The sequence below is a fragment of the Nonomuraea sp. NPDC049480 genome (assembly GCF_044465905.1).
Classification (GTDB): domain Bacteria; phylum Actinomycetota; class Actinomycetes; order Streptosporangiales; family Streptosporangiaceae; genus Nonomuraea.
The window spans coordinates 623,310-679,047 of sequence record NZ_JBITMD010000002.1; the positions used below are offsets into that span (position 1 = coordinate 623,310).

Annotated in this window: 57 protein-coding genes and 1 tRNA gene (2 of these 58 only partly in view); 25 read left to right on the plus strand and 33 right to left on the minus strand. The window is 70.5% G+C overall.

The window, feature by feature from the left end:
• On the plus strand, nt 1–909 hold the end of the coding sequence (locus ACIBX3_RS08270) for an SCO7613 C-terminal domain-containing membrane protein (RefSeq protein ID WP_397114455.1). The gene continues 3,744 nt to the left of window position 1, outside the view; the window shows 909 of its 4,653 coding nt (coding positions 3,745–4,653); its start codon lies beyond the left edge, outside the window; the stop codon is at nt 907–909.
• Nucleotides 910–1,018: 109 nt separating this feature from the next.
• Here the strand turns inward: ACIBX3_RS08270 and ACIBX3_RS08275 are convergent, their stop codons facing one another.
• The 3 genes from ACIBX3_RS08275 to ACIBX3_RS08285 all read right to left on the minus strand — a co-directional run bounded on the left by ACIBX3_RS08275 (nt 1,019) and on the right by ACIBX3_RS08285 (nt 2,807).
• Nucleotides 1,019–1,804: a hypothetical protein gene (locus ACIBX3_RS08275; protein ID WP_397114457.1), complete on the minus strand. Its 786-nt coding sequence runs from the start codon at nt 1,802–1,804 to the stop codon at nt 1,019–1,021.
• 61 nt (nt 1,805–1,865) lie between these two features.
• Nucleotides 1,866–2,147 carry a metal-sensitive transcriptional regulator gene (locus ACIBX3_RS08280; protein WP_397114459.1) on the minus strand — a complete coding sequence of 94 codons (282 nt, stop codon included), beginning with the start codon at nt 2,145–2,147 and terminating at the stop codon, nt 1,866–1,868.
• Nucleotides 2,148–2,216: 69 nt separating this feature from the next.
• Nucleotides 2,217–2,807: a YybH family protein gene (locus ACIBX3_RS08285; protein WP_397114461.1), complete on the minus strand. Its 591-nt coding sequence runs from the start codon at nt 2,805–2,807 to the stop codon at nt 2,217–2,219.
• Nucleotides 2,808–2,985: 178 nt separating this feature from the next.
• Between ACIBX3_RS08285 and ACIBX3_RS08290 the strand changes: the two genes are divergently transcribed.
• A complete protein-coding gene (locus tag ACIBX3_RS08290) occupies nt 2,986–3,135 on the plus strand; it encodes a hypothetical protein (RefSeq protein ID WP_397114463.1) in 150 nt (49 codons plus the stop codon).
• A 72-nt stretch (nt 3,136–3,207) separates the two neighbouring features.
• On the opposite strand, the gene nirD is transcribed toward ACIBX3_RS08290, so the two are convergent.
• Genes nirD through ACIBX3_RS08315 form a run of 5 tightly spaced genes read right to left on the minus strand, consistent with a single transcriptional unit; the run spans nt 3,208 to nt 10,681 of the window.
• Nucleotides 3,208–3,531, minus strand: a complete 324-nt coding sequence (gene nirD, locus ACIBX3_RS08295) for a nitrite reductase small subunit NirD (RefSeq protein ID WP_397114465.1) — start codon at nt 3,529–3,531, stop codon at nt 3,208–3,210.
• Nucleotides 3,528–5,957, minus strand: a complete 2,430-nt coding sequence (gene nirB, locus ACIBX3_RS08300; protein ID WP_397114467.1) for a nitrite reductase large subunit NirB — start codon at nt 5,955–5,957, stop codon at nt 3,528–3,530. The genes nirD and nirB overlap by 4 nt, the downstream gene beginning before the upstream one ends.
• On the minus strand, nt 5,954–7,348 hold the full coding sequence (locus ACIBX3_RS08305) for an FAD-dependent oxidoreductase (RefSeq protein WP_397114469.1): 1,395 nt from the start codon (nt 7,346–7,348) through the stop codon (nt 5,954–5,956). The genes nirB and ACIBX3_RS08305 overlap by 4 nt, the downstream gene beginning before the upstream one ends.
• Complete coding sequence (locus tag ACIBX3_RS08310) at nt 7,345–9,384, minus strand: molybdopterin oxidoreductase family protein (protein ID WP_397114470.1); 2,040 nt, start codon at nt 9,382–9,384, stop codon at nt 7,345–7,347. Before ACIBX3_RS08310 ends, ACIBX3_RS08305 begins: the two co-directional genes overlap by 4 nt.
• On the minus strand, nt 9,371–10,681 hold the full coding sequence (locus ACIBX3_RS08315; RefSeq protein WP_397114472.1) for an MFS transporter: 1,311 nt from the start codon (nt 10,679–10,681) through the stop codon (nt 9,371–9,373). Before ACIBX3_RS08315 ends, ACIBX3_RS08310 begins: the two co-directional genes overlap by 14 nt.
• Before the next feature lie 204 nt (nt 10,682–10,885).
• Here ACIBX3_RS08315 and ACIBX3_RS08320 point away from each other — a divergent pair, with 204 nt between their 5' ends.
• Nucleotides 10,886–11,176 carry a hypothetical protein gene (locus tag ACIBX3_RS08320; protein ID WP_397114474.1) on the plus strand — a complete coding sequence of 97 codons (291 nt, stop codon included), beginning with the start codon at nt 10,886–10,888 and terminating at the stop codon, nt 11,174–11,176.
• Nucleotides 11,177–11,232: 56 nt separating this feature from the next.
• Here ACIBX3_RS08320 and ACIBX3_RS08325 read toward each other — a convergent pair whose 3' ends face one another.
• From ACIBX3_RS08325 to ACIBX3_RS08350, 6 genes are all read right to left on the minus strand, one after another.
• On the minus strand, nt 11,233–11,709 hold the full coding sequence (locus tag ACIBX3_RS08325; RefSeq protein WP_397114476.1) for a GNAT family N-acetyltransferase: 477 nt from the start codon (nt 11,707–11,709) through the stop codon (nt 11,233–11,235).
• Between the two features lie 26 nt (nt 11,710–11,735).
• A complete protein-coding gene (locus ACIBX3_RS08330) occupies nt 11,736–12,686 on the minus strand; it encodes a hypothetical protein (protein ID WP_397114478.1) in 951 nt (316 codons plus the stop codon).
• Between the two features lie 438 nt (nt 12,687–13,124).
• Entirely contained in the window at nt 13,125–14,102 is a 978-nt protein-coding gene (locus tag ACIBX3_RS08335; protein ID WP_397114480.1) for an aldo/keto reductase, read from the minus strand.
• A gap of 236 nt (nt 14,103–14,338) precedes the next feature.
• A complete protein-coding gene (locus tag ACIBX3_RS08340; RefSeq protein ID WP_397114482.1) occupies nt 14,339–15,634 on the minus strand; it encodes a vanadium-dependent haloperoxidase in 1,296 nt (431 codons plus the stop codon).
• Nucleotides 15,635–15,714: 80 nt separating this feature from the next.
• Nucleotides 15,715–17,079, minus strand: a complete 1,365-nt coding sequence (locus ACIBX3_RS08345; protein ID WP_397114484.1) for a PLP-dependent aminotransferase family protein — start codon at nt 17,077–17,079, stop codon at nt 15,715–15,717.
• A gap of 120 nt (nt 17,080–17,199) precedes the next feature.
• Nucleotides 17,200–19,122, minus strand: a complete 1,923-nt coding sequence (locus ACIBX3_RS08350) for a hypothetical protein (protein WP_397114486.1) — start codon at nt 19,120–19,122, stop codon at nt 17,200–17,202.
• Nucleotides 19,123–19,353: 231 nt separating this feature from the next.
• Here ACIBX3_RS08350 and ACIBX3_RS08355 point away from each other — a divergent pair, with 231 nt between their 5' ends.
• Nucleotides 19,354–19,713, plus strand: a complete 360-nt coding sequence (locus ACIBX3_RS08355) for a hypothetical protein (RefSeq protein ID WP_397114488.1) — start codon at nt 19,354–19,356, stop codon at nt 19,711–19,713.
• Between the two features lie 114 nt (nt 19,714–19,827).
• Nucleotides 19,828–20,622, plus strand: coding sequence for a class I SAM-dependent methyltransferase (locus ACIBX3_RS08360; RefSeq protein WP_397114490.1), 795 nt, complete (start codon nt 19,828–19,830; stop codon nt 20,620–20,622).
• Between the two features lie 481 nt (nt 20,623–21,103).
• On the opposite strand, the gene ACIBX3_RS08365 is transcribed toward ACIBX3_RS08360, so the two are convergent.
• Nucleotides 21,104–21,475 (minus strand): DUF5997 family protein, encoded by a 372-nt coding sequence (locus ACIBX3_RS08365; protein ID WP_397114492.1) that lies wholly within the window; start codon nt 21,473–21,475, stop codon nt 21,104–21,106.
• A gap of 54 nt (nt 21,476–21,529) precedes the next feature.
• Between ACIBX3_RS08365 and ACIBX3_RS08370 the strand changes: the two genes are divergently transcribed.
• Entirely contained in the window at nt 21,530–22,258 is a 729-nt protein-coding gene (locus ACIBX3_RS08370) for a LysR family substrate-binding domain-containing protein (RefSeq protein WP_397114494.1), read from the plus strand.
• 350 nt (nt 22,259–22,608) lie between these two features.
• Here the strand turns inward: ACIBX3_RS08370 and ACIBX3_RS08375 are convergent, their stop codons facing one another.
• Nucleotides 22,609–23,712: a hypothetical protein gene (locus ACIBX3_RS08375; protein WP_397114496.1), complete on the minus strand. Its 1,104-nt coding sequence runs from the start codon at nt 23,710–23,712 to the stop codon at nt 22,609–22,611.
• Between the two features lie 238 nt (nt 23,713–23,950).
• Between ACIBX3_RS08375 and ACIBX3_RS08380 the strand changes: the two genes are divergently transcribed.
• A complete protein-coding gene (locus ACIBX3_RS08380; protein WP_397114498.1) occupies nt 23,951–25,393 on the plus strand; it encodes an ATP-binding protein in 1,443 nt (480 codons plus the stop codon).
• A gap of 246 nt (nt 25,394–25,639) precedes the next feature.
• On the opposite strand, the gene ACIBX3_RS08385 is transcribed toward ACIBX3_RS08380, so the two are convergent.
• Both ACIBX3_RS08385 and ACIBX3_RS08390 read right to left on the minus strand, forming a co-directional pair.
• The gene (locus ACIBX3_RS08385; RefSeq protein ID WP_397114500.1) at nt 25,640–25,879 is read right to left on the minus strand and encodes a hypothetical protein; all 240 of its coding nucleotides are present in this window, start codon (nt 25,877–25,879) and stop codon (nt 25,640–25,642) included.
• Nucleotides 25,880–26,013: 134 nt separating this feature from the next.
• Nucleotides 26,014–26,409, minus strand: a complete 396-nt coding sequence (locus ACIBX3_RS08390; protein ID WP_397114502.1) for a hypothetical protein — start codon at nt 26,407–26,409, stop codon at nt 26,014–26,016.
• Nucleotides 26,410–26,497: 88 nt separating this feature from the next.
• Between ACIBX3_RS08390 and ACIBX3_RS08395 the strand changes: the two genes are divergently transcribed.
• Nucleotides 26,498–26,659, plus strand: coding sequence for a hypothetical protein (locus tag ACIBX3_RS08395; protein WP_397114504.1), 162 nt, complete (start codon nt 26,498–26,500; stop codon nt 26,657–26,659).
• 59 nt (nt 26,660–26,718) lie between these two features.
• Here the strand turns inward: ACIBX3_RS08395 and ACIBX3_RS08400 are convergent.
• The 7 genes from ACIBX3_RS08400 to ACIBX3_RS08430 all read right to left on the minus strand — a co-directional run bounded on the left by ACIBX3_RS08400 (nt 26,719) and on the right by ACIBX3_RS08430 (nt 30,209).
• Nucleotides 26,719–26,790, minus strand: a tRNA-Val gene (locus ACIBX3_RS08400).
• Nucleotides 26,791–26,807: 17 nt separating this feature from the next.
• The gene (locus ACIBX3_RS08405; protein ID WP_397114506.1) at nt 26,808–27,752 is read right to left on the minus strand and encodes an ROK family protein; all 945 of its coding nucleotides are present in this window, start codon (nt 27,750–27,752) and stop codon (nt 26,808–26,810) included.
• 246 nt (nt 27,753–27,998) lie between these two features.
• Complete coding sequence (locus ACIBX3_RS08410) at nt 27,999–28,313, minus strand: hypothetical protein (protein WP_397114508.1); 315 nt, start codon at nt 28,311–28,313, stop codon at nt 27,999–28,001.
• Nucleotides 28,314–28,327: 14 nt separating this feature from the next.
• The gene (locus ACIBX3_RS08415) at nt 28,328–28,789 is read right to left on the minus strand and encodes a peroxiredoxin (RefSeq protein WP_397115015.1); all 462 of its coding nucleotides are present in this window, start codon (nt 28,787–28,789) and stop codon (nt 28,328–28,330) included.
• A gap of 31 nt (nt 28,790–28,820) precedes the next feature.
• Nucleotides 28,821–29,249 (minus strand): DUF3052 domain-containing protein, encoded by a 429-nt coding sequence (locus ACIBX3_RS08420; RefSeq protein ID WP_397114510.1) that lies wholly within the window; start codon nt 29,247–29,249, stop codon nt 28,821–28,823.
• Between the two features lie 117 nt (nt 29,250–29,366).
• The gene (locus ACIBX3_RS08425; protein ID WP_397114512.1) at nt 29,367–29,774 is read right to left on the minus strand and encodes a secondary thiamine-phosphate synthase enzyme YjbQ; all 408 of its coding nucleotides are present in this window, start codon (nt 29,772–29,774) and stop codon (nt 29,367–29,369) included.
• A gap of 9 nt (nt 29,775–29,783) precedes the next feature.
• Nucleotides 29,784–30,209, minus strand: coding sequence for a DUF1918 domain-containing protein (locus ACIBX3_RS08430; RefSeq protein ID WP_397114514.1), 426 nt, complete (start codon nt 30,207–30,209; stop codon nt 29,784–29,786).
• A 438-nt stretch (nt 30,210–30,647) separates the two neighbouring features.
• On the opposite strand from ACIBX3_RS08430, the gene aceE reads away from it, so the two are divergent.
• The 3 genes from aceE (at nt 30,648) to ACIBX3_RS08445 (ending at nt 35,835) form a co-directional block, all read left to right on the plus strand.
• Entirely contained in the window at nt 30,648–33,395 is a 2,748-nt protein-coding gene (aceE, locus tag ACIBX3_RS08435; protein WP_397114516.1) for a pyruvate dehydrogenase (acetyl-transferring), homodimeric type, read from the plus strand.
• A gap of 183 nt (nt 33,396–33,578) precedes the next feature.
• Entirely contained in the window at nt 33,579–35,078 is a 1,500-nt protein-coding gene (locus ACIBX3_RS08440; RefSeq protein ID WP_397114518.1) for an alpha/beta hydrolase, read from the plus strand.
• Between the two features lie 10 nt (nt 35,079–35,088).
• Nucleotides 35,089–35,835, plus strand: a complete 747-nt coding sequence (locus tag ACIBX3_RS08445) for a maleylpyruvate isomerase family mycothiol-dependent enzyme (RefSeq protein ID WP_397114520.1) — start codon at nt 35,089–35,091, stop codon at nt 35,833–35,835.
• 185 nt (nt 35,836–36,020) lie between these two features.
• On the opposite strand, the gene ACIBX3_RS08450 is transcribed toward ACIBX3_RS08445, so the two are convergent.
• Nucleotides 36,021–36,380, minus strand: coding sequence for a VOC family protein (locus tag ACIBX3_RS08450; RefSeq protein WP_397114521.1), 360 nt, complete (start codon nt 36,378–36,380; stop codon nt 36,021–36,023).
• 86 nt (nt 36,381–36,466) lie between these two features.
• Nucleotides 36,467–37,195 (minus strand): helix-turn-helix transcriptional regulator, encoded by a 729-nt coding sequence (locus tag ACIBX3_RS08455; protein ID WP_397114523.1) that lies wholly within the window; start codon nt 37,193–37,195, stop codon nt 36,467–36,469.
• Nucleotides 37,196–37,412: 217 nt separating this feature from the next.
• On the opposite strand from ACIBX3_RS08455, the gene ACIBX3_RS08460 reads away from it, so the two are divergent.
• A complete protein-coding gene (locus ACIBX3_RS08460; protein ID WP_397114525.1) occupies nt 37,413–37,538 on the plus strand; it encodes a hypothetical protein in 126 nt (41 codons plus the stop codon).
• Here the strand turns inward: ACIBX3_RS08460 and ACIBX3_RS08465 are convergent.
• Nucleotides 37,535–38,563: a PHP domain-containing protein gene (locus ACIBX3_RS08465; protein ID WP_397114527.1), complete on the minus strand. Its 1,029-nt coding sequence runs from the start codon at nt 38,561–38,563 to the stop codon at nt 37,535–37,537. The two genes, ACIBX3_RS08460 and ACIBX3_RS08465, sit on opposite strands and share 4 nt — an antisense overlap.
• 102 nt (nt 38,564–38,665) lie before the next feature.
• Here ACIBX3_RS08465 and ACIBX3_RS08470 point away from each other — a divergent pair, with 102 nt between their 5' ends.
• From ACIBX3_RS08470 to ACIBX3_RS08510, 9 genes are all read left to right on the plus strand, one after another.
• The gene (locus ACIBX3_RS08470) at nt 38,666–39,052 is read left to right on the plus strand and encodes a hypothetical protein (RefSeq protein ID WP_397114529.1); all 387 of its coding nucleotides are present in this window, start codon (nt 38,666–38,668) and stop codon (nt 39,050–39,052) included.
• 3 nt (nt 39,053–39,055) lie between these two features.
• Complete coding sequence (locus tag ACIBX3_RS08475) at nt 39,056–40,201, plus strand: glutathionylspermidine synthase family protein (protein WP_397114531.1); 1,146 nt, start codon at nt 39,056–39,058, stop codon at nt 40,199–40,201.
• Between the two features lie 25 nt (nt 40,202–40,226).
• The gene (locus tag ACIBX3_RS08480) at nt 40,227–40,658 is read left to right on the plus strand and encodes a DUF350 domain-containing protein (protein ID WP_397114533.1); all 432 of its coding nucleotides are present in this window, start codon (nt 40,227–40,229) and stop codon (nt 40,656–40,658) included.
• Nucleotides 40,659–40,749: 91 nt separating this feature from the next.
• Nucleotides 40,750–41,874 carry a PucR family transcriptional regulator gene (locus ACIBX3_RS08485; protein ID WP_397115017.1) on the plus strand — a complete coding sequence of 375 codons (1,125 nt, stop codon included), beginning with the start codon at nt 40,750–40,752 and terminating at the stop codon, nt 41,872–41,874.
• A gap of 103 nt (nt 41,875–41,977) precedes the next feature.
• Entirely contained in the window at nt 41,978–42,874 is an 897-nt protein-coding gene (locus ACIBX3_RS08490) for an ACP S-malonyltransferase (RefSeq protein ID WP_397114535.1), read from the plus strand.
• Nucleotides 42,871–43,827, plus strand: a complete 957-nt coding sequence (locus ACIBX3_RS08495) for a beta-ketoacyl-ACP synthase III (protein ID WP_397114537.1) — start codon at nt 42,871–42,873, stop codon at nt 43,825–43,827. The genes ACIBX3_RS08490 and ACIBX3_RS08495 overlap by 4 nt, the downstream gene beginning before the upstream one ends.
• 58 nt (nt 43,828–43,885) lie before the next feature.
• Nucleotides 43,886–44,125, plus strand: a complete 240-nt coding sequence (locus tag ACIBX3_RS08500; protein ID WP_397114539.1) for an acyl carrier protein — start codon at nt 43,886–43,888, stop codon at nt 44,123–44,125.
• 21 nt (nt 44,126–44,146) lie between these two features.
• On the plus strand, nt 44,147–45,400 hold the full coding sequence (gene fabF, locus ACIBX3_RS08505; protein ID WP_397114541.1) for a beta-ketoacyl-ACP synthase II: 1,254 nt from the start codon (nt 44,147–44,149) through the stop codon (nt 45,398–45,400).
• Complete coding sequence (locus tag ACIBX3_RS08510; RefSeq protein ID WP_397114543.1) at nt 45,401–46,825, plus strand: acyl-CoA carboxylase subunit beta; 1,425 nt, start codon at nt 45,401–45,403, stop codon at nt 46,823–46,825. It begins immediately after the preceding gene.
• A 210-nt stretch (nt 46,826–47,035) separates the two neighbouring features.
• Here ACIBX3_RS08510 and ACIBX3_RS08515 read toward each other — a convergent pair whose 3' ends face one another.
• Nucleotides 47,036–47,530: a DUF3145 domain-containing protein gene (locus ACIBX3_RS08515; protein WP_397114545.1), complete on the minus strand. Its 495-nt coding sequence runs from the start codon at nt 47,528–47,530 to the stop codon at nt 47,036–47,038.
• A gap of 175 nt (nt 47,531–47,705) precedes the next feature.
• On the opposite strand from ACIBX3_RS08515, the gene ACIBX3_RS08520 reads away from it, so the two are divergent.
• The 4 genes from ACIBX3_RS08520 to ACIBX3_RS08535 all read left to right on the plus strand — a co-directional run bounded on the left by ACIBX3_RS08520 (nt 47,706) and on the right by ACIBX3_RS08535 (nt 52,380).
• Entirely contained in the window at nt 47,706–48,728 is a 1,023-nt protein-coding gene (locus tag ACIBX3_RS08520) for a S8 family peptidase (protein WP_397114547.1), read from the plus strand.
• Between the two features lie 72 nt (nt 48,729–48,800).
• Nucleotides 48,801–49,331, plus strand: coding sequence for an RNA polymerase sigma factor (locus ACIBX3_RS08525; protein ID WP_397114549.1), 531 nt, complete (start codon nt 48,801–48,803; stop codon nt 49,329–49,331).
• Nucleotides 49,328–49,783, plus strand: a complete 456-nt coding sequence (locus tag ACIBX3_RS08530; RefSeq protein WP_397114551.1) for a hypothetical protein — start codon at nt 49,328–49,330, stop codon at nt 49,781–49,783. Before ACIBX3_RS08525 ends, ACIBX3_RS08530 begins: the two co-directional genes overlap by 4 nt.
• A gap of 68 nt (nt 49,784–49,851) precedes the next feature.
• On the plus strand, nt 49,852–52,380 hold the full coding sequence (locus ACIBX3_RS08535; protein WP_397114553.1) for a CHAT domain-containing protein: 2,529 nt from the start codon (nt 49,852–49,854) through the stop codon (nt 52,378–52,380).
• On the opposite strand, the gene ACIBX3_RS08540 is transcribed toward ACIBX3_RS08535, so the two are convergent.
• The 4 genes from ACIBX3_RS08540 to ACIBX3_RS08555 form a co-directional block, all read right to left on the minus strand.
• Entirely contained in the window at nt 52,377–53,192 is an 816-nt protein-coding gene (locus ACIBX3_RS08540) for a sulfurtransferase (RefSeq protein ID WP_397114555.1), read from the minus strand. The genes ACIBX3_RS08535 and ACIBX3_RS08540 overlap by 4 nt on opposite strands.
• 31 nt (nt 53,193–53,223) lie before the next feature.
• Nucleotides 53,224–54,342: an alkaline phosphatase family protein gene (locus ACIBX3_RS08545; RefSeq protein WP_397114557.1), complete on the minus strand. Its 1,119-nt coding sequence runs from the start codon at nt 54,340–54,342 to the stop codon at nt 53,224–53,226.
• A 272-nt stretch (nt 54,343–54,614) separates the two neighbouring features.
• Nucleotides 54,615–55,205 carry a DUF5998 family protein gene (locus tag ACIBX3_RS08550; RefSeq protein ID WP_397114559.1) on the minus strand — a complete coding sequence of 197 codons (591 nt, stop codon included), beginning with the start codon at nt 55,203–55,205 and terminating at the stop codon, nt 54,615–54,617.
• 114 nt (nt 55,206–55,319) lie between these two features.
• On the minus strand, nt 55,320–55,738 hold the 3' portion of the coding sequence (locus ACIBX3_RS08555) for a GNAT family N-acetyltransferase (protein ID WP_397114561.1). The gene runs 2,521 nt beyond the window's last position; only the last 419 of its 2,940 coding nucleotides appear in the window; the start codon falls outside the window, past its right edge; the stop codon is at nt 55,320–55,322.

Genomic DNA, 55,738 nt, shown 5'->3' on the forward strand with positions numbered 1-55,738 from the left:
GGCGTCGCGGTGCTGGGCGTGGCGGCCGGGCTGCTCGCCCGCGACAACGGCACGCGTACGGGCGCCGCCGCCACGGCCACCGTCGCGACCGGCGCGCTGGCGATCGCCGCGGCGCTGGTAGCCGGATACCCGTTGGAGGTGACGGCCTTCGCGGCCCTCGCCGTCGCGGCGCTGTCCGCCGTCGTGGCCGCCGCGCTGGCCCGCCGCACACCCGCCCGCCACCCGGCAGCGGCCGGGGAGGTGCGGGGTCACGACGCGGTGGCGCTCGGGGTGGAGGTGCCCGGCTGGGGGCTGGCCGCCATCGGGATGATCATGGCCGTGGCCGATCGGGAGCTGGTGAGCCTGGCGCTGGCCTGCGCCGGCGTCCTCTCCCTGGCCGTCGCCCTGCGCCCGGATCGGCGGCCCGCCGCCTGGGCCGGGGCGGGACTGCTGCAACTCGCCCTCTGGCTCGAACTGGCGCTCTCCGGCGTCGCGGCCCCCGAGGCGTACACGGCGCCCCTGTCCATAGCCGGGCTGGTCGCGGCGTGGCTGGCAAGGCGGCGCGATCCCGGTGTCTCCTCCTGGGTGGGCTACGGCACGGCGCTGGCGCTGACGTTCCTGCCGAGCGCGTACGCGGCCTGGTACGACACCGGCCTCACCAGGCCGCTGCTGCTGGGCATCGCCGCGTTCGCCGTGACCATGGCAGGGGCGTGGGCGCGGCTGCAGGCGCCGCTGATCCTGGGCGGGGCGGTGCTGGTGGTGACGGCGGCGCACGAGTTCGCGCCGACCCTCGCCGAGCTGATGGGCGAGGGCCCGCGCTGGCTGCCGATCGCGCTGGCGGGTGCGTTCCTGCTGTTCACCGGGGCGACGTACGAACACCGGCTGCGCGACCTCCGCAAGATCCGCAGGTTCATCGTCAGGATGCGCTGACCCCGGCACGGGATCGCGCACAGCGGAAGCCGGGGTGCGCTCCGACGCGGGCCGCTCGGGAAAACGGCGTCGCGAGCACACCCCGGCGACCTCCCCCGGTCCCCCTGGTCTAACCCGAGATGACGATCGTCTCCGACGACGTGTCCGCCGGCGGGCCGGGCTCGTCATCGCTCCTGCGACGCGACAGACGCCGCGACAGTGCCCGCGACAGTGGCGGCCACCGCAGGGCCGCCGCCGCCAGCAGCGCGCCGCCGGCGGCCGCGAGCAGCAGCGTGTACGCGGGCACCCCGCCGGGTTCCTCGGCCGCACGCCCGGCGGTCGCCGGAGGCGAGGCCGCCGGTTCCTGCGGCGCCGCCGTGACCACCGCAGGACCGGCCTCCGTCGCCGCCCGCTGCGTGTCGATCTTCACCGTGGCCCCCGGCAGGTCGGGGAACCCGGGCGGGCGCACCTCGTCCCAGTAGTCCCGCCCGTTCGCCACGAAGGCGTCGATCGACTCCTTCTGCACGGGATTCAGCTTGAGTCCGCCGGGAACGACGAGCGTCCCCACGTCATACGGCTGGAAGGTCCCCTGAACGCCCTGTACCTTCCACGTGCCCTCGGGCACGACCACCGCCGTGGCGTAGTGCCCCGCCTCGGGCAGCGCCGTGCCGTTGAACAGCAGGCTCTTCCCGCCTTCCCCGGTGAGCCGCAGCCCGACCGGTCCCAGCCGCCCCTCGAACGGGTGGTTGCCGTGCTGCAGCACCCAGAACCCCAGCGCGTACGGCTTGCCGCCCTCGAACCGGCCCGGCAGCGGATCCAGGTACGTCACCGCCCAATTCCCCGCCGCCCCCGCCGGAACGGCCCCCGCGGCCAGGGCCGCCAGCACGGCGACCAGCACGGCCAGCATCCTCTTCATGGGATCACCTCCGGTGTACATACACCGGGCGCGCGCCGCAGGTTCCAGCCCCCGCCGTAGGTCAGGACCTGACCAGGCGCGCGATCGCGTCGGCGGCCTCCTTGACCTTGATCTCCGCCTCCGCGCCGCCCTTCTGCGCGGCCTCGGCCACGCAGTGTGCCATGTGCTCCTCCAGCAGGGACAGCGCGAACGACTGCAGCGCGCTCGTCGTCGCCGACACCTGCGTCAGGATGTCGATGCAGTATTTGTCGTCCTCGACCATGCGCTGGAGCCCTCGCGCCTGTCCCTCGATGCGGCGCAGCCGCCGCAGGTGGTCCTGCTTGTTGTCGGTGTATCCGGCCATCTCCGCGGTCCTCCCCCTTGCTACACCGGCAACAACGCCATACCCCCCTCCCGTGTTCCGCCGGCCGGCTCAGGACATCCGGTTGCTCATGTACTGCGAGATCTTCCACTCCCCGCCGTCCTGCATGAGCACGAACAGCTCGCGGAAGTCGGCCTCGCCCCGCCTGCTGGTCGCGCGGACCAGGGCGTTCTCGCTGCCGAGCGGAAGCACGTCCTCGATGGTGTACGTGGCCCGCTTCATGCCGTCGTCCCTGAGCTTGTCCTGGTAGAGCGTCCGGATCGCGTCTGTGCCCTGCGCCGTGGGCGTGCCGGCCATGGCCACCCACGCGTCGTCGGCGAACGCGCCCGCGACCTGGTCCACGTTCCCCGACTTGAGCGCGTCGAAGTAGCCCTGGACGACCGACCGCGCCTGGCCGGCCATCCCGGCCGTGTCCGTCGGCGTGGCGGTTTCCATGCCCGTGTCCGTCGCGGTCGGCGACGCGGTGTCGGTCTCCTCCGGCGGCGTGGTCTCCTCCGGCGGCATTACGGTGTCCGTCGGCGTCGCCGGGCTCGCCGCGCCCTTCATGGCTTGCGTGCCGCCTCCGGCGGCGCAGCCCGCGACGAGCACGGCGGGGACGACAGCGGCCAGCAGGAGTGCCCTGCACTGAGAAATCTTGCTCATGCCCGCTTTGATGCCCGTGCCGCTCATCACCGAATGCGCGGTTTAGGCACTTAACACGTCCCCTTTACCTCCTCCGGCATTACTAGGCGAAATGACCGAATTTGCCGAGACCGTTCAGAGCTTCGATCGTTGCCGCCGCGAGACCAGCACGGCAGATGCCGCCGATAACGTCCGTGCAGTGTCGCGAACGCAGGCGAACCCCGAGCCCCTTCCTCAGCGCGAAGACGCCGCACGCTGTGACAGCGTCGAGGCGGGACGCCGCTGCGTGCTCCCCGCGGCCCACCGCAGCCCGCACGTCTACCCGCCTTCGGAGAACGCCGGGGCCTGACGGCACGCGAAAAACCGGTCCCAGGCCGCCGTGCGAGCGTACGACCTGGGCCCGGTTCTCCCGGGTGGCCGGCTAGACGCTGACCTCCACGGCCCCGCCGGCCACCCGTACCGGATAGACCGGTACCGACACGTCCTGCTCGTCCAGGCACATCCCGGACACCAGCGAGAACACCTGCTTGTGCAGCGGCGAGGCCACGGTCGGCTCGCCCTTCCTGGTGCCGACGATGCCGCGCGAGAGCACGTACGCACCGCTGAACGGGTCGAGGTTGTCCAGCGCGTGCAGTGTGCCGTCGTGGGTGCGGAACACGGCCACCTGCCGGCCCTCCACGAGGGCGCAGACGCCGCGTTCCGGCAGCATGGCGTCGTAGTCGCAGATCCGGGTCCAGTCGCTCATCGCGCCATCACCGGCTTGATCTGGCCGCGCTCGCTGGCGAACACGATCGACGGGTCCGGCACGCCCGGCGCGTTGACGAAGCTGACGAACCTGCTCAGCTTCTCCGGGTCATCAAGGGTGGCCGCCCACTCGTCGGCGTACGTCTCGATGTGCTTGTCCATCTGCGCGTCCAGGTCGGCGCAGATGCCGAGCGAGTCTTCCATGATCACCTCCCGTAGGTAGTCGAGGCCGCCGTCCAGCGACTCCAGCCAGGCGGCGGTGCGCTGCAGCCGGTCGGCCGTGCGGATGTAGAACATCAGGAACCGGTCGATGGTCCTGATCAGCTCCTCCGAGCTCAGGTCCTTGGCCAGCAGGTCGGCGTGGCGGGGCTTGAAGCCGCCGTTGCCGCCGACGTACAGGTTCCAGCCCTGCTCGGTGGCGATGATCCCGAAGTCCTTGGAGCGGGCCTCGGCGCACTCGCGGGCACAGCCGGAGACGGCCGACTTGAGCTTGTGCGGCGAGCGCAGGCCCCGGTAACGCAGCTCCAGCTCGATGGCCATGCCGACCGAGTCCTGCACGCCGTAGCGGCACCAGGTCGAGCCCACGCACGACTTCACCGTGCGCAGCGCCTTGCCGTACGCGTGCCCGGACTCGAACCCGGCGTCGACCAGCCGCCGCCAGATCTCCGGGAGCTGGTCGATCGTGGCGCCGAACAGGTCGATCCGCTGCCCACCGGTGATCTTCGTGTAGAGGCCGAAGTCGCGGGCCACCTCGCCGATCACGATGAGCTTGTCCGGGGTGATCTCGCCGCCGGGGATGCGCGGGACGACCGAGTACGTGCCGTTCTTCTGGATGTTGGCCAGGAAGGCGTCGTTGGTGTCCTGCAACGCGGCCCGCTCGCCCTCCAGGACGTGCCCGTTGTGCAGCGAGGCCAGGATCGAGGCGACGGCCGGCTTGCAGATGTCGCAGCCCCGCCCCTGTCCGTGCTCGGTGATGAGCTGCGAGAACGTCGTGATCTTGCGGACCCGTACGATGTCGAACAGCTCGGCCCGCGAGTACGTGAAGTGCTCGCACAATGCCTTGCTGATCTCGACGCCCGACTTCTCCAGCAGCTGCTTGAGCATCGGCACGCAGCTGCCGCAGGTCGTGCCGGCGCGGGTGCACGCCTTGATCCCGGGGACGTCGGTGACGCCCTTGTCGGCGATGGCCGTGCGGACGTCGCCCGCGCACACGTTGTTGCACGAGCACACCTGCGCCTCGTCCGGCAGGTCCAGGCTCGCCCCGGCGCCGCTGAAGAGCAGGTCGGACGGCGAGGCCGGCAGCGCCTTGCCGACGAAGGGCCGCAGCGACGTGTACGGCGAGGCGTCGCCCACGCAGATGCCGCCGAGCAGCGTCTGCGCGTCGTCGCTGATGAACAGCTTCTTGTAGACGCCGCTCACCGGGTCCATGTACGTGACGTCGAGCGCCCCGTCCATCGCCCCGAACTGCGCGACCTCGACGCCGAGCAGCTTGAGCTTCGTGGACATGTCCGCGCCCTCGAACGTCGCGGACCCGCCCATGATCCGGTCCACGGCGACCTCGGCCATCGTGTTGCACGGCCCGACCAGCCCGTAGATCATGCCCCCGGCCAGGGCGCACTCACCGACGGCGTAGATGGAGGGGTCGGAGGTGAGCATGGCGGAGTCCACCACGATGCCGCCGCGCTCGCCCACCTCGAGGCCTGACGACCGGGCGAGCTCGTCGCGCGGCCTGATGCCCGCCGAGAACACCACGACCTGCGCGTCCACCAGCGTCCCGTCGGGCTTGCGCAGCCCGACGACCTCGCCGTCGCCGTCGGTGACGATCTCCTTGACGCCGGCGCCGGCGTGCACGCCCAGCCCGAGGCCCTCGATGTGCTGCTTGAGCACCGCGCCGCCGCCCTCGTCGACCTGCCGCGGCATCAGCCAGGGGCTCATCTCGACGATGTGCGCCTTCAGCCCGAGCGCGCGCAGCGCGTCGGCGGCCTCCAGGCCGAGCAGCCCGCCGCCGACCACGACGCCCTCGACCGCGTCCTTGGCGGCGACCCTGATCGCGTCCAGGTCCTCGATCGTGCGGTAGACGAAGGCGTGCTCCGCCCCGGGCACCGGCGGCACGAACGGCGCCGACCCGGTGGCCAGCACCAGCACGTCGTACGGCTCGACGTCGCCGTCCGCGGTGACCACGTGCTTGGCGTCCCGGTCGATGCCGGTGACGCGGGTGCTCAGCGTCGTCACGATCCCCGAAGGCACCTCGTAGGTGAGGTCTTCCGCGCTGGTGCCGGACAGGTAGGAGGTCAGGTGCACCCGGTCGTAGGCCGGGCGCGGCTCCTCCCCGATCACGGTGATCCGGCCGTCGAAGCCCTTGCTCACGAGGGTTTCGACGAGCCGGTGGGCCGTCGGCCCGTACCCCACGACGACGATCCTGCTCATACGGAAATCCCTTCCTGCTCGCACAGCCAGCTCACGATGCCCTCCACGGCGTCCCGGCAGGTGCCGCAGCCGGTCGTGGCCCTGGTCGCGGCCGCCACCCCGGCCACGTCGCGCGCCCCTGCCTCCCAGCACGCCCTGATCTGGCCCTTGGTCACGTTGTTGCACTGGCAGACCTTGGCCGCGTCGGGCATCAGGGTCGGGCTGTCGGCCACGGGCGCCGACGACAGCCCGGGGAACAGCAGCCCGGCCCGGTCCCCCGGCACCGGCCCGCCGCGGTCGAAGAGCTGGGTGAGCGTGCCGACGGCGTCGCTCTCGCCCAGCAGGATCACGCCCACCAGCCGGCCGTCGCGGATGACGAGCTTGCGGTAGGTGCCGCGGGCCCGGTGGCTGAAGCGGACCACCTCGGCGTGCTCCTCGGTCAGGTGGGTCTCGCCCATGGCGGCCAGCTCGACGCTCCTGGCCTTGAGGCGGGTGACCAGCCTGGAGCCCCGGTAGAGCGCCTTGCCGCCGGTGATCACGTCCGCGGCCACGGAGGCCTGCTCCCAGGCGGGGGCGACCAGGCCGTACACGGTGCCGTCGTGCTCGGCGCACTCGCCGATCGCGAAGATCGACGGGTCGTCGGTACGCAGCTCGTCGTCCACGACGACGCCGCGCCGCACCTCCAGCCCCGCCTCGGCGGCCAGCTTGGTGATAGGGCGAACGCCACAGGCCAGCACCACCAGGTCGGCCTCGACCAGCTCCCCGTCCGCGAGCCGGACGCCGTCCTCGTCCACGGACGAGGCGCTGACGCCGGTGCGGATCTCGACGCCGAGCCCGGCCAGCGTCTCGCCGAGCACCTCGCCGGCCTCCATGTCGAGCTGGCGCTCCATCAGGTGCCCGGCCAGGTGCAGCAGCGTCACGGGCAGGCCGCGCCCGGCCAGGCCGCGGGCGGCCTCGATGCCGAGCAGCCCGCCGCCGACGACCACGGCCCTGCGCGCCTCCTGGGCGGACTCCAGGATGCGCTCGCAGTCGTCCAGGGTGCGGAACGGGATCGCCCGCTCCACGCCCGGGATCGGCGGCACGATGGCGTCGCTGCCGGTGGCCAGGACCAGCAGGTCGTACGGCTCGCGCCGCCCGTCCTCGGTCACGACGTGCCTGGTCTCCCTGTCGATGTGGGCGACCGCGCTGCCGAAGGCCGCCTCGACGTCGTGGGCGGCGTACCAGGAGGAGTCGAGCAGCCGTACCTGGTCGGGCCTGGAGCTGCCGGCAAGCACGTTCGACAGCAGCACCCGGTTGTACGGCTGGCACGACTCCGCGCCCAAAATCGTGATCTTCATGTGGGGGTCGCGGGTGCGCACCTCGCTGACCAGCCGCGACCCGGCCATCCCGTTCCCCACGACGACGAGCCTCATGAGTCCCTCTCCACCCTGACCGCGCAGACCTTGAATTCCGGCATCCTCGACGTCGGGTCGAGGGCCGGGTTGGTGAGCCGGTTGGCGCCCTCCCAGTGGAAGGGCATGAATACGGTGTCGCGCCTGATGGCGTCGCTGATCCTGACCACGGCCTTGGCCTCGCCTCTCCTGCTGCTGACCCGCACCACGTCGCCTGCGGTGATGTCGAGCTGCTCGGCGAGGTCCGGGTGCAGCTCGACGTACGGCTCGGGCGCGGCCTTGACGAGCGAGGCGATCCTGCGGGTCTGCGCGCCGCTCTGGTAGTGGGCCAGCACCCGGCCGGTGGTCATGTAGACGGGGTAGTCCTCGTCGGTCTCCTCGGCCGCGGGCCGATGCTGGACGGGCACGAACCTGGCCCGGCCGTCCGGGGTGGCGAAGGAGTCGAGGAACGGCCGCGGCGTGCCGGGGTGCCCCGGCTCGGGGCAGGGCCAGAACACACCCTTCTCGGCCGTGATGCGCTCGTAGGTGATGCCGGAGTAGTCGGCGGGCCCGCCCTTGCTGGCGCGGCGCAGCTCGTCGAACACCTCGACCGGGTCGGTCTCGAAGCGGTGCCCGAGCCGCTCGGCCAGGCCGGCCAGGACGTCCAGGTCGCTCCTGACGCCCTCGGGCGGCGCGACCGCCCGGTTGCGCAGCAGGACGCGCCCTTCGAGGTTGGTCATGGTGCCGGTCTCCTCCGCCCACTGCGTCACCGGGAACACCACGTCGGCCATCGCCGCGGTCTCGGACATGACGAAGTCGCAGGTGACCAGCAGGTCGAGGGAGCCGATGCGCTCGGCGACGTGCTCGGCGGCCGGCGCGGAGATCACCGGGTTGGACCCGAACAGCAGCATCGCCTTCGGCCCGTCCGGGGTGCCGAGGGCGTCCAGCAGCTCGTACGCCGACCGCCCCGGACCGGGCAGCGACTCGGCGGGCACGCCCCACACCCCTGCGACGTGCTCGCGGGCCGCCGGGTCGTCGATCTTGCGGTAGCCGGGCAGCTGGTCGGCCTTCTGGCCGTGCTCCCTGCCACCCTGCCCGTTGCCCTGCCCGGTCACGCAGCCGTAGCCGGAGCCGTGCCGGCCGGGCAGGCCGAGCGCGAGCGCGAGGTTGATGAACGCGGTGACGGTGTCGGTGCCCTTGGCGTGCTGCTCGGCCCCGCGCCCGGTCAGGATGTACGCCTTCCGCGCCGCCGCCATGGCCCTGACCGCCTGCCGCATCCGGTAGACGGGCACCCCGGTGATCCGCTCCACCCGCTCGGGCCACCAGGCGGACAGCGAGGTGCGGACCTCGTCGAACCCGGTGGTCCGCGCGGCCACGTACTCCTCGTCCACGAGGTCTTCGGCGATGAGCAGGTGCAGGAGCCCCAGCGCCAGCGCCAGGTCGGTGCCGGGCGTGGGCTGCAGGTGCAGCCAGGCCAGCTTGGCCGTCTGGGTGCGGCGCGGGTCGATGACGATCATCCGCGGCCCGGTGACGTGGCGGACGAACGGCGGCATGGTCTCGGCCACGTTCCCGCCGGCCAGGAGCACGATGTCGGCCTCGGCCAGGTCGGTGATCGGGAACGGCATCCCCCGGTCCATCCCGAACGCCTTGATCGAGGCGGCGGCCGCCGACGACATGCAGAAGCGGCCGTTGTAGTCGATCTGGCTGGTGCCGAGCGCGACCCTGGCGAACTTGCCGAGCGTGTAGGCCTTCTCGTTGGTCAGACCACCCCCGCCGAACACGGCCACGGCGTCGGGGCCGTGCTCGGCGCGGATGGCGGACAGCCGGTTCGCGACGTAGTCGAGCGCGACGTCCCACTCCACGGGCTCGCCGTGCAGGAGGGGGACGGTCAGGCGCTCACCGTTGGTGAGCAGCTCGCCCGCCGTCCAGCCCTTCTGGCACAGAGCGCCCGAGGCGTTGGCCGGGATGTCGGTCCTGGGCCGGATGGCCAGCTCAGGACCGATCTCCATGCCGCACTGCAGAGCGCAGTACGGGCAGTGCGTCTTCGTCGCGGCGCTCACCGGATCAGACCCTCGCATAGGCGAGGCTGGCCACGACCTTGACGCCGACCTTGCGCATGTAGCACCACCAGGTCAGGGCGAAGCAGGCCACGTAGAAGACTCCGAAGGAGAGGAAGGCGAGGGCGGGGCTGCCGGTCGCGGCGAACGCCATGCCGAACGCCCGGTTGATGAGGAACCCGCCGAGCGCTCCGACCGCCGAGATGATGCCGATGGCGGCCGACGCCTGGCGCTTGCCGTACAGCAGGGCGTCCTCGCTCTCGCCGCGCTCGGCGACGGCCTTGGCCTGGAAGATCGCGGGGATCATGCGGTAGGTGGAGCCGTTGCCGATGCCGGAGGTGAGGAACAACACCTGGAAGGCCAGGAAGAACAGCCAGAAGTTGCCCGACGTACTGGCCGTCCAGACCAGCAGGATGCCGCCGCCCATCCCGGCGAAGTTCCACAGCGTGACGGGGGCGCCGCCGAGCTTGTCGGCGAGCCAGCCGCCGACCGGCCTGATCAGCGACCCGACCAGGGGGCCGACGAAGGCCACGACCGCGAACGGGGCGTCGGGGAACAGGTTCTTGCTCAGCAGCGGGAACGCGGTGGAGTAGCCGATGAACGAGCCGAACGTGCCGATGTACAGGAACGACATGATCCACGTCTGGGCCTTGCCTGCCACCGCCAGCTGCTCACGCGGGTTGGCCTTGGCGCTGGTCAGGTTGTCCATGAAGAACCAGGCGCAGACGGCGGCCACGACCACGAACGGGATCCAGAACCAGCCGGCGGCCGCGAGCCCGAGCGAGCCGATGACCAGTGGCATGACGAGCTGCACGGAGCTGACGCCGATGTTGCCGCCCGCGGCGTTGAGCCCGAGCGCCACGCCCTGCTTGCTGCGGGGGTAGAAGTAGGTGATGTTGGCCATGCTGGAGGCGAAGTTGCCGCCGCCGAACCCGGCGAGGGCCGCGATCACGAGGAACAGCCAGTACGGCGTGTCCGGGCTGCCGACCGCCACTCCCAGCATGATGGCGGGGATGAGCAGCAACACCGCGCTGACCACGGTGAAGTTGCGCCCACCGAACTTGGCGGGACCGAAAGTGTAGGGAACCCGCAGCACGGACCCGATCAGGTTCGGCAGCGCGACCAGCCAGAACAGCTGGTCGGTGGTGAACTCGTAAACCCCCATCTTGGTGGCGACGATGCTCCACAGTGTCCACACGGTGAAGCCGAGGTGTTCGGCAGCGATCGAGAAGATCAGGTTGCGGCGCGCCACGCGCTTTCCTGTGCTCTCCCAAAAAGCGGGGTCATCGGGGTGCCAATCGGCGATCCAGCGCGCCATCGACTTTCTCCTACGCTCGGCGTCCGGGGATCTCCAAGGTAGGAAGCGCGCGTTACGCACTTTGACCGTCCGTGGCTGTGCGCTCGTTACATGTGATTCACCGCTGTAACAAGTCGCGCACATGCGTCACGTCGGAAACATGCTGGTAATGATCGGTTACACCGCCGCCCCTCGGGTACCAGCACTCACAGCAAGGGGGGAACCATGATCAAATCGCTTCACAAGATGGGCATCAGATCCAATCACATGTATGTCGCCGGGATCGGCTCGATCGGCTTGGCCTTCGCGTCCTGGCTGACCTCGAGGACCACCGAGCATGCCGGGCTCGACCGGGCCGATCGGTGGGGGATCTTCGTCGGCGAATGGGCACCGACGTTCTTCGCGATGGGGGTCGCGCTCCGCCTGGAGGAGACGCAGCGCGAGATCGAGGCGCCCGGCATGGAGAGGTTCGAGGAGGCCGAGGGCGTCCGGCCCCGGGCTCGCGCGGGGGTGTGACGAATGTGTCACGCAGGTCACGTCACCGTGCGTGACCTGCGTGACCGCTCGTGCCGTCAGTCCTGCCGTCCGGCGAGCCTGTTGAGCGGCTCGTCGGTCAGCCGATACTTCAGCCACTCATCCTGGCGCACCGCGCCCAGCTTCTCGTAGAAGCCGATGGTGGGCGCGTTCCAGTCCAGCACCGACCATTCAAGGCGCTGGTATCCCCGCTCCGCGCAGATCCTGGCCAGTTCCCCCATCAGCGCCAGGCCGTGCCCGCCGCCACGGTGCTGAGGGCGTACGTAGAGGTCCTCCATGTAGATGCCGTGCACGCCCCTCCAGGTCGAGAAGGTGAGGAACCAGAGGGTGAAGCCGGCGACCGCGCCGTCCTCCTCGGCGATGTGGACGAAGGCGGCGGGACGGTCGCCGAAGAGGGCGGTGCGCAGGTCCTCCTCGGTGGCGCGTACCTCGTGGGCGGCCCTTTCGTATTCGGCGAGCTCGCGGATCATGTCGAGGATCGCGGGCACGTCAGCGGGCGCAGCGGGACGAATCATGCCCACAGCGTAGGGGCAGGCACGGACTACGCCTCGCGGCGCAGCGCGGCGATGGCGGTCAGCGCGGTCGCGTACTCGCCCTCCTCCGGCACCGCCATGTGGTGGTCGCAGGCCTCGGGGCCGGGGCCGAGGACCGCGGTCAGCACTCTGATCGCGTCGTCGGCGGGGTGGCAGGCGGCGTGCCTGCCGAGCCGGACCTGCAGCTTGGTCAGCGCGAAGCCGCGCTCCATGGGCGGGAACCTGACCGCGTCGCCGGCCAGGGCCAGATGCGTGGCCCAGTCGTCGGCCAGGAAGGTCCAGGTCCAGTCCGGCCAGCTCGTGTTCGCCCACTCGAGGACGCGGTAGAGGGGATCGATGCTCCACAACCACGCCTGGCGGCCGGCGACGTCCAGGTGCACGCCCGAGTCCGGGGTCAGCCGGAGGCTGGTGGTCAGGGCCTCATCGGGCAGCGTGGACAGCAGCTTCTCGCCCCGGCCGACGACCTCGAAGGGGACGTTCGACAGGGCGTACGCCCTGGTCGCGCCGTTCTCCGCGACGGTGACCAGGCAGCCGCGGTAGCGCCCGGCCGGGCACAGCCGCTGAAGGTACGGGGAGACGTCGACGTGGACCTTGGACACGTCCTCGCCGAGCCTGGTGAGGACGTCGGGCAGTCCCTGGTAGAGCCATTCGATCCGCCAGCCCGGCCAGGTCAGCGCGAGCACGTCCAGCATGGCGGCGCGGCTGACGATCCCACGGTGGTTGATCAGGTAGAAGCCGAGGCGCTTCTCGCGCGGCACGACGATCGCGGCCGCCTCGCACATCAGCTCGTTGGTCCAGACGAGATCCCTTCCGCTCAGAAGACGCTGGCTGCTCATGAACCGGAGCGCGAAGTCCGGCCCGGGCAGCAGGTCCAGGTCCAGGTCATTGGCCCCCCACTGGGAGTGGTAGAGGTCCCAGGACCCGTCCTGGACGATCACGTAGTGCGCACGGTGGCCCATGCGATCACCGTAGCCATCCCGTATGCGCTGCGTAATCGAATTCTCGCAAGGAGTAAAGAGGGGAATTTTTGGTAACGCGATCATTCGCATACGGCGTAAATCAAAGCAAAAGGGCTTGTCGTCAGAGCGACGACACTATGGTGATCCGCTACACGCTGACAGTCGATGCCGATGGTGGAGGTTCTAGACGCAGCGGCTCGTTCCGGGTCTTCCGCGGCATGCGCATGAAGTGCCGCGGCTGCTACGGGGAAACCTGGCCGCCCATGGTTCGGCGCCTGGCGGATGTGGGACAGCGGGGTCCGCAGGCGTGAACAAGCGCGGCTCCGTCCCGTTCCGGATCCCCGGCGGGCGCGCCGACCCCGACGACGTCAAGATCGTGCGCCACCTCGGCTCCGCCGGGGAGCGCACTGTGCCTCGGCGCGCTCATCGTCCGTCGGGCTACCAGCGGTGGTGGACCTGCGGGCGGATCAGCTCGTCGTACACGGCCCGGACGGCCTCCAGCGTCTCGGCGGGGAACGGCGCCAGGCCGGCCGCGGCCGCGTTCGCCGTGGCCTGGGCCGGGTTGCGGGCGCCCGGGATGACCACGGAGACGCCCTCCTGGTCCAGGATCCACCGGAGCGCGAACTGGGCCATGGTCGCCCCTTCGGGCACCAGGGGCGTCAGCCTGCGGACCGCCTCCAGGCCGGTGGCGAAGTCCACGCCGGAGAAGGTCTCCCCGACGTCGAACGCCTCGCCTCGCCGGTTGTAGGTGCGATGATCGTCGGGGCCGAACGTCGTGTGCTCGTCGTACCGGCCCGACAGCAGGCCGCTGGCCAGCGGCACCCGGGCGATGATGCCCACCCCGGCCGCCCGCGCGGCCGGCAGCACCTCCTCCAGGGGCTTGAGGCGGAACGCGTTCAGAATGATCTGCACGCTCGCCACGCCCGGGCGGGCGATCGCGGTCAGCGCCTCCTCGCAGGTCTCCACGCTGACCCCGTACGCGGCGATCTTCTCCTCGGCCACCAGCGTGTCCAGGGCGTCGAACACGGCGTCCGCCGAATACACCGGAGTGGGCGGGCAGTGCAGCTGGACCAGGTCGATCGTGTCCACGCCGAGGTTCTGGCGGGAGCGCTCGTTCCAGGCGCGGAAGTTGGACATCACGTAGTTCGAGGGGATCTGCTCCAGCCGGCGGCCCATCTTGGTGGCCACGGTGAGTCCGGGGCGGCCCTTGGCGAAGCGGCCGACGATCTGCTCGCTGCGCCCGTCGCCGTACACGTCGGCGGTGTCGACGAAGGTGACGCCCGCGTCCACGGCCGCTCCCAGCGTGGCGAACGCCTCGTCCTCGGAGACCTCGCCCCAGTCGGCGCCGAGCTGCCACGCGCCGAGGCCGACGACACCGACCTCACGTCCGGTACGTCCCAATATGCGGTGTTCCATTGATGGCTCACTTTCCTGTCCGCCATTGCCGCCTCGTATTCCACCACGGAGAGCCGGCATCCCGCGGAAGGGGTCAGGGCGTCCAGACGCAGGTCGTGGTGACCGCATGGCGGGGCGCAATCACACCCCGCCCCGGGTGGTGGTGGGGCGGGGTGCGTTCACCAGCATGCGTGCGACCGGCCGCCCCGGCACAGGTCCGCTGACCGTCCGCGCTCAACCGGCAGTGGCCCGATCCGTCAGCGGGGACACGCGCCGACGTGCGTGGGCCCGGACTTCAGCAGCAGCCGGGTGGCCAGGACCTCCGCGGCCACGTCCTGGCCCATGGACAGGCCGTCGACGTTGCTGAAGGAGAAGTGCAGTCCGCCGACCACGCGTGAGCGCCCGGCGTCGGCCGCCGCCGCGGAGAAACCCGGGAAGCGCCGCTTCCATGGCTGCCCGGTGGCCGGGTCGACGGGCGCGGAGTCGGTGACGAGCGTGAACGGGATCCGGTCGGCGCAGAAGAAGCCCGCCAGGACGGCCGCGCCGGCGCCGCTGAAGGAGCTGTGGCCGGAGATGTACTCCGGCGAGCTGCCCGGGCTTCCGGCCCGTGCCTTCCAGTCGCCGTTCTGCGGGGTGTTCGGGTTGCCGTCCGTGTCGGCCTGCTGGATGGCCGCTTGGGGGCGCCAGTGGCGGTAGGTGTACTTGGTCATGACCGTCGGGATGGACGTGTCGGCCAGCGTCATGCCGAGCAGGGCGAACAGCCGCGTCTTGTCCGCCAGCGGCAGTGGCCGGTCCACGTTGAGCGCGACCTTGATCCATTCGCCGGGCGGCTGGGCGGTGCCGGCGGGCAGCGACCAGTACTGGAACACGGCGGACTTGTCCGCGTCCGGGGTGGCGGCGCTCCCCAGCAGCGCGACCTCGGCGAACGCCGCCGCGTAGTCCAGGCCGCCGAGCGGCGCGGGACCGCTGCCGACATACTTCGAGGCGTCAGCGATCCCGAACGGCCGCATGTTCCTGTATTGCACACCCGACCAGGCCTGCCCGAACACCCCGGGCCCCGTCCCCGCCGGTTGGCTCTCCACCGGTGAGGACCCGTCGTTCTCCCTGGCGGAGACGATGTCCCTGCCCACGGTCTCGCCCCACGCGCGCCCGGCGGCCACGCGCGGCCCCGTTCCTAATCGCGCCAGGTCGGCCTCCAACCGCTCGCGGAGCGGCTCGGCCTGAGTGGGATAAAGGCGGCTGAGCACCGTGCAGGCCGCCGCCAGGGCCGCGGCCTGCTGGTCCCCGTGCGCCGGCGCGCCCTTGGCGTCGCGCAGCGCGAACGCCCTGATCTTGTCGCCGCGGGCGGTCGCTATGCCGTTGACGGCGTCGTACATTCCGGCGTTGACCATGGCGTACGTCCTGGCGGCGTCGGAGTCGGAGGCGCGCTGCACGCGTACGGCCGCCAGGGCCGCCTCGTTCCAGCCGCGCACGGCGTCCAGGTCCGGCGGCGCGGCGGGCAGCGGCGCCGCCGGCGGCGAGAGAAGAGCGAGCAGCATGAAGAGTCTGGTCATGTGGGACTCCTGTTCCGAGTTCGGCCCGGTTCCCATGAACGGTGCGCCTTCCCGGGGCGGCGTACCACTATCCCGGTGGGTCAGGCGGCGGTGCGGCGCGCCAGGCGGTGCTCATCGAGCGTGCGGGCCAGGACACCCAGCGCGCGGCGGAGCGTGACCGTGTCCAGGTGGCCGTAGCACAGCACGACGCCGTTCTGCCGGGCTCCGCGCGGGTGGTGGAAGGCGCCGAGGTCGGCCGCCGCCACCTGCCGCTCGCGCAGCGCCGCGAGCACCTGCTCGGCCCTGATCCGGGCCGGGAGCAGCAGCGTGGCCGCCGCGCCGGTGTCCGCGCCGAGCAGCCGCACGTCCGGGTACGCCCCCAGCGCCTGGCGCACGAGCGCCCGCTTGGCCGCGTACAGTGCCGTCAGCCGCTCCGCGCGCCGCGCCACGGCCCCCGACACGAGCAGGTCCGTCACCGCCCGCTGGCACGTGAACGACGGCTGCCCGGCCGCGCCCTCCTCGACGGCCCCGATCATTCCGCGCGGCACGACCGCGAACGCCAGCCACAACGCCGGCGTCAGCACGTCGCAGAACGACCCCACCATGGCCGTGCCCGCCGCGTCCCCGACCGCCAGCACGCTCGGGAGCGGGTTGGCCCCGGCGTCGAACAGCCCGTCGAGCGCGGGCTCCAGCACCAGCCCACCGCTCTCCCGCGCCCACGCGGCCAGTTCCCTGCGCCGCTCCATCGGCATGCGCGTGCCGAGCGGGTTGCCCCGCTCGGGCATGACCGCCACGACGTCGCACCCGTCGGGGATGAGGGAGGGCCGCGCGCCCGCACCGTCCGTGGGCAGCGGCAGCACGGTCGCGAGCCTGGCGTACGCGGCCCTGAGCCTCGGTGGCGCGGGGTCCTCCAGGGCGATCACCGGGGGCCGGCCGCCGTGCCGGGCGCGCAGCAGGAGCTCCAGCGCTTCGCCGTAGCCCGCCGTCACCACCACCTCGTGCCGGTCGAGCACCAGCCCGCGGGCCTCGCGCAGGTACGCCGCGATCGCCGCGCGCAACTCCGGCAGGCCGGTCGCGGGCGGCTCGTCGGCGGGCGGGGCGTGGTGGCTGGCCCGCCGCCAGGCCGCCCGCCACGCGGCCAGCGGGAACGCCTGCCTGCTCGGCCGCTCCCGCCGCAGGTCGATCAGAGGGGAAGAGGGCGGGCGCGCGGGCGCCTGCCGCTCTGGCACCGGACCGGCCACGTAGGTGCCCGAGCCGCGCAGCCCGGTGACGTACCCCTCCGCGAGCAGCGTCTCGTACGCCGCCATCGCGACCCCGCGCGAGACCCCCAGCACGCGGGCCAGGGTGCGGGTCGACGGGAGCCGCGTGCGGGGCGCGAGCTGCCCGCGCCGGATCGCCCTCCTCAGCTGGGCGGCGAGCTGGGCCTGCAACGGCTCGGCCAGGTCCCGCTCGAGCTGGATCGGCACATTCAGTCGTTGTGGATGGCGCATGTGGTTGTCCCCCTGAAGAACACGCTGGACGGTCCCCGTTGGCCCTAAGGCGTGACATCCCGTTCCACGCGGGGCGGAGGCGGGAGCGGCCGGGGCTCAGCGCGGGCGATAGCAACAGCGCAGCCCCGTCTGCACGGCGGCCCGCAACTCCTCCCCGATCACCGGGTCCACGGCCGCGATGCGCGCCAGCGCCCGCCTGATGGCCTTCCCGACGGCGATCCGCGCGCGCTCGTCACTCCCCGCGAACCGCCGGGCCCGCCCCCCGATGCCGGTCGCCGCCGACAGCTCGGCCACCAGCCACTCGCGCTCCAGCCGCAGCGCCGCCGCCCGTTCCAGGTCGTGCATCTCCTCCAGCTCGTCGATCTCCGCCTGCAGCTGCGCCAGCCGCTCCCGGTAGGCGTCCCTGGCCCGGTCGTCGAGCACCGGCTGGGCGGAGACGCTCTCACCGCCCGGCGACCCGGTGCCCGCGACCAGATCGGCGGCCAGGATCTCGCGCCCCGGATTGGCCACCAGCGCGGCCAGGTGCGCCATGCCCACGCTGTGATCCACCCGCGCGATCCGCCCGCCCAGCTCGACCTGCCAGCGCCGTCCGTGCCTGCGGAACCGGCACGGGCCGCGATCCCCGGCCGCCCGCCCCGCCACGGCAGGCAGCACCATGCCCAGTTCCTTCGCCTCCTGCGCGGCGGCGGCCTGCTCCGCGAGCGCCGCCTCGTCGTACGCCCCGTCCCGCAGCGCCAGCGCCTGCCCGAGCCGGTACCGGGACAGCGCCGCCGCGGGCCAGTGCCCCAGCGCCAGGTTGGCCTGCACCGCGGCACGCAGGTGAGCGACCGCCCGGTCCGGTTCGCCGAGGGTGAGCGCGGCCACCCCCAGGGAGTGCTGCACCGAACCGAAGCAGACCACTCCGAGGCTGCCGATCATCGGCAGGTCCGCGAACGGGCTCAGCAACGCGTACGCCTGCGCCGCCGTACCGGCGTCCTGGAGCAGGTGCGCGGTCTCCACGACGCAGTACATGGACACCAGCCAGGTGCTCGACCTGGGCAGATCCGCAAGATCCCGCCCGCGTACCCGTGCCAGCCTCCCGGCCGCGAGCCGCCGGTCGCCCGCCGTGGCCGCGGCCAGCGCGAGCCCGGCCAGGTAGGAGTTGTCGATCGGGCTGAGCGTGGGCGAGCTGACCAGGTTGGTCAGGGCAGGCAGGAGCTCGGCGGCGCGGCCCTGGTACCAGCGGATGGCGCCGAGTTGCCCGCCGTACCAGCCGGTCGCGTCCATGTCGCCGGCTGCCACCCCGCGGTCGAAGCACTCCCCGGCGAGCCGCTCCGCTTCCTCGAACCGCCCCGCCCGGATGGCGAGCATGACCTCGATGGCGTTGACCACGTACCCCACCGCGAGATACGCGTGTTCGTGCAGCAGCCCCCGCAGCTCCTCCAGGCAACGCTCGGCATGCGGATCGCCGGTCAGGAAGAGGTCGACGGTCCTCCACAGCAGCCCCATCATGAGGTCGCCCCTGCGCTCGGTCACCGCCGCCTGCCCGATCAGCTCCCTGGCCAGCTCCAGCCGGACGGCGCCGTGCTCGGGCCCGAGCAGGCAATGGTGCGCCAGGCTCAACGCCTCGGCCACCGCCGCCGGATCCCCGGAGGACCTGGCCTCACCCAAGATCTGCAGGATGCCGGCATGCCCACCGGCCCGGTAGTCCTCCTCGCCGGCGATCCGCACCCGCAGCCGCAGCGCCGGTGAGGAGGACGGATCGAGCAGCGACAACGCGCGCCGCTGCCGCGCGCGTACCATCTCGGACTCGGCGCTCGTCCGGTGCTCGTGCACCCACACCCCGCCGAGCCCCAGCGCCGCCCGCGCGAGCGCGATCGGGTCCCCGCGCTGCTCTGCCTGCCGGTAGGCGGCGTCGTACCAGCGCCGCGCGGTCTGCAGGTCCCCGTTCACGTTCAGCGCCCGCTCCCCGAGCACGAGCGACAGCCTGAGGTCAGGAAATTGGGCCGGCAGCACCCCCGGCCGTTGTGCGACGCCCACGTCTCCGCTCCCCTGTCGGTTATCTGAGATGAGCGTCCCACGGTCCCCCGAATACCGTTCCAGTACTTTTACACGTAACGACTCCTCCGCCCCGATTCATCGCCGGAAACGGCCGGTCTCGCCCGGCAGAATCGCGGCCCGGCTCCTAACCATTTCGGCCGATCGAGCGAGATCGATCTATCGCACCGGCAACGTCCCGCCTGCTGCTGCCCACGGCGGAGGGAAACGCCGATGCTCACAGTGTTGATGGCGTTCGCGGCCTGCTACGGCGTTCTCCAGCTCACCGTGCTCGGCTGGGGCACCCGCTCGGTTCGGGTTCTCACTCTTGTCCTGGCCATCGGGGTCGGGTTCTACGGCTGCGGCATGACGGCCGTCCTGCTCCAGCTCGCCTGCACCAGGACCCTGTCCGCGCTCACCGGGCAGCAGCTCTATGGCGTGGGCGCCGTGGCCGCCTACACCATCGGCCGATGCCACGGCCCGTCCGGCAAGCCGGACAACCTCTGCCTCAACGTCACCGGCACCGGCAACTCCTCTGCCGTGACCATCGCCGCCTGCAACGGCCAGGCCACCCAGAGATGGACCCGCTCATAACCGGGAACCGGCCTGCACCGGCACGCCGGGTCCCAGGCCACCCCGCCTGGACCCGGCGCACATCATCAACTTATGCAGGTGCGGGAAGAGGCGTAGCACTGCCAAGGTTGCAGCATGTCCCGCGAACGTTTGCGAGCCACCTTCGACACTGTGGCTTCCCTGTATCAGAAGGCGCGCCCCGACTATCCGGCCGATCTGTACTCCGAGCTGCTCGCGATGACGGGGGTTGAACCGCCTGCACACCTTCTCGAAGTCGGATGCGGCCCGGGGAAAGCCACACGACCGCTGGCAGAGCGGGGGTTTCAGATCACTGCCATCGAGCTTGGTGAAGCTCTGGCAGAGGAGGCACGGCGCGGGCTACGTGACTTCCCCGGCGTCTCGGTGATCACCTCATCGTTCGAGGCGTGGGAACCACCGGCCGGTGCCTTGTTCGAACTCCTCTACGCGGCCACCGCCTGGAAATGGGTCGATCCCGAGGTGAAGTACGAGAAGGCGGCTGCCCTCCTTCCCCCAGGCGGTCACCTCGCCGTTTGGGACGCCGACCACGCCTTTCCCCCAGACTTCGACCCGTTCTTCACCGAGATCCAAGCCGTATACGACGAGATGGGGGAAGGAGACGTCGACTCCTGGCCACCGCCACGGCCTGAGGACCATCCCGATTCCCACGCCGCTGATTTCGAGGAATCCGGGCACTTCGAAGTCGTCGGAACACGGCGCTATGTATGGGGACTCCACTACACCGCTGAGGAATACATCGCCCTGCTGGAAACCTTCTCCGGGCACATCGCCATGCAGGCGGCCAAGCGCGAGCACCTCTACAACGAGATACGCCGCCGACTGGCCGCACGACCCCAGGAGCGGCTTACCCGGCACTGGCTGGCCGTGCTCACCGTCGGCCGACGTCTATGACGTCATAGGGGACTGCGTTCAGTCCGCCGCTTGATCTTCATCACGGCGATCCGGCAAGACGATCCGAAAAAGCGGGCTTACCCTGCGGGACGGTCAGTCACCCGCGTTGTCCCTGGCGCTGACGTTTCTGGTGATCGGATGCACCGCGGCGGGTTTGTGGTTCTTCTTGTCGGCGACCTCTCGCCGTACACCTTGAGCGTGCCCACCCGTTTGGGCGATGTGGACTCTCGCCAGGCAAGCCTTCGACCGAGATCCGTGGCTGACCCTTCGACCCAGGCCCTGGTCACCCAGACGGCCTGGTGGTGATCCATGGCACGCTGATGGCACGGAGCCCCCTGGCGAGACCGCTGCGGGCTTCCTCATGCAGGTGGAAGGCGGTCCCAGTGGGTAAGCGCCTTGGTTCCCCGGGGCAACGAGGACCTCTCGCCGGCTCATCTCAACGGGCTCGTCTGGGGCCGGAAACGTGCAGGATCTCAGCTGTCTAGCGTTGCTTGAGGCGGAGTGCCTCTTTGCGGGCCTCGGCCTGGATGGACCGCTCGCGCTCCAGCCACGCCGGGTTCTCCGCTTTCAGCGCATCGATCTCAGCGGTGGTGAGCGGTTCGGTGATCCCGCCTCTGGTCAGGCCGGAAATGGAGACCCCGAGCTTCGCGGCGACGACCTGTTTGGGGTGCGGGCCGTTGCGGCGCAGGTCAGTGAGCCAGGCGGGTGGCTTCGACTGCAACTCGTTCAGCTCGTCCCTGGAGACGACACCCGCCTGGAACTCGGCGGGAGTGGCCGAGAGGAGGACACCCAGCTTCTTGGCCGCGGTCTCGGGCTTCATCGTCTGGATGGTCTTCGGTTTGGACGAGGTCATGGCGCCAAGAGTAGTCAGTCGGAACGGGTTCCCCTGAATCGGTACCCTGAGGAAGTGACCGATGGAGAGACCGGCAGGGTGTTCCGGCTGGCGTACGCACCCGGCGTGACACCCGCGAAATGGGTCAACGTCTGGACCGAGAGGATGCCCGGCGTGCCGGTTACCCTGGTCGCGGTTCCCGCCGCCGAGGTGGTGGGACTCCTGCGGGATGGCGGCGCCGACGCCGGATTCGTCAGGCTGCCGGTCGACCGCGACGGGCTCAGCGTGATTCCTCTCTACGTGGAGACCACGGTGGTCGTGGTGCCGAAGGACCATGCGGTGGCCGCCGCCGACGAGGTGGGCATCGCCGACTTGACCGACGACGAGGTGTTCGATCCTCTGGACGACACCATCGAGTGGGCGGTCCGGCCCGGGCTGCCCGCGTTCACCCGCCCGGCCACAACGGCGGACGCGGTCGAGCTCGTAGCGGCCGGCAGTGGGCTTCTCCTGGTTCCGCAGTCGCTGGCACGCCTCCACCACCGCAGGGATCTCACTTACCGGCCGGTGCCGGACGCGCCGCAGTCTCAGGTCGCGCTGGCCTGGCCCACGGACGCGACCACCGACCTGGTGGAAGATTTCATCGGCATCGTCCGCGGCCGGACAGTGAACAGCTCGCGGGGCCGTACCCCCGCCTCCCCTGCGGAGAAACCGGCACAGCGGCAGGCGCAAAAACCCGCAAAGAACGGCTCCGGTCGCCGGGCCGTGCCGGCCAGCCGTAAAAAGAAGGGTCACCGGCCTCGGTGACCTGCAGCCCCGAGCCTCCGGTTCGGACCCGCTTTGGGATTTAGTCACTCAGACCCGATTTCCACGGAAACGGGGCCTTTACACAGGTGGGCGGTACTGGGTTCGCATCAGTGACCCTCGCTTGTAAGGCACCGCCAGGGGCGGCGACGTGCACAAATAAGGGATCTGACCTGGGCTGACATCATGGCGTCACGCCAGTAACCGTTGGCGGACCCGTGCCGTGCGCCGACGCGGAGAAACGGCCAGTGGCAGGTCGGAGCGGTACGGCCGAGCACCGCGATGATCGCCACCGCGGTGCCGGACGGTGTCTGTACGGCCCGTGCACCAGGGCGCAGGCCGTACAAGACTTTCTACTTGTCCCGAGGGTGCGACTCGGAGCCCACCTTGAGGTCGAGTTCCCTAATCTGACCCCCGAGCACCCGGACTGGCCGGGCGTCGGCGAAGCTCGCCGTGGCCGGGTACCAGAGGTCGATAGTCTGGTTGGTGGCCCAGAACGACGTCCTGAGCTTCACGAACTGGCTGGCGAGCCCTTGCACCTTGTACGTCAGGCCGGCGGCGGGAGGTGCCGCCAGGTCGCCGGTGATCGCGTTGACCGCTTCCACGGTGATGCCTCGGCCGCCCGGGTAGGGCTGGCCGTTCAGGTCGAGAATGTTGCCGGTCAACACGCCGCCCGCCGGGTTCAGTTTGACGTCGGAGATGGTTGCCGTCTCACCGGCCGCCACTTTGTAACTCTTGGCGATCATTCGGTTGGGAACGTCTCCTGACCACTGCCAGGCGTATCCCGAGGCAGTGTTGATGCCTCTGAAATGGACAGGCCACCGGTAAGGCCCCAGGTGATTGAGGGCGAACCGGCCCTCAGCGTTCGTGCACCCGCCACCATACGTCAGGGGCAGGAACTCGGCGCACGCCGTGACGGGGCTGCCGGTGGCCGCGTCACGGATGACGCCGCTGATCGAACCCCACCCGTCCAGCTCGATCGGCGGGATCGCCGTGGCACGTCCGGGGCTGGTTGTGATCTTGCGGGCCAGGTATTGGCTGCCGGTCCCTCCGTCGTGCCCGACCCACTGGATGCCATGCGTCGTGTCCGAATAGTGGGGGGTGACAAGCAGGGTGTAGGTGTTGGCGGGGACGCGGATGCTCACCTTCCCGTCCTGGCCACTGTATGCCGCGCACTGGCGATCCCTGGCGTTCTGCAGGGTTAGGGCCATGACGCATGCCCATGCGACCGGATCCTCGGTCTGCGCGTCTCGTACCTCAGTGGTGATGGTGGTGGCGGGCTTGGTCAGCGGTGCTGAATCATGGGCGCCGAGTTGTGAGGAGCGAGTACCAACTCCACGATCTCGAGTGGGCATGCCAGCCTCATGCCGATCTTGATAGTGGTGCTCCGGCCTCGGCAAGAAGCGACCGGCCATGAACGATGCCGGCCGCATACCCTCTTCAGCCCGGGTGTCCAATATGCAGAAAATGTCCCTCTGCCCAGGCGGGCCCGTGGCCGTTGTCACTCAGACAGTCACTCGGTGGGACGGCCTGACCGCGATCCAGATAGTAGCTACGCTGCGCAATGCTGAGGCAGTCGGCCCCGGGACGCCGTCCTCCATAGGTGGCCGTGTGATCAGGAGCGCCGGATCAGGAGAGAGATGAAATGTAACCAGAACCCGAGCAAATGTAACCAGCTCGTGGTTACATTTGCTTATGAGCCAGCATGTCGACGAGTTGGTCGCACGTCTCCGCGCGGCCAGAGGCGACTACGACGATGTCGAGGTCAAGTCGGCGGCTGGAGGGCTGCCGCAGTCGCTCGCCTCCACCCTGAGCGCGCTCGCAAACCATCCGGGCGGTGGGACGGTCATCCTCGGCCTTGACGAGACCACCGGCTTTCGTCCGGTGCGCCTACCAGACCCACAGGCTCTCAAGCAGGGCCTCGCCAATAAGGCCCGCTCGTTCTCGCCGCCTGTCCAGCTCACGATCAGCGACGCGGAGGTGGATGGGGTACCGGTCATTGTCGCCAGAGTGCATGAATGCGATCCGTCGGCCAAACCGTGCCGGGTCACGGCATCGGGCACGGCATACATGCGGGGGTACGACGGGGACTTCCCACTGTCGGATCTGGAAGAGCAGGCATTCCTTGCCGCCCGGAAACCACCGCTCTTCGACCGGCAGCCCGTGACAGGCGCCACCCGCGAGGACCTGGATGGCGACCTTGTCACAACGTTCCTACGTTCGGTCCGCGAACGGGATCCCCACGGCCTGGGCCGTTTCCCTGACGATGCCGAGCTGCTCCGGCGTGCCGGAGTGACTCTGCCCGACGGCACGCCGACCGTCGCTGGGCTGCTGGCTTTGGGCGTTCATCCACAGGAGTGGTTTCCACGCTTCGTCATCCAGGCTTCTGCGGAGCCGTTGCCGACCGATCCTGCTGGTTCTCGGGCCCGCAATCAGACGACGATCACGGGAGCCATTCCTCGGATGTTGGAAGAGGCCCTGGCATGGGCACGCCGCACCTTCGACTCAAGCGTCGTGTCGGCGCCGGACGGAACTGTTCGCGATCAGCCCGCTTATCCATACATAGCTTTTCGCGAGATCATCGCGAACGCCCTTCTCCATCGCGACCTCGATCACTGGTCGGCGGGCATGGCGGTGGAGGTCCGACTCCGCCGCGATCGATTGATCGTCTCCAATCCGGGTGGCCTCTATGGCATCACCGTAGATCGACTCGGCCGGGACGCAGTCACCTCCGCCCGCAACGCGCGACTCGTCTCCATCTGTCAGCACGCTCGCACACCGGAAACTGGTGGACGCGTGATCGAGGCCCTGGCTACCGGCATCCCGATCGTTGCCAACGCCCTCGCTGAGGCGGGACTTCCGCCCGCGAATTACATCGACGCAGCCATTCGGTTCACTGTCGTCCTCCGGCAACAGGCGGCTCCCGTCGGCCGTCCGGGTAGCGACCTGAACGAGACGGAGCTACGCGTCTACGACGCCTTGGCGATCGGAGCACGGAGCGTCGCTGACCTCAAGCAGGAACTGAACCTGTCCGCACCCAACATCCGCAAAGCACTACGCGAGCTGCGGTCGAGAGGGCTCGTCGAGCAGTTGGGCGGGAAAGGGCAGTCGACAACCTATCGACAGCTCTCAGAGTAAGGCAGTTCAAAGCTGACCGTAGATGTCCAGCGCCAGCACTCTGCACAATGATTTGCTCGAGGCATGTCGTCGACAACGGCCTTCTTCAACAGGTGGGCGGTACTGGGTTCGAACCAGTGACTCCTCGCTTGTAAGGAGCCATGATCGGCTATGCAGCGCGGTCGACGTGCGTGGGAGCCTCGTTCGCCTCGCGGCATGAGGCCCGCTCGACATGGGCCTAATGGCACGTCGATGGCACGCCAGTGCTCAAGAGCGTCGACGCTCACGAATCCCCGCCTCGATCCGCAAGCCAACGCCGATCAGGGCCATGATCCATAGACCAACGAGCCATGGCCACGAGGGGGATCGTTCATCGAAGATCAGAATCCCGAACGATATGGCGACACCGGCGACCATGGAGACAGTCCCAATGTTTCGGACCACTTCATAGTCCTCGGGGACATTGGTCGGCGAACGGTGGGGCTGGAGGTCCTCGGGCTCAGTCACGGCGGAGAGCATCCCACATGGGATCGAACGGTAGGAATCCCTATCTCGCGCTCCGCCCTGCCTGACGATCTTACGGCAAGGGGGTTGGCTGGGGTGATGTCTCGTCGTGGCTCTGGGACGTCGTGGAGCCGTCGTCACGTCTCTTCCTTGTCGGACGACAAAGCTGCGTGGGCAGCCTCGGCCGTATGCAGGACGTTGATCCATCCAGGATGGTCGAGATAGGCGTTGTCTGGAGCGACAGGGCCAAGGTCATCAAGGACGCGAAAGAGGGCATCAACGACCGTCTGCATGAGGTCGGCTTCTCGTTGATCAAGGAAAAGGTGGGGGATCAGTGTTCGTGCGCCGTGTTGGTCGATGAAGGTGTCGTCGATGAGCCAGTGCACGGCAGCGGTGAGGTCCGGCCATCTTTTCCCTGATCGCCAGTGTTGGTCCTGGTAGTCACGGTCACCCAGGGCTCGTAGTGCCTCGAGCACGTCCTGGCGTCGCTCTGGCCACTGCACCCGTTGTTTGACTGGATGTTCTTCCTCCACGGGTGCCAAGCTAGTGCGGGCTTGTCGATGTCCCGTTGTTGTATGCGTGGTGGTCGGCGATGAGGGCCCGGTAGATCACGTCTGACAGGTGCCGTTTCAGGACGCGGAAGCTGCCTTTGGTGGTGTCTCGGATGGTTTCCTGGCGTCGCGCTCAGACCGCAAGATCGCCGATTCCATGAACGACAAGATCAACCAGAGCAACCCGGACGACGACGATGGATCTTCAGGAGTGCTCGCCCGCGTGAGCTAATGGCACGTTAATGGCACGAAGCCCCGTTCCATGATCGGAGACGGGGCTCTTTCTACAGGTGGGCGGTACTGGGTTCGAACCAGTGACCCCTCGCTTGTAAGGCGAGTGCTCTACCGCTGAGCTAACCGCCCCTGATCGGCACTACACCTTACGACACCAAGGGGGCCGATCGCACATCCACCGTCCACCCGGGACCCAGCTCAGGCCGCCCGGCCGCGCGCCAGCCCAGCAAGGCGGCGCCCAGCATGCCCGCGTCCACCCCCAGCGCCGCCGGGATCAGCGGGGGTGCCTCGCGGAAGGTCAGGCGCTTGACCAGGCGGGTGCGTACGGGGTCGAAGAGGGCGGGACCGGCCTCGGCCAGGCCGCCGCCGAGGACGATGACCGACGGGTCCAGCAGCAGCGTGTACGTGGCCAGGGCCAGCGAGAGCGCCTCCACGGCCTCGTCCCACACCTCGATGGCGATGGGGTCGTCCGAGGTGACGACCTGCTCGGCCTTGACGCCCTCGACGCCCACCCGCTGGCTGTAGCGGCGGCCCACCGAGGCGGCCGAGGCGTACGTTTCCAGGCAGCCGAACTGGCCGCACGCGCACTGCTCGCCGTCGGGGAAGACCGGCGTGTGGCCGATCTCGCCGGCCCAGCCTGAGGAGCCCCCGTACGGTTCGCCCCGGATGATCGAGGCGCCGGCGATGCCCGTGCCGATGGGCAGGAACAGGAAGTCGGACAGGCCGCGACCGGCGCCCAGGATGCTCTCCGCGAGCCCGCCGGTGCGTACGTCGTGCCCCAGCATCACCGGGATGTCCAGCGTGGTGAAGGCCGTGGCGGGGACGTCGCGCCATCCCAGGTTGGCCGCGTAGACGGCGGCGTCGTCCGACACCAGCCCGGGCACGGCCAGGCCCACGCCCGCCGGGACGCCGTCGCCCGCGGCGGCGAGATGGCCGATGAAGTCGGAGATGGCGGTCACGACCGCCTCCGGGCCTTCGGCTCGCGGGGTGGGGCGCCGCTCGCTCAGCAGCACCACGCCCGAGTCGCTGACCAGGCCGCCTTTCATGGACGTGCCACCGACGTCGAGCGCGACGACGAACGTACTACTCATAGCGGACACGAAAGGAGACGATAGCGCAGGTCAGTGAATGTATGGAAAGCCCCTCTCGAGGAGGCGGGCCCCAGGGTGCTCCCCCGGTGCGGGCCCTCCCCCTGGTCAGCGCATGCGCCATTGCGGCCCAGGTTCCGGCCAGAGGGCGCTTCCGAGCGTGCCGGGGTTCCCGGCGATGTGCGCCGATCTCAGCCGTCCCACGTGGCCCCCAAGGACACGAGACGGGTGCTGTGGAGTTTCAGAGCCTCAGGCCCGGCCGAGGACCCGGTTCAGCGCCGCCTCGACCTCCGCCGACAATCCCGGCGGCGGTTCCACGGACCCGGTCAGAGGAGCGCCCGAGCGGGCCATCCACACGGCCCCGCAGGACCGGCACTCCACTTCGCCCAGCCGGCAGATCAGCGCCGTGGACCCGCACGTCCCGCACGAATCCAGATCCAGGTCGTGCAGTCGTTGGCAGTCCGGGCAGATGAGCACCTGGGACTCGTTGCGCACCCCGCGCTGCCACGGGCTCGCGCCGCGGACCGGGTCCGTCTGCCGGGCCCCGCAGCGGTAGCAGGGCATCGTTCCCTCCGAAGTCAGTGAATGTCGGCGAGTGCCTTGACGTAGTCGGCGACGTCACGTGCGGAGGAGATCGGGTTGACCACCGACCACCGGATCACGCCCTCACCGTCGATGATGAAGGTCCCCCGTAGCGCGAACCCCTTCGACTCATCGAACACACCGTACGCCTGAGCGACCTGTCCGTGTGGCCAGAAATCAGAGAGCAGCGAAAAGGTATAACCCTCGCGATCCGCCCAGGCACGGTGCGTGAACACGGAGTCCACGGAGACGGCCAGCACCTGGGCGTCCTCGAACGGATGATCGCGCAGCGCGGACAGCTCGTTTCCGCAGATGCCACTGAAGGCAAGCGGATAGAAGACCAGCACGACCTTCCCGCCCCGGAACCGGGACAGGCGCACCGGGGTGCCGTGCTGGTCCTGCAGCTCGAAATCCGGAGCCTGGGCGCCGACCTCGGCAGGATGTGCGTTCACGGGCATCATCCTGCCGCATGGCAGGCGCTCGGGCTCCCTACCGTCGGCCCTTGGGCGTCACGAGCCTCGTCCCGGACCAGTCGGGTGCGGCGGAGATGCTGCTGGTCTGCGAGAGACCCGCGGTGGTGGCATCCTCCCCTATGTCGCTCGGCTCCACGTGGCCGTCGCGTCCGGCCTTGGGAGTAAGCAGCCAGATCTGGCCGCCCTCGGCGAGTGCACGCATGGCACTGGTAAGAGCGTCGAAGAGGTCTCCGTCGCCGTCGCGCCACCACAGCAGCACCACGTCGACGACCTCGTCACTCTCCTCATCCAGTAGCTCGTTGCCGGTCAGGTCCTCGATGGAGTCGCGGAGTTCGTCGTCGACGTCCTCGTCCCAACCGATCTCCTGCACCACCTGACCCGGCTTGAGGCCGAGTCGTTCGGCCAGGCCGCGCTCGCCCTGCGCCTGACCCGCGGTCGCGCTCACGTTTATCCCTCCTGCTTGAGTGGCCCCGCTTATGCGGTTTATCGCTTCGGCACAGTCCACACGCTGTGACCCTCAGTCGTCAACGGTCGCCACGGGTACGGCCGTAGTCGGCCAGAATCAATCAGACAAAAACGACAGGCGAACCTGGCGTTGCGGGTTGTCGACGTTGAGGTCCACGAGCACGACCGACTGCCACGTGCCCAGCGCCATACGCCCGCCCACCACCGGGATCGTGGCGTACGGCGGCACCAGCGCGGGCATGACGTGCGACCTGCCGTGGCCGCGCGAACCGTGGGCGTGACGCCAGCGGTCGTCGGCGGGCAGGAGATCGCGCAGGGCGGCAAGGAGGTCGTGGTCGCTGCCCGAGCCCGTCTCGAGCAGCGCGATGCCGGCGGTCGCGTGCGGCACGAAGATGTGCAGCAACCCGTCCTCTCCCTGAGCGCGCACGAAGTCGGCGCATTCGGCCGTGATGTCGTGCACCGTCTCTTGTGAACCCGTGGCCACAGAGATGATTTCAGATCTCACAAGGAAATCTTACTTAGGCACGATGAGGGCATCGGGGCCGGGAAACACGAGGCCGGTGTGCCCGTCGTCGAACCGCACCATGTACGGAGGCCCGCCGTTCTGGCCCTGGACCTCCACGATCACGCCGCTCCTGTCCCTTTCGCCAACGGTACTACCGTGCACCAGGAGCCGGTCGCCTACCGTCGCATTCATACCTTCCACATTGGTACGCGGAAGGCCATACGAAAAGAGCCAATCCCAAGATCGAGGGATTTTTGCCGCACCCTCCGGCGGGAGGAAGAAGCATGACCGAATCGTTACGCTGCGCGGACGCCGCGTGGCGGACGCCGCCGCCGGCTCGTCGCCAGGCGCCTTGCGGTGCCGCGGCGCGCGCAGCGCGGTGGTGTCCCCGGCGGCGACGGCCTGAGCGACGGTCCGGCGGAGGACGCCTTGCATGGAGTGACGCCACGACTACTGATCGTCCTGCTGCCGGAATGGAACGCATGAGCGATACCGGGCGCCCGGCAGGCAGCCACGACCACCACGTCACACGATCTCACTGGCGACCGCGTCGCCTCCTGGCGAGAGGACCCCACCAGAGCCGCAGGCCACGGCATGCGGCTAGACTCCCCCACCACGCCGCCCGCGGGCCCAGGATGAGACCACCAGCATTCGAGCGAAATTTCGTTCATTTTCCCGTCTTGTTAAATTGTCCCCTGGATGTAACCTTTGATGGCGATTCGTCCTACCATCGGTGGTCTAGGCCATCGAGGCCGTCCCTGCCAGCAGGGACACTCTGGTTACCAGCCAGTAGAGATGCGTTTTCTACGGCTAGCGACCAGGATGGAAGGCGACCCAGACCAGACATCAGTCATTCTCGGAAGGCGAGACCCAGTGGCTTCCGGACGCCAGCGATTCTCGATCATCAGCGACGGCCTACCCAGCCAGCTGCCTGATGTCGACCCCAGTGAGACCAATGAGTGGCTCGAGTCTCTCGACAACGTCGTCAAGACCGAAGGCCGCACCCGAGCCCGCTACCTGATGCTGCGCATGCTGGAGCGGGCCCGCGAGCACCAGGTCGGTGTGCCGGGCCTGCGGAGCACCGACTACATCAACACGATCCCGCCGGAGCGCGAGCCCTGGTTCCCGGGCGACGAGCACGTCGAGCGCCGCATCCGCGCCTACATCCGCTGGAACGCGGCGATCATGGTGTCCCGGGCCAACGCCCGCACCAACGTCGGCGGCCACATCGCCACCTATGCCTCCGCCGCGTCGCTCTACGAGGTGGGCTTCAACCACTTCTTCCGCGGCAAGGACCACGGCGAGTCGGGCGACCAGGTCTTCTTCCAGGGGCACGCGGCACCGGGCATCTACGCCCGCGCCTTCCTCGAGGGCCGGCTCAACGAGTCGCAGCTCGACGCGTTCCGGCAAGAGTTGTCGCACGGCTTCCGCGGCCTGCCGTCCTACCCGCACCCGCGGCTCATGCCCGACTTCTGGGAGTTCCCCACGGTCTCCATGGGTCTGGGCCCGATCGGCGCGATCTACCAGGCGCGGTTCAACCGTTACCTGCTCAACCGCGAGATCAAGGACACCAGCCGCAGCCACGTGTGGGCGTTCCTCGGCGACGGCGAGATGGACGAGCCCGAGTCGCTCGGCGCGATCGGCCTGGCGGCCCGCGAGGAGCTCGACAACCTCACGTTCGTGATCAACTGCAACCTGCAGCGGCTGGACGGCCCGGTACGCGGCAACGGCAAGATCATCCAGGAGCTGGAGTCGTACTTCCGCGGCGCCGGCTGGAACGTGATCAAGGTCGTGTGGGGCCGTGACTGGGACCCGCTGCTCGCCGCCGACGTCGACGGCGTGCTGGTCAACCAGATGAACACCACGCCCGACGGCCAGTTCCAGACCTACTCGGTCGAGTCGGGCGCCTACATCCGCGAGCACTTCTTCGGCTCCGACCCGCGCCTGCGCAAGATGGTCGAGCACCTGACCGACGACGACATCCGCAAGCTGTCGCGCGGCGGCCACGACTACCGCAAGGTCTACGCGGCGTTCAAGTCGGCCCGCGAGCACGTCGGCCAGCCGACCGTGATCCTCGCCCAGACCATCAAGGGCTGGACGCTGGGCAAGGACTTCGAGGCGCGCAACGCCACGCACCAGATGAAGAAGCTCACCAAGGCCGAGCTCAAGGAGTTCCGCGACCGGCTCTACCTGCCGATTCCGGACTCGGCGCTGGAGGGGGAGCTTCCGCCGTACTTCCACCCGGGCGAGAACGACCCGGAGATCCAGTACATGAAGGAGCGCCGGGCTGCGCTGGGCGGCGTGCTGCCCAAGCGGGTCATCCGCGCCAAGCAGGTCAAACTGCCCGGCGACGAAGTCTACGGCGGCTTCGCCAAGGGCTCCGGCAAGCAGCAGGTCGCCACCACGATGGCGTTCGTGCGGCTGCTGAAGGACCTCATGCGGGACAAGGAGATCGGCCACCGGTTCGTGCCGGTCATCCCGGACGAGGCCCGGACGTTCGGTCTGGACGCCATGTTCCCGACGGCGAAGATCTACTCGCCGCACGGCCAGACGTACGAGGCCGTCGACAGGGAGCTGCTGCTGTCGTACAAGGAGGCCGTGCAGGGGCAGATCCTGCACGAGGGCATCAGCGAGTCGGGCTCGATGGCCTCGACCATCGCGGCCGGCACCGCCTACGCCACGCACGGCGAGCACATGATCCCGATCTACATCTTCTACTCGATGTTCGGCTGGCAGCGCACCGGCGACTCGATGTGGCAGATGGGCGACCAGATGGGCCGCGGCTTCCTGATCGGCGCCACCGCGGGCCGCACCACGCTCAACGGCGAGGGTCTGCAGCACGAGGACGGCCACACGCCGCTCATCGCCTCGACCAACCCGGCCGCGATCTCCTACGACCCGTCCTGGGCGTTCGAGGTGGCCCACATCGTCAAGGACGGTCTCAGGAGGATGTACGGCGACCAGCCGGAGAACGTCTTCTACTACCTGACCGTCTACAACGAGCCCTACCTGCAGCCCGCCCAGCCCGCGAACCTGGATGTGCAGGGCCTGCTCAAGGGCCTGTACAAGTTCGCCGACGGGCCGCAGACGCAGGGTCCGAAGGCCAACATCCTGTGCTCGGGCGTGGCGGGCCCGTGGGCGATGGAGGCGCAGCGGCTGCTGGCCGAGGACTGGGGCGTGTCGGCCGACGTGTGGTCGGCCACGTCGTGGTCCGAGCTGCGCCGCGAGGCGCTGGTGTGCGAGGAGCACAACCTGCTCAACCCGGACGCCGACCAGCGTGTCCCCTACGTCACCCAGGTCCTCTCCGAGGCCCAGGGCCCGTTCGTGGGCGTCAGCGACTACATGAAGGCCGTGCAGGACCAGATCGCGCAGTGGGTGCCGGGTGACTGGTCCTCGCTGGGCACCGACGGGTTCGGCCTGTCCGACACCCGCTCGGCGCTGCGCCGCCACTTCCACGTGGACGCGGCCTCCATCACGCTGGCCGTGCTCACCAGGCTCGTGAAGCGCGGCGAGCTGGACGGCGAGGTGCTGCGCGAGGCCATCGCCCGCTACCACCTCAAGAACGGCGTCACCGAGGCCGGCGGCGCCGAGAGCAACGACACCCAGTCCATGGGCGTCTAGACGGTTCGCCTGCGGCGCTCCCGCGAAATTTTTCGCGGGAGCGCCGTCATGTTCCGTCCCCGTCTCCGTTTGACTGGTGAGGCGGCACGTTGGGAGGGGTACGTGCCGCCTCAGCCGGTTTTGGTGCGCAGTCGCGTATTGTGGGCACTACTTCCCCCCGAGAGACGAGGGGAAGTTTCTGCTATGCGACGCGTCCTAGCCGCTGTGCTGCTCGTGATGGCCGCCGGCTGCTCAACGGCACCTGCCGAGCCGGCCACGCAGGGAACCATCGCCGAACCCGACCCGATCGATTGGGGCCCGTGCACCGATATCAAACGTCCTGACGGCGAGCCGCCGGCCCGCCAGGACGCCTCGGTGCGGTGCGGGAAGCTCGCGGTGCCCCTGGACTACGCCAAGCCCGGCGGCGAGAAGATCGACCTGGCGCTGATCAAGCTGCCGGCCACCGGCAAGGGCACGAAGCTGGGCTCGGTGGTGTTCAACTTCGGCGGTCCGGGCGCCTCGGGGGTGGACACGCTCGACCAGGCCGCCAAGGCGCTCACCTCGCTGCGCACCCGCTACGACCTGATCAGCTTCGACCCGCGCGGCGTCGAGCGCAGCTCCGGGGTGCGGTGCGGCGACGGGGCCGAGATGGACCGGTTCACCTCACTGGACACGCTGCCGCCCAACGACCGGACACACCGGGAGAGCGCGGCGGCCAACAAGGAGTTCGCGGCGCTGTGCCGGGAGAACGCCGGCAAGATCCTGCCGTACGTCGGCACGGTGAACGCCGCCCGCGACATGGACCGCATCCGCGCCGCCGTGGGCGACGCCAAGCTCAACTACGTCGGCATGTCCTACGGAACCCAGCTCGGCGGTGTCTACGCCACCCAGTTCCCCAAGAACGTGGGCCGCATGGTGCTCGACGCGCCGCTCGACCCGACGGTCACGTTCGAGCAGCGGACGCTGGCCCAGACGCGCGGCTTCCAGAAGGCGTACGAGAGCTTCCTCAAGTCGTGTGTGAAGAACCAGTGCGCGATCGGCAAGGACCAGGCCACGGCCAACACCAACGTCGAGAACCTCATGAACGAGCTGGCCGCCAAGCCGCTCAAGGTCGGGAACCGCGAGCTCACCCAGGGCCTGGCCTCGACGGGCCTGGCCGCCGCGTTGTACTCGGAGATGACCTGGCCGTTCCTGGAGCAGGCGCTGAGCGACGCGCTCAGGGGCAGGGGCCAGGCGCTGCTGTACCTGGCCGACACCTACATCGGCCGCGACCAGGACGGCACGTACTCCACGCAGATGACCAGCTTCCCGGCCATCACCTGCGTCGACACCGCCGAGCGGCCGACCGAGGCCCAGGTGCGGCGCACCGAGGAGGCCGCGCTCAAGATCTCGCCGCTGTTCGGCGGAGAGGGCTCGGGCGGGCTGTGCCGGGTCTGGCCGGTCAAGGGCAGCGACCAGGCGCGGCACGTCGACGCCACCGGGTCGGCGCCGATCGTGGTGATCGGCGGCAAGGGCGACCCGGCCACGCCGTACGAGTGGGCGCCCAAGCTGACGGCCCAGCTCAAGACCGCGACGCTGGTCACGTACGAGGGCGAGGGGCACGGCGCGTACCTTTCGGGCAGCAAGTGCGTCGCGGGGCTCGTGGACGCGTACCTGATCGACGGCAAGGTGCCGCAGAAGGGCGCGACCTGCCCGGCGGCCTAGTCTGTGGCGGGTGAAGGACTACGAGTCACGAATCGAGACGGAGGCCGCGCGCCTCGCGGAGCTGTCCGGGCGGGAGGGCGGGCTTTCGGTCCCGGTGCCCACGTGCCCGGGCTGGACGATCGCCGAGCTGATCACGCACGTCGGGCGCACGCATCGGTGGGCGGTTCACGTCCTGCGCAACCGGGTGCAGGAGCGGATCTGGTCGCGTGAGGTGCCCAGCGGGCTGGCCGAGGGCCAGAGCGGCGACGCGGACTGGCTGCTGGCGGGGGCCGGCGAGCTGCTGCGGACGCTGCGCGAGACCGACCCGGAAACGGCGGTGTGGACCTGGGGCCCGGACAGGCGGGCGGCCTGGTGGCCGCCGCGGATGTTGTTCGAGCTGGTGATCCACCGGGCCGACGCCGAGCTCGCGTTCGGCCTCGACCCGGTGGTCCCGGCGGCGACCGCGATCGACGGCATCGAGGAGTTCCTGCACAACCTGCCGTACGCGGCCTGGGTCACCCGGCCCCTGGCGGACCTCGGCGTGGAGGGGGCCACGATCCACCTCCACGCGAGCGACGCCGACGGCGAGTGGACGATCGTCCAGGGCCCCGCCGGGAAGATCGAATGGACGCGCGGCCACGCCAAGGGGGACGTAGCCGTCCAGGGGCCGGTGAGCGAGCTGCTGCTGATGATGTACGGCAGGCGCTCACCGGACGCGCTCACCGTGTACGGCGACCGCGCCCTGCTCGACCGCTGGCTGACGGCGGCCGCCTTCTGACGGCGGCCGCCTTCTGACGTGGTGGCCCTGGACGCGCCGCCGCTCGGCGATCGGCGGCGTGTCCAGGGCGATGGGTGAGTCCGCGCCGTGGCACCGGCTCCCGTAAATCACAGGAGGCGGCCCGGCGCGGCCGGTGGCGTGCCAGGGGTCGGCGGGGAAGGCGCTTCCCCCGGCCCGCCCACGGATCACCCTCTGCGGTGAAAGACCCCGAAGACGTTGCCGGACGTGTCACGCAGGTAGGCGAAGTCCGTGCCGGCGCCGTCGTCGATCACCTTCGTGATGACCTTGCCGCCGAGCGTCTCGCTCTTGGCACAGGTCTCCTCGACGTCGGCCACGTGCACGTGGAAGATCGCGTGGCTGGGGAACTCGCCCTTGGTGTTGTAGAGCCCGCCCGCCGGCTGCCCGCCGCCCGGGTAGCTGATCAGCCGGTAGTCGATCGGCCCGTCGTCACCCGCGAACGTCCAGCCGAACATGCCGCCGTAGAACTGCTGGGCGCCTTCGGGGTCGTCGGTCGCGACCTCGAACCAGGTCACCGTGTTGTCCATCGTCGTCTCCTTGCTTTCTCGAACAAGACAACGATCTAACGTCTGAGCGACAACCCTATGTCGGTGTTTTCGCTTGACTTTTCGAACTAATCGAGGACCGTGCCGTGCACGATCATCTCGGGCACGTCGGTGACGAAGCCCTCCAGCGGCCGATCGGGGCAGCGCTCGGCGGTGACGGTCGCGGCGGCGATGCGGTCGAGGCGGAAGACGCGTACGTCGTCCCGCAGCCGGCACCACGCCACGAGATACCAGAACCCGCCGCGCCCGCCCAGGAACACCCCTGGCTCGACATCACGGGTGGTCAGCGCGTCCTTGCGGTCGACGTAGTCGAGCTTGAGCACGCGCCGGCGCAGCAGCGCCTCCTCGATGGCCCGGGAGATGCCCTCGCCGCCGAGCGGCAGGATCTCGCTGCCCGGCTCGGGCTGCGGGCTCATGAGCTGCACACGCCTGGCCAGCTCCCTGGCCAGTTCCCCCTCGGGGCCCGGCATGGCGGCGACCACCTTGCGTAAGGCGCTGCGGGCCTGCCTGCCGAAGGGCTGGTCGCCGGCCTGGCTGAGCGCCACGGCGATGGCCACCGCCTCGGCCGGGGTGAAGTTGAGCGGCGGCAGGGACATCGTCTTGTCGATGGCGTAGCCGCCCTTACGGCCCGGCTCGGCGTAGATGGGGACGCCCGACTCCTGCAGCGCCGCGATGTCGCGCTCGATCGTGCGGACGCTGACCTCGAACCGCTTGGCCAGCTCCCGGGCGGAGCGGCAGCGGGGCGCGATGGCTCGCAGGTCCTCGACGAGCGCGTAGAGCCGGTCGGTACGGTTCACAGCCGTGACGCTACGCCGCGCCACCGACAATCGCGGGCCGCCCGGCAGGGCCGGAACACCCTCCTAGCCGGGCGGTCACAGGGGTATCACGGTTTCGGCCAGCGCCTCGACGCCCATATGACCCATCTCACACTCGCACCGGACGCCCGCCCAACGGCTCTCGCTTTCACGACCGGGCAAAATGCTCGCGCCTTTTCCGGAAGGCTCCGCCGAGGATATGGAAGGCGTCGTGCCGGCTCCGGCCAACCGGCGGCAGGACGTCCACGGAAGAAGGCCGACCAAGAAGTACGTGATCGTCTACGGCGGCCCGGAGCTGTGGGAGGCCCCGGGCGACAAGCTCTAAGCCTCCGCCCCGGTCCATTCGAGCAGGCGGTCGAGCGGCCAGGTGTTGACGATGCGCTCGGCGTCGATGCCGCACCTGACCGCCCGCTCGCACCCGTACCGCTGCCAGTCGAGCTGACCCGGCGCGTGCGCGTCGGAGTCGATGGCGAACACGCACCCCATCTCGTACGCCAGCCGCATCAGCCGCTTCGGCGGGTCGAGCCGGTCGGGCCGGGAGTTGATCTCGACCGCCACCCCGAACCGCCGGCACGTCTCGAAGACCAGCTCCGCCTCGAACTCCGACTCCGGCCGCTTGACGCCTCGCCTCCCTCCGGCCTGCACCACCCGCCCGGTGCAGTGCCCGAGCACGTCCACGAGCGGGTCGGCGATGGCGGTGACCATCCGCCGCGTCATGTCCTCGCCGCCCATGCGCAGCTTGGAGTGCACGCTGGCCACCACCACGTCCAGCCGCTCCAGCAGCTCGGGCTCCTGGTCGAGCGAGCCGTCCAGGTTGATGTCCACCTCGATGCCGGTCAGGATCCGGAACGGCGCCAGCCGCTCGTTGAGCTTCGCCACCACTTCGAGCTGCCGCTCCAGCCGCTCGGCCGACAACCCCTTGGCGACGGTCAGCCTGGGCGAGTGGTCGGTCAGCGCCCAGTACTCATGCCCGAGCGCGATGGCGGCCTCGGCCATCTCCTCGATCGGCGAGCCGCCGTCCGACCAGTCCGAGTGGCTGTGCAGGTCGCCTTTGAGCGCAGTACGCAGGGCCGCCGTCTCCGCGTCCAGCTCGATACCGGACGTAGCCCGCATCCTTCGCAAGTACGTCGGAACCAGGCCATCCAGGCTTTCGTTCACCACAAGGGCGGTGACTTTGCCGATGCCGGGCAGGTCGCCGAGCCCGCCGGCGCGTGCCAGCCGCTCGAGCTCGCCCCTGGGCAGGTCGGCGACGACCGCGGCGGCGCGGCGGAAGGCACGCACGCGGTACGTGGGCTCTCCCGCGCGCTCCAGCAAGAAGGCGATCTCGCGTAGCGCCTCGACCGGTTCCATGCGTTAAGTCATACCCAAGTGAACGGCAACCGGGGGCCACTACACATTGAACAGGGACAACGGCCACCGCTAGGCTGATCGGCCCAGGAAAGCAGGAGTTTGATGGCACATCCGCAGGCGCCCACACAGCCGCCGCGCAAGTCGTCGAAGGTCGTCCCGTTGGTCGTCCTCGGCGTCCTTTCCGTGATGGTGGTCGGATACTGCTCCGCCGTGCAGGACGACGACGAGGTCACCGCGGACTGCGTCGTCCGGCTCGACGACGGCACCTACGAGGTCGTGGACGAGGACTACTGCGACGACGACGGCACCACCGTGCGTTACTACGGCGGGTCGCGCGGGGCGTACATGTGGTACTACGGCGGCCGAAGGGTCGGCAACCGCATGCAGGGCGGCACCACCCTGCGGCCTTCCGACACGACCGTCACCTCACGCAACGGCAAGTCGATCCAGCGCGGCGGGTTCGGCAAGAGCTGGAGCGGTGGGAGCTGAGACGTGCGCCGTGAGCATGGGACTCCCAGGGACGACTGGGAGAAGACGATCGAGAGCCAGGGCCTGGCCTACCACCGGGCCGCCCACCCCGCGGGCCTGAGCAGGCCCTACTGGGACGAGTCCGTCCACTACGTCTTCCCGATGGACGAGGTCGAGGCGCTGGAGGAGCAGGTCGAGGAGCTGCACGGCATGTGCCTGCGCGCCGTCGAGCACGTGGTCTCCACCGGGCGCTACGCCGACTTCGCCATCCCCGAGTGGGCGCGGGAGGAGGTCGCGCGCTCGTGGGAGCGGCGCGACCCGCACATGTACGGCCGCTTCGACCTGCGCTACGACGGCACGGGCCCGGCCAAGCTGCTGGAGTACAACGCCGACACGCCGACCTCGCTGGTGGAGTCGTCGGTCGTGCAGTGGTTCTGGCTGCAGGACGTCCATCCGGACGACGACCAGTGGAACTCCGTCCACGAGCGGCTCATCGACCGCTGGCGCGAGCTGCGGCTGCCGCCGGGGCCGGTGCACTTCGCGTTCACGAACGCGGACGAGACCGGCGAGGAGGCCATGACGGTGGCGTACCTGCAGGAGACCGCCGAGCAGGCGGGCCTGCGGACGGTCGCCGTCGCCATGGAGGACATCGGCTGGGACGAGCTCAACCGGTGCTTCGTCGACGTCGAGGAGACGGTGATCCGCTCGGCGTTCAAGCTCTACCCCTGGGAGTGGATGCTGAGCGACGACTTCGGGCGGCACGCGGTGCGGCACGCCACGTGGATCGAGCCGCTATGGAAGGCGCTGCTGTCGAACAAGGCACTGCTGGCCGTCCTGTGGGAGCTCTACCCGGGGCATCCCGCGCTGCTGCCCGCATATCTGGACGGGCCGCGCGAGCTGACCTCGTACATCGCCAAGCCGCTGCTCGGCAGGGAAGGCGCCTCGATGCGGATCGTCACCCCGGAGGGCACGCAGGAGACGCCCGGCAGGTACGGCCAGGAGGGCTACGTCTTCCAGGGCTTCGAGGCGCTGCCGCAGTTCGAGGGACAGCGGCCCGTGCTCGGCGCCTGGGTGGTCGGCGACGAGTCCGCCGGGCTCGGCATCAGGGAGACCACCGGCCTGATCACCGACGACACCTCCTCCTTCGTCCCGCACCGCATCGCCGACTGACACCCTCCATCTGATAGGAACGACCATGACTCTCCTGGAGACCCTCGCCCGCGGCGCGGGCGCCATCGCCTCATATGCCGCCGTCGGCGTGATCCTGATGATCGTCGGCTTCTACGTGATCGACTGGGCCACACCCGGCAAGCTGAGCGAGATCATCCGCACCGAGCGCAACCCGAACGCCACCCTGCTGGCCACCTCCGCCCTGGCCGCCGTCGGCCTCATCGTGGCCGCGTCCATCTGGTCCTCCGGCGGCCGGCTGGCCGAGGGACTGGCGGGCACGGCGGTGTTCGGCCTGGTCGGCATCGTGGTGCAGACCGTGGCGATGCTCATCTTCGACCGGGTCGTCGGCATCTCGGTGCGCGATCTGGTCAAGGAGTCCAAGTTGCAGCCGGGCGCGCGCCTTCTCGCCGTGACGCATGTGGCCATCGGCCTGATCACCGCTGTCGCCGTCATATGACCACCGTTCCGGTCAGCCGAATCGACCTGGCACTCTAGGAGGCGTGACAGACCGGATCCGAGAGGACACCACGCGCAGGCTCGAGCGGGCCATGGGCTCGCTCGGCACCGCGGCGATGGCACGCATGGACGACCAGCTGCCGTGGTTCCGCGCGCTCAGCGCCGAGGACCGGTCGTGGGTGGGGCTTGTGGCCCAGGCCGGCATCGCCGCGTTCGTCGAGTGGTTCTCGACCGCCGGGGAGGACCCGCCCCAGCCCAGCATCGAGTTCTTCGGCACCGCCCCGCGCGAGCTGAAGCGCTCGATCTCGCTCCAGCAGACCGTCGACATCGTCAGGGTCGTCGTCGAGATCGTCGAGGCCCGCACCCACGAGCTGGCCGCCCCCGGCGGCGAGGACCAGCTGCAGCAGGCCATGCTGCGCTACACCCGGGACGTGGCCTTCGCCGCCGCCCACGTCTACGCCCGCGAGGCCGAGGCCAGAGGCTCGTGGGACGCCCGGCTGGAGGCGCTGATCGTGGACGCCCTGGTGCGCGGCGAGGTGGACGACGGGCTGCATTCGTGGGCCGCCGCGCTCGGCTGGACCTCCTCCCCCGTGGTCGTCATCGCCGGCCGCGCCCCCGAGGGCGACCCTCGCGCGGTCATCGACGGACTGCGGGAGAAGGGCCGCCGCATCGGCATGGACCTGCTCGCCGGCGTGCAGGCCGACCGGCTCATCGTGATCGTCGGCGGCGCCGACAGCGTCGACCACGCGGTCCGGCAGGTCGTGTCCCGCTTCGGCATGGGGCCCATCGTGATCGGCCCCGAGGTGCCCGATCTGCACGCGGCCGCCCGATCGGCCAGGGCTGCGCTGGCCGGGCTGAAGGCGTCCTCCGGCTGGCCGGACGCGCCCCGCCCGGTGCACGCCGAGGATCTGCTGGCCGAGCGGGCGCTCGACGGCGACGACGACGCCAGGGGGCAGCTCATCGAGAACGTCTACCTGCCGCTCGCGGGCACGCCGCTGCTCGACACGCTGGCCACGTACCTGGAGCAGGGCACCTCGCTGGAGGCGACGGCGCGGCTGTTGTTCGTTCACCCCAACACCGTCCGCTACCGCCTGAAGAAGATCACGGAGCTGACCGGATACCAGCCCACGGAGGGCCGGTCCGCCTTCACGCTCCAGGTCGGCCTGATCCTCGGCAGGCTCGCGGAAAGCGCCGTAACCTGGCGGGCCCTAACGTAACGATGCCGAAACCCCCACTGTGGGGTTCCTACAAATCACCCCGGACAAAGTTCGTACGGATCTCTATCCGCGTGTCGAAGTTCTACAGGGCAAGGTTGATTTTGTGCTTGTACTCGTCGCTCCGGGCCAAGGTGCCCAAACTCCAGGCTTCCTGACTCCCTGGCTCGAGCTGCCCGGCCTCGCCGACCGGCTCGGCGCCTGGTCCGAGGTCGCAGGGATCGACCTGGTCGCCTGCGGGACAACCGCCGGCGCCGACGAGATCCGCGACACCGCCGTCGCCCAGCCCCTGCTCGTGGCCGCCGCGCTGGCCTCGGCGGAGGCGCTCGGCGCGGCCCCCGACGTGCTCGCCGGTCACAGCGTGGGCGAGTTCGCCGCGGCCGCCCTGGCCGGGGTGCTCACCCACGAGCAGGCGCTCACCCTCGTCCGCGAACGCGCCCAGGCCATGGCCAAGGCCGCCGGCGTCACCGAGACCGGCATGACGGCCGTGCTCGGCGGCGTGGAGGAGGAGGTGCTGGCCGCCATCGACAAGCACGGGCTGACGCCCGCCAACATCAACGGCGCCGGGCAGATCGTGGCCGGAGGCACGCTGGAGCAGCTGGCCGCGTTCAAGGAGGACGCGCCGGCCCGCGCGCGGCTCATCCCGCTGTCCGTGGCGGGCGCGTTCCACACCCGCCACATGACGCCGGCCGTGGAGAGCCTGCGTGAGGCCGCCCGCAACGTCTCCCCCGCCGATCCACGGGTGACGCTGCTGTCCAACTCCGACGGCAAGCCGGTCGCCACCGGCGCCGAGCTCGTCGAGCGGCTGGTCAAGCAGGTCAGCAGCCCCGTCCGGTGGGACGCCTGCATGGAGACCATGGCCGGCCTCGGCGTCACCAAGATGATCGAGCTGCTGCCCGGCGGCACGCTGACCGGCGTGGCCAGGCGCGGGCTGCGCGGCGTCCAGACCGTGGCGCTGAAGACCCCCGACGACCTCGACGCGGCCAGGGAGCTGATCAAGTGAGGATTCCCGACATCGCCCCGGGCAGCAGGGTGCTGGCGCTCGGCCACTACCAGCCTGCCAACGTCGTCACCAACGACGACCTGGCCAAGACCATGGACACCAACGACGAGTGGATCCAGTCCCGCGTCGGCATCAAGGAGCGCAGGGTCGCGCCCGAGAGCGAGTCGCTCGAGGACATGGCCACCATCGCCGGTGGCAAGGCACTGGCCGCGAGCGGACTGTCGCCCGACGACGTCGACCTGGTGATCGTCGCGACCTGCACGCTCGAGTCGCAGATCCCCAACGCCTCCGCCGTCGTGGCGCACCGCCTCGGCATCAAGGCGCCCGGCGCGTTCGACGTCAACGCCGCCTGCGCCGGCTTCTGCTACGCGCTCGGCACCGCCAGCGCCGCCGTACGCGCGGGAGCGGCCAGGCACGTGCTGGTCATCGGCGCGGAGAAGCTGTCGCAGTGGGTCGACTGGACCGACCGGTCCACCGCCGTGATCTTCGCCGACGGCGCCGGGGCCGCGGTGGTGGGCCCCTCCGACGTCCCCGGCATCGGGCCCGTCGTCTGGGGCAGCGCCGGCGACAAGGCCGACGCCATCCACATCAAGGACCGCACGACGTTCCTCCACCAGGAGGGGCAGACGGTCTTCCGGTGGGCCACCACGACGCTGCACCCGGTGGCCCTGGAGGCCTGCTCACGCGCGGGCGTGGACCCGGCGGAGCTGGCGGCGTTCGTCCCCCACCAGGCCAACCTGCGCATCATCGAGGCCATCGCCCGTAAGCTCGGCGCCGACAAGGCCGTCATCGCACGCGACATCGTCAACGCCGGAAACACCTCAGCCGCGTCCATCCCGCTCGCGCTGTCGCGCATGCTGGAGCGTGGCGAGGTCCGCTCGGGCGGACTCGCGCTCGTCCTCGGCTTCGGCGCCGGGCTCACGTACGCCGGCCAAGTGATCGAGATTCCGTAACAAGGCTTGTGCGGCGTTGTCGCACAGAATCCAGGAAAACCAAAGGAGAACCAACGACATGGCTGCCACCGAGCAGGAGATTCTCGAGGGCCTCGGCAAGATCATCAACGAGATCACCGGCATTCCGGCCTCCGACGTGACGCCCGAGAAGAACTTCGTGGACGACCTCGACATCGACTCCCTGTCCATGGTCGAGATCGCCGTGGCCGCTCAGGACGAGTTCGGCGTCGAGATTCCCGACGACCAGCTCAAGAACCTGAAGACGGTCAAGGACGTCCTCGGCTTCATCCAGAGCTAGAAGACCACCGACGCAGGACTGATGAGCAAGGAGCGCGAAAACGTGAGTGCGAACCGGGTACGTGTCGTCGTCACCGGGCTTGGCGCGACGACGCCCGTCGGTGGAGACGTCACCTCGACCTGGGCGGCGCTCCTCGCCGGTCAGTCGGGTGTCGAGACTCTCACCACCGACTGGATCGACACCGTCCCCGTGAAGTTCGCGGGGACGGCCGCGGTCGATCCCGCCGAGGTGCTGCCGCGGCCCGAGGCCCGCCGCCTCGACCGCAGCGAGCAGTTCGCGCTGGTTGCCTCCAGGGAGGCCTGGCAGGACGCCGGGGCCCCCGAGGTGGCGCCGGAGCGGCTCGGCGTCGTGGTCTCCAGCGGCATCGGGGGCATCAACACCACGCTGGCCGCGTACGACACCTACCGGGAGCGCGGCTGGAACCGCCTGTCGCCCTTCACGGTGCCGATGCTCATGCCCAACGGCCCGGCCGCCTGGATCGGTCTCGACCTGGGCGCCCAGGCAGGCGTGCACGCCACGGTGTCGGCGTGCGCGTCCGGCGCCGAGGCCGTCGGGTCGGCCATGGACATGATCAGGTCCGGCCGCGCCGACGTGGTGGTCGCCGGCGGCACCGAGGCCGCCATCCACGGCCTCAACATGGCGGCCTTCGCCGCCGCGCGGGCCATGTCCACCCGCAACGACGACCCGCAGGGCGCGTCCCGGCCGTGGGACCGCGACCGCGACGGGTTCGTGCTCGGCGAGGGCGCCGGGATCGTCGTCCTGGAGTCGGAGGAGTACGCCAAGGCGCGCGGCGCGCGGATCTACGCCTACTGCGCCGGCGTCGGCTACTCCGCCGACGCGCACCACATCACCCAGCCCGAGCCCGAGGGCCGGGGCATCATCATGGCGATGACCCAGGCGCTCAACAACGCGGGCGTCACCGGGCTGGACGTCAAGCACGTCAACGCGCACGCCACCTCGACCCCCGCGGGCGACGTCGGCGAGGTCCGGGCGGTGGCCAAGGCCATCGGCACCCATCCGCTGGTGACCTCCACCAAGTCCATGACCGGGCACCTGCTCGGCGGCGCCGGCGGCATCGAGTCCGTCTTCACGATCAAGGCGCTGCAGGAGCGGATCGTCCCCGCCACCATCAACCTCGACAACCTCGACGACGGCATCGAGGTGGATCTCGTCTACGGCGAGAACCGCACGCTGCCGGAAGGCGACATCGCCGCGGTCAACAACTCGTTCGGGTTCGGCGGACACAACGTGTCCGTAGTGTTCAAGGGGGCATGAATGACCGTGCTCGACAACCGGGTGGTGACGCAGGGCTCCGATGAGGAGCCCGCTGATCCCCGCGATCCAGTCGTCCGCCTGACCGCGCTGCTCGACGAGGGCACGCTGCGGCCGATCACTTCTGAGGACAAGAGCGGCGTCCTGGCCGCCATGGGCCGCGTCGAAGGGGTCCCCGTCGTCGCCTTCTGCAGCGACGCCCGCTTCCAGGGCGGCGCCATGGGCAGCGAGGGTTGCGAGCACATCGTGCACGCCTACGACGTGGCCGTCCGCGAACGGGTGCCGATCATCGGGATCTGGCACTCCGGCGGTGCGCGACTCGCCGAAGGCGTCGAGTCGCTGCACGCCGTCGGCCGGGTCTTCGCCGCCATGACCAAGGCGTCCGGCGTCGTGCCGCAGATCTCCGTGGTCGTCGGCCCCGCCGCCGGCGGGGCCGCCTACGGCCCCGCCCTCACCGACCTCGTCATCCTCGCCGACTCCGGCCGCATCTTCGTCACGGGCCCCGACGTGGTCCGCAGCGTCACCGGCGAGAACGTCGACAGCGCGGCCCTGGGCGGCCCCGAGCCGCACAGCAAGCGCAGCGGCGTCGTGCACGTCGTCACCAAGACCGAGACCGACGCGTACGTCAAGGCGCGCCAGCTCGCCACGCTGCTGGGCCACCAGGGCCGGGTGCGCACCTCCGCGATCGGGGAAGTGGACTTCTCCACGCTGCTGCCCGAGTCCGCGCGGCGGGCCTACGACGTCAAGCCGCTGGTCAACGGCCTGCTGGACGAGCCCGGCATCGAGCTGCACCCCAAGTGGGCGCCCAACATCGTCACGTCGCTGGGCCGCCTCGGCGGCCGGACGGTCGGTGTGATCGCCAACAACCCGATGCGGCTCGGCGGCTGCCTCGACGCCACGTCCGCCGAGAAAGCCGCTCGCTTCGTACGTATGTGTGACGCATTCGGCGTGCCATTGGTTGTCCTCGTGGACGTTCCCGGTTATCTGCCGGGTGTCGGGCAGGAGCACGACGGCGTAGTCCGGCGCGGCGCCAAGCTGCTGCACGCCTTCGCCGAGGCGTCGGTGCCGCGGGTGACGCTGGTGACGCGGAAGGCGTACGGCGGGGCGTACATCGCGATGAACTCGCGCGCGCTGGGCGCCACCAAGGTGTTCGCCTGGCCGACGACCCAGGTCGCGGTCATGGGGCCGGTGGCCGCGGTACGCATCCTCAAGCGGCGTGAGCTGGCGGCCGCCCCGGAGGAGGAGCGGGCCGAGCTGGAGCAGCGGCTGGCCGAGGAGCACGAGAAGCTCGCCGGGGGACTCGCGCGGGCGCAGGAGCTGGGAGTCATCGACGAGGTGATCAAGCCTGAGGAGACGCGCGGCGCGATCGCCAAGCTTCTCGCCCAGGCCACCCCGGCCCGCGGCGCCCACGGCAACATCCCGCTGTAGATCTTCACCTTAAGGCCCCGCACCGACGACGGTGCGGGGCCTTTCAGCTGTGGGCGGCCTCAACGGAGCCGCAGGGGAGGCGTGGCGGCTGGAGGCGCATGGGCGCTGGACGAGGTCAGGTGGCGGCGCGTGAGGCCCCGGGGCGGGGTCAGGCGGCGCCCGGGGCCGGACCGGGGGCAGGCGGCGGCGCGTACAGGCGCCTGCGCGGTCCTAGACGGCGGCGTGGAGCCAGCGGACGGGGGCGCCGTCTCCGGCGTACCGGAACGGCTCCAGCTCCTCGTCCCACGGCCGCCCGAGCATCTTGTCGATCTCCTCCTCCAGCACGCACCGCCCCTGGGAGGCCATCATCATGGCCGCCCGCAGCCGATCCTCGGGGATCATGATGTCCCCGGCGGCGCCGATGACCGCGGTGAAGGCGCCGAGCGTAGGCGTGTACGCATGCCGGGACCCGTCCACCCCCGGTGAGGAGTCCTCCGTGATCTCAAATCTGAGGCGCTGCCAGCCCATGAGCGAGGAGGCGATGGCCGCGGCGATGCCCGCCCGGCCCTCCCACTCCGCCTGCGCGCGCACGACGTTGGGCGCGGCGGGTTGCGGAGTCCACGTCAGATCTACGGGCACGCCAAGGACACCCGCGACTGCCCATTCGATATGTGGGCACAGCGCGGGCTGAGCCGAGTGGACGTAAAGGACGCCACGAGCAGACACCGGACCTCCCGTTTCGGTACGAGGTGCGCCTTCCCCAACGGCCTCGTCCCGGGATGATCACAAGTGACTAGGGAGAGACTACCGTCGGTCGTTACCTGACACCAGAGGGAGGCCATACCAAGTTGGTGCCGGAGTGTCGCGTGACAGCTGTTGCCTGCGGGAAACATACCCGGCCATGGAACTGCAATCTGTCGGCGAGGCGTTCATCCGGCCAGGTCAGCTGCTCACGGACCGGACCGCGTTGTCCGCTGCGCGAGCCGCGGCGCGCTGGATCCAGGCGGTCTCCGAGGCGGACGGGGTCTGCGTCGTCCACCTGGCGCCGGGCGCCGACCCCTGCGAGCTCACGGCCGAGCTGCGCGCGCAGGGCCTCAGAGCGTCGCCGAACCACGTGCTGCGCGGGCAGCCCCTGTTCTTCGGCGGCCCCGCGTCCAGGCCCTTCCCCGCCCCGCCCATCTCCTTCAAGCCGGGCAGGTCCCGCTCGGACGTGGTGGTGGGCCTGCTCGACACCGGCGTGGCCGCGCACCCGTGGTGGTCGGGCAGCGAGTGGTACGACCGTGCCGGCCGCGAGGAGGCCGACGCGGCGGAGGGCGAGCAGGCGGGCCACGGCACGTTCGTCGCGGGCCTGCTGGCGCGCCTGGCGCCCGGCGCGGCGCTGCGGGTGCGCCGGGTGCTGGACGGCGACGGCGTCGGCGACGAGGCGAGCGTCGTACGCGCGCTCAACCGCATGCGGGAGCGGCCGCCTCAGGTGCTCAACCTGTCCTTCGGCGGCCACACGTTCGACGACCGCCCGCCGCCGATGCTGGCCGACGCCATCGCCGCGATGCCGGACACCGTGACGGTGGCCTGCGCCGGCAACACCGCGTCGGACCGGCCGTTCTGGCCGGCCGCGCTGCCCAGCGTGGTGGGTGTGGCGGCCCTGGACGCGGCGCAGCAGCGCCGGGCACCTTACTCCGGATACGGCACCTGGGTGGACGCCTGCTCCCGCGGCGACTGGCTGACCAGCAGCTATCTCGACACGGGCGAGTTCGGCGGCTACGCGGCGTGGAGCGGGACGTCGTTCGCCGCCGCCCTGGTGTCCGGCACCATCGCCGCCGCGGCCACGAAGGAACCGGCGAAGGAAGTGGTCAGGCGGCTCCTCGACGGGGAAGGGGCCCGGCAAATTCCGGATCTGGGGGTTCTCGTCCCGGCGAGTCTGTAGAGTTTACGCTCAGTTCGCAGGCAATCACGTGGAGGCATGATCGCCTTCCCGTGCCGGACGAGAGGAGGCCGCGTGCACCGCGATCCGGCGGAGTTGCTCCGCGCCGCGGCCGACGGCGACCGGTCGGCGTGGGACGAGCTCGAGTCCAGGTTCGGGCCGCTCATGTGGGCCGTCGCCCGCGCGTGCGGCCTGAGCCCTTCCGATGCGGCCGACGTGGTCCAAGGCGCCTGGCTGCGCCTGCTCCAGCAGCTGGACGGCATCAGGGATCCGGCCGCGGTGGGAGGGTGGCTCGCGACGACCGTACGCCGCGAGGCCCTGCTGCTCCTGCGACGGGATCGTCCGCAAGTCTTCTCTTTCGAGGTCGTCGACGACCCCGATCCGGCCGCCGCCGTTCTGGAGACCGACGGCAGACAGCTGCTCTGGAAGACGGTCTCCACCCTGCACGAGCCCTGCCGCACGCTGCTCCAGCTGGTCGCGATCGATCTTGGAAGCCGGCAGACGGCGATGCGGCTCGGGCTGCCCATGGGCAGCGTCGGCCCGACCCGGGCCCGCTGCCTGGAAAAACTGCGCACTCTGATCTCATCACAGGAGACGGCGCAATGATCAACGACGAATACTTCCTGGCGGCGCTCCGGCTGGCCGCCGGGAACGACCCGATCCCGAGTCACGTGTCGGCCGCCGCGCGTGAGGTGTACGGGCTCCGGGTCCCGCGGGCGAGGACCGCCACTCCCGTCGAGTGCGCCGCGATCCGCACGAGCTCGGGCCCGCGCGATGACGACGGCTCGCATCTGGTGCGTTTCGTCTCGGCCGGCCTCACCTTCGATCTGGAGGTGACGGTCGGCGACGGGCTCATCGACGTCGCCGGACAGGTTTTCCCGTACCCAGGAGAGGGCGCCCTCGTCGATGTAAAAACACCCCATTTGACGCTGACCAGGCGTATCGCTCACAACGGCCACTTCGCCGCCACCGGCCTGCCTCCCGGCTGGCTCAGCGTGGTGTGCCACCGGCCCGGCCACGCACCCGTGCAGACCAGGTGGGTACGCATCCGTCCCTGACCGTGATCCGCGACCAACCGGCCGGAGAGTCCGCACCCCCTCCCGGCCGTTCCCGACCAAGGCCCGCCATGAGCGACACCTCGGACTCGCCCGGCGGCCTCGACCCGCTCCTCGCGGCGGCCGAGGCCGCCATGCTGCGTTCGCTGGTCGATCCCGGCCACGCCATGCACGCGGGCCGCGTGGTGCTCACGGCGGCCCGCCGGAGCCGATCCCCCGAGGCCGAGGCCGTCGCGCTCCGGGCGATGGCGCTGGCCGCCCGCGAGCTGGGGGACCTTGAGGGCGCCGAACGCCACCTCCGCCAGGCCATCGCCACTGCCGGAGCCCCGCGCGAGCGGGTGGCCCAGGCGCGGCTGTCGCTCGTCACCGTACGCACCGAGCGCGGCCACCCCCTGCAGGCCCTCCGCGTGGCCGCCCTGGCATGGGCTTATCTGTCGCCGCTCGACCGCGCCAAGCTCGACACCCAGCGCGCGGTCGCGCTGGCCCACCTCGGCCGCCTCCAGGAGGCCATCGCCTCCTGCGACCGCGCGCTGCGGGCCCTGGTGACCGCGCCGGGCACCGTCGACGACCGCAGGTTCCTGGCGGGCGGGCTGCTCAACCGCGGTCTCGTCCACTCCTACCGCGGCGACTGGGACGCCGCCATGCGCGACCTCACGGCCTGCCTGCAGATCTCCCAGCACTCGGGACTGCGGCACCTTGCCCGCCTGTCCGCCGCCAACCTGCCCTTCCTCGCGGTACGACGGGGCGACGTCGCGGGCGCGTTCCACCACTACCGTGAGGCCGAGGACACCCTGTTCGGCTATCCCGAGCGGCTGGCCACGATGCGTGCCGACTTCGCCGGCGCCCTGCTGGCCGCCCACCTCCCCGGCGAGGCCAGGGCCATGCTCAACCTGGCGGTGCCCGATCTGGAGGCGTGCGGGGCGCGGGTGGCGCTGGCCGAGGCGCGGCTGAAACTGGCCCAGGTCGAGCTTTTGACCGGCGACCCGCGCCGGGCGCGACAGGTGGCCGAGCAGGCGTCGCGGGAGCTGTCCGCGCAGGACCGCACGTCGTGGCTGCCGCTGGCCAGGGAGGTGGTGCTGCGCTCGCGCCTGGCCCTCGAACCGGCCACGCCCGCCCTGGTCGCCGACCTGATCGCATGCGCCGACGCCCTGGAGGACGGGTCCTCCCACCTGGCGGGGGCAGCGGCGCTGCGGCTGGTGGCGGCCGAGGCGGCGCTCGCGGTCGACGATCATCCGACGGCCTCGGCGCAGCTGGCCCGTCTCACCCGGCACGCCGACCGCGGCGAGCGGTGGGCGCCCGCGGGCACCCGTCTGACCTCGCTCGCCTCGGAGCCGCAGGCACGGCAGCTCGCGCGGGCGTCGCAGATCCCGGCGCCGGTACGCCAGCACGCGCTCGCGCTGGAGGCGGCGCTGCAGGAGGACGTCCCCGGGGCCTTCCGCGCGGTACGCGAGGGGCTGGCCGAGGTGAGCGAGCGGGTGGAGACGTTCGACGACCCGTCGCTGCGTGCCCACGCCGCCCGGGCGGGCGAGCGGCTGGCGGCGTTCGGGCTGGGGCTCGCCGTGCGCGATGGAGGGCCCGGCGACGTGTTCGAATGGGCCGAGCGGTGGCGGGCCGTCACGGCGCCCGCCCACGCCTGCTCGCTGATCGGCCCCGAACGGTTGCGGGACGAGCTGGGGTCGCGGGCTCTGGTGGAGTACGCGGTCGACGGGGAGTCGCTGCTGGCCGTGCTGATCGACGGGGAGCGGGTGCTGCTGCGGTGGCTGGGGAACGTGCGCGCGGCCGAGGAGGCGATCGTCCGGCTGCGGTACGCGATCCGGCGGCGCGGGGAGCGGCGCGACGGCGAGGGCGACCTGGAGGCCGCGGCCGGGGAGGTCGAGCGGCTGCTGCTCCGGCCGCTGGCGGCCGAGCTGGGTGACGCGCCGCTGGTGGTGGTGCCGGTGGGAGCCCTGCACACGCTGCCGTGGGGCGTGCTGCCGTGCCTGCGCGGCCGGCCCGTGAGCCTGGCGGCCAGCGCGGCCTCCTGGGTACGGGCGAAGGCACCGCGCGACGCCTGCGGGGACGAGCCTCCGGCGGTGGTGGCGGCGGCCGGGCCGGCGTTGTCCCACGCGCACGCCGAGGTGGCGCACGTGCTGGCCTGCCATCCGGGCGGGCGCGAGGTGCCGGGGCGCACCGTGGCGGTTCTGGAGGCGCTGGAGAACGCGGACGTGCTCCATCTGGCGGCCCACGGGGTGTTCCACGCGCGGAGCCCGCTCGTGTCCGGGATCACGCTGGAGGACGGGCCGCTCATGGCGTACGACCTGCTGAACGTGGCGCGGTCGCCGGAGCTCGTGGTGCTGTCCGCCTGCAATTCGGGCATGTCGCGGACGCCGGTGGACGGGGCGCCGCTGGGCCTGCCCGGAACGTTCCTGGCCAAGGGCTCGTCGTGCGTGATCGCGGGGATGGTGCCGGTGCAGGACGACGCGGCGCGGGCCGTGATGAGCACGTTCCACGAGCTCGTGGCCGCCGGGCAGCCGCCGGACGCGGCACTGGCGTGCGCCGCGGCGAAGACCGGCGTGTACGAGTTCAGCTGCTTCGGCGCCGGCGACCGACCCCTGTATTAGCCCGTGGCGACGGGCCGCGACGGGTCGGTCACCCAGTGGGACCAGGAGCCGACGTAGAGAGCGGCGGGCAGACCGGCTACCTCCAGCGCGAGAACCTCGTGCGCGGCCGTCACCCCGGAGCCGCAATAGGCCCCCGCCCGGACGCCCTCCCCGACGCCGAGCACGGCGAACCTGGCGCGGAGCGCGGCGGGATCGAGGAACCTGCCGTCCGGGCCGACGTTGTCCGTGGTGGGCGCGCTGACCGCCCCGGGAACGTGCCCGGCCACCGGGTCGACCGGCTCCACCTCGCCGCGGTAGCGCTCCCCCGCCCTGGCGTCCAGCAGCACGCCGTCGGCGGCCACCGCCGCCGCCTCGTCGGCGGTCAGCACCGGCATCCCGCCAGGCCGCGCCGTGAAGTCCCCCTCCCGTGCGCCCGGCGCCTCCTTCGTGGTCGGCAGCCCGGCCGCGGTCCACGCGGACAACCCGCCGTCGAGCACACGGACGTCCTGGTGCCCGAAGTAGCGCAGCGCCCACCAGGCCCGGGCGGCGACCGTGGAGCCGGCGTCGTCGTAGACCACCACCGGCCGGCCGTCGCGTACGCCGAGGCGCCGCATCGCGCGCTGGAACGCGTCCGCCTCGGGCAGCGGGTGCCGCCCGCCCGCGCCCGGCGGTGCGGCCAGGCCGGTGTCGAGGTCGCAGAAGACGGCGCCCGGGATGTGGCCCTCGCGGTAGAGGTTGATCCCTGGCGGGCCGCCGAGCCGCCAGCGGACGTCGAGCAGCGTCACGTCGCCGAGCTCGGCGAGTGCGGCGGGAGTGATCAGCGGGCTCGTCACGTGGGTTCCTCCAGGCTTCCCGGCTGGAAGGTCATGTGCGTACCTCCAGGAGCGGGACGTTCTGCTCGGCCGGCGTCAGCGAACCGTGGTATCCGGTGAAGAGGGCCTCGATCGGCTGATTGGTGGGGGCGATGATCGCCAGGTCGGTGTAGGGGACGGCCACGACGTCACCGATGCGGGCCAGCCACGCCTCCCGCACCCGGGGCCCGAACCAGCCGGACTCGACCGCCTCCTGCCGCGACACCACCTGTGCCTTCCCCCGGAAGGTCTCGCGCCAGGCGTCGAGCACGTGCTGCGCGGCGCCCGGCTCGGCGTAGACGTGCCGGGCCCTGGCCTCGCCGCCGATCAGCGCCACGCCCTCGATCAGCTCGGGAACGCTCTCCGCGTCGATCTTCTCGGTGGCGTTGACCATGCCGTGGTCGGCGGTGATGTACAGGGCCGAGCCGGGCGGCAGGCCCTCGGCCAGCCGCTGCGCCATGTCGTCGACGATGGCGAGCTGCCGCAGCCACTCCTCGCCGCCCCATCCCGCCAGGTGCCCGGTGGAGTCGAGGTCGCCGTAGTAGACCGTGACGTGTGCGGGCCGCTGCCGCATGGCCTCGTGTGTGCGGGCGACGCGCTCGTCCACGGTGTCGGCGGCCATGTAACGGACGCCGCGGTAGACGGCCCTGGTCAGCCCGGTGCCCTCGAACTCGGCGGGGGCGACGTACACCGGCTCTACCCCCGCCTGGGCGGCCCGCTGGTAGACGGTCGGGGCGGGCTGCCACGTTTCGGGATCCATCGTCAGACCGCCGGGGAGCGTCCACCGCAGGCAGTTGAACAGCTGCCCGGTGCCCGGCACGGCCAGCGTCAGGCCCACCATGCCGTGCTCACCCGGTGGCAGGCCCGTGCCCAGCGAGCAGAGGCTGGTGACGGTGGTGGCGGGGAATCCGGCCGTGAGCGTCCGGCCGGCCAGCCCGGCCATGAACGGGGCGGCCTCGGCGTGGGCCCGCAGCAGCTCGGCGCCCAGGCCGTCGACCAGGAACAGGCAGACGCGGTCGGCGGGCTCCAGCCGCAGCGGGTGCGACCCGTCGGGCTCGCCCAGGCCGAGGACGCCGAGCAGCGCACCGGGCAGATCCGCCAGCGACCCGCCGCCATACCCTGGCACCAGCATGCCTGCATCCTAGCCGTTCGCGGATCTCGGCTTTCCGTGGATCTCCTCGCGCCGGCCACGCTCGCCCATCGCGCCGCTCCCGCCCGTTTCGCGGTAGACGCGGACGGCGTGACACGCCGCTTTGTTGCTCACCCCCTGCTGCATGAGAGCGAGGTTGTGCTCCCGCTCCTTGGCCGGCTTCTCGCGTCCCTGAGGAGAACCGGTCTCCCGGAGAGCATCGCATCCCTGAGGCGGGGTGTCGCGACGACCGCCAGGAGGGAGGTGGGCGCGGGTCAGGCGGCGGCGCGGGCGGTGGCCTCGGAGAGCGCCTTGGCGAAGGACAGGACGTGGGTGACCGCCTCCGGGCCGTCGGCCGCCTCGCTGACCCTGAGGGACAGGTCGTCGGCGGTGACAGCGCCCGTGTAGCCGTGGTCGGCCTCGCAGTTCTCGTCGCCGCAGGTGGCCGGCTCCAGGTCCACGTGAGAGATGGCGCCCCAGCCGATGGTGAGCGTCACCTCCGTGGGAGGGACGCCGGGGACGTAGGAGGCGGGGTCGGGCACCACGCGGGTGACGGCGACCGACTGGATGCGGCTCAGGCGGACGGCCTCCGTGGTCGTGGAGGCGTGGGACGTCGAGACGCCCTCCACCGCCGGGTGCTCGTCGGTGTGGCAGACCAGCAGCCGCGTCGTGGTCAGCACCAGCACCGTGACATGCCTGCGCACCTCCATGGCGGGATCGAAAGTGGCCTCGTGATGGACCACGAACGCGGTCACGGCTTCCTTGCCCAGCGCGGATTCGACCGCATCGGTGACGAGGTCGGGATAGTAGCCGCTGCGCTCGATCGCTTCGCGCAGGCCCGCGGCTGAGACTCGGGTTTCCCTCATGGCTCCATCCTGCCAGGACCGGGCGGTGCACTCACCCGCCGGACATAACGCTCTATAACGTCTTTAGTGGGGTCACAACGGCCGCTTCGGTCACTGCCTTCACCGGGGCACGGGTCAGGAGAGCCGGCGTGGGCCGCCGTCCAGACGCGGGCCCGCCGGGGTGCGCAGGGTGGCGCGGGCGCCCAGGATCATGGCGCTCGACTCGCCGACGAGCACCTGGTCCAGGTCCAGGCGGGCCACCTCGGGCAGGTCGTTGGCCAGGCGGCCGACGCGTACGAGCAGCTCCTCCAGGGCGTCGACCGCCACGGGCGGGTAGCCGTACTGGCCGAAGAGCAGCGGGGCGGCGCGTACGGACCGCACCAGGGCGGCGGCGTCCTCATCCGTCAGCGGGGCCAGGCGGAAGCCCTGGTCGAGGAGGAGGCGCGCGGTCACCTCGCCCAGCCCGAACGACACCACCGGGCCGAACGCCGGGTCCTCGATGACACCCACCACGGTCGGGACGGCCGGCTGCGGCGCCATGCGCTGGACGGCCA

Bases quoted from the DNA above. Each gene is read 5' to 3' on its own strand.
- ACIBX3_RS08275 (WP_397114457.1), bottom strand. From the start codon at position 1,804: ATGAAGAGGATGCTGGCCGTGCTGGTCGCCGTGCTGGCGGCCCTGGCC.
- ACIBX3_RS08280 (WP_397114459.1), bottom strand. From the start codon at position 2,147: ATGGCCGGATACACCGACAACAAGCAGGACCACCTGCGGCGGCTGCGC.
- ACIBX3_RS08285 (WP_397114461.1), bottom strand. From the start codon at position 2,807: ATGAGCAAGATTTCTCAGTGCAGGGCACTCCTGCTGGCCGCTGTCGTC.
- nirD (WP_397114465.1), bottom strand. From the start codon at position 3,531: ATGAGCGACTGGACCCGGATCTGCGACTACGACGCCATGCTGCCGGAA.
- nirB (WP_397114467.1), bottom strand. From the start codon at position 5,957: ATGAGCAGGATCGTCGTCGTGGGGTACGGGCCGACGGCCCACCGGCTC.
- ACIBX3_RS08305 (WP_397114469.1), bottom strand. From the start codon at position 7,348: ATGAGGCTCGTCGTCGTGGGGAACGGGATGGCCGGGTCGCGGCTGGTC.
- ACIBX3_RS08310 (WP_397114470.1), bottom strand. From the start codon at position 9,384: ATGCGAGGGTCTGATCCGGTGAGCGCCGCGACGAAGACGCACTGCCCG.
- ACIBX3_RS08315 (WP_397114472.1), bottom strand. From the start codon at position 10,681: ATGGCGCGCTGGATCGCCGATTGGCACCCCGATGACCCCGCTTTTTGG.
- ACIBX3_RS08320 (WP_397114474.1), top strand. From the start codon at position 10,886: ATGATCAAATCGCTTCACAAGATGGGCATCAGATCCAATCACATGTAT.
- ACIBX3_RS08325 (WP_397114476.1), bottom strand. From the start codon at position 11,709: ATGATTCGTCCCGCTGCGCCCGCTGACGTGCCCGCGATCCTCGACATG.
- ACIBX3_RS08330 (WP_397114478.1), bottom strand. From the start codon at position 12,686: ATGGGCCACCGTGCGCACTACGTGATCGTCCAGGACGGGTCCTGGGAC.
- ACIBX3_RS08335 (WP_397114480.1), bottom strand. From the start codon at position 14,102: ATGGAACACCGCATATTGGGACGTACCGGACGTGAGGTCGGTGTCGTC.
- ACIBX3_RS08340 (WP_397114482.1), bottom strand. From the start codon at position 15,634: ATGACCAGACTCTTCATGCTGCTCGCTCTTCTCTCGCCGCCGGCGGCG.
- ACIBX3_RS08355 (WP_397114488.1), top strand. From the start codon at position 19,354: ATGCTCACAGTGTTGATGGCGTTCGCGGCCTGCTACGGCGTTCTCCAG.
- ACIBX3_RS08360 (WP_397114490.1), top strand. From the start codon at position 19,828: ATGTCCCGCGAACGTTTGCGAGCCACCTTCGACACTGTGGCTTCCCTG.
- ACIBX3_RS08365 (WP_397114492.1), bottom strand. From the start codon at position 21,475: ATGACCTCGTCCAAACCGAAGACCATCCAGACGATGAAGCCCGAGACC.
- ACIBX3_RS08380 (WP_397114498.1), top strand. From the start codon at position 23,951: ATGAGCCAGCATGTCGACGAGTTGGTCGCACGTCTCCGCGCGGCCAGA.
- ACIBX3_RS08405 (WP_397114506.1), bottom strand. From the start codon at position 27,752: ATGAGTAGTACGTTCGTCGTCGCGCTCGACGTCGGTGGCACGTCCATG.
- ACIBX3_RS08410 (WP_397114508.1), bottom strand. From the start codon at position 28,313: ATGCCCTGCTACCGCTGCGGGGCCCGGCAGACGGACCCGGTCCGCGGC.
- ACIBX3_RS08415 (WP_397115015.1), bottom strand. From the start codon at position 28,789: ATGCCCGTGAACGCACATCCTGCCGAGGTCGGCGCCCAGGCTCCGGAT.
- ACIBX3_RS08430 (WP_397114514.1), bottom strand. From the start codon at position 30,209: ATGCAAGGCGTCCTCCGCCGGACCGTCGCTCAGGCCGTCGCCGCCGGG.
- ACIBX3_RS08440 (WP_397114518.1), top strand. From the start codon at position 33,579: ATGCGACGCGTCCTAGCCGCTGTGCTGCTCGTGATGGCCGCCGGCTGC.
- ACIBX3_RS08450 (WP_397114521.1), bottom strand. From the start codon at position 36,380: ATGGACAACACGGTGACCTGGTTCGAGGTCGCGACCGACGACCCCGAA.
- ACIBX3_RS08460 (WP_397114525.1), top strand. From the start codon at position 37,413: ATGGAAGGCGTCGTGCCGGCTCCGGCCAACCGGCGGCAGGACGTCCAC.
- ACIBX3_RS08465 (WP_397114527.1), bottom strand. From the start codon at position 38,563: ATGGAACCGGTCGAGGCGCTACGCGAGATCGCCTTCTTGCTGGAGCGC.
- ACIBX3_RS08470 (WP_397114529.1), top strand. From the start codon at position 38,666: ATGGCACATCCGCAGGCGCCCACACAGCCGCCGCGCAAGTCGTCGAAG.
- ACIBX3_RS08480 (WP_397114533.1), top strand. From the start codon at position 40,227: ATGACTCTCCTGGAGACCCTCGCCCGCGGCGCGGGCGCCATCGCCTCA.
- ACIBX3_RS08485 (WP_397115017.1), top strand. From the start codon at position 40,750: ATGGGCTCGCTCGGCACCGCGGCGATGGCACGCATGGACGACCAGCTG.
- ACIBX3_RS08500 (WP_397114539.1), top strand. From the start codon at position 43,886: ATGGCTGCCACCGAGCAGGAGATTCTCGAGGGCCTCGGCAAGATCATC.
- fabF (WP_397114541.1), top strand. From the start codon at position 44,147: ATGAGCAAGGAGCGCGAAAACGTGAGTGCGAACCGGGTACGTGTCGTC.
- ACIBX3_RS08510 (WP_397114543.1), top strand. From the start codon at position 45,401: ATGACCGTGCTCGACAACCGGGTGGTGACGCAGGGCTCCGATGAGGAG.
- ACIBX3_RS08520 (WP_397114547.1), top strand. From the start codon at position 47,706: ATGGAACTGCAATCTGTCGGCGAGGCGTTCATCCGGCCAGGTCAGCTG.
- ACIBX3_RS08530 (WP_397114551.1), top strand. From the start codon at position 49,328: ATGATCAACGACGAATACTTCCTGGCGGCGCTCCGGCTGGCCGCCGGG.
- ACIBX3_RS08535 (WP_397114553.1), top strand. From the start codon at position 49,852: ATGAGCGACACCTCGGACTCGCCCGGCGGCCTCGACCCGCTCCTCGCG.
- ACIBX3_RS08545 (WP_397114557.1), bottom strand. From the start codon at position 54,342: ATGCTGGTGCCAGGGTATGGCGGCGGGTCGCTGGCGGATCTGCCCGGT.
- ACIBX3_RS08550 (WP_397114559.1), bottom strand. From the start codon at position 55,205: ATGAGGGAAACCCGAGTCTCAGCCGCGGGCCTGCGCGAAGCGATCGAG.